Origin of the sequence: Akkermansia massiliensis (genome assembly GCF_023516715.1) — a bacterium.
GTDB lineage: Bacteria > Verrucomicrobiota > Verrucomicrobiia > Verrucomicrobiales > Akkermansiaceae > Akkermansia > Akkermansia massiliensis.
Genome location: NZ_JAMGSI010000001.1, coordinates 341,060 through 398,730, shown reverse-complemented (window position 1 = coordinate 398,730; position 57,671 = coordinate 341,060). Strand labels below are relative to the sequence as shown.

At 57.8% G+C, this 57,671-nt stretch carries 40 protein-coding genes (1 of these 40 cut by a window edge); 16 read left to right on the top strand and 24 right to left on the bottom strand.

Going from position 1 to position 57,671, the window contains the following annotated elements; translation table 11 throughout:
- Positions 1–108 precede the first annotated feature (108 nt).
- The 4 genes from ykgO to M8N44_RS01715 all read left to right on the top strand — a co-directional run bounded on the left by ykgO (position 109) and on the right by M8N44_RS01715 (position 2,706).
- Positions 109–273 (top strand): type B 50S ribosomal protein L36, encoded by a 165-nt coding sequence (gene ykgO, locus M8N44_RS01730; protein ID WP_065529996.1) that lies wholly within the window; start codon positions 109–111, stop codon positions 271–273.
- A gap of 86 nt (positions 274–359) precedes the next feature.
- Complete coding sequence (locus tag M8N44_RS01725; protein ID WP_102729200.1) at positions 360–1,523, top strand: homoserine O-acetyltransferase family protein; 1,164 nt, start codon at positions 360–362, stop codon at positions 1,521–1,523.
- Positions 1,524–1,802: 279 nt separating this feature from the next.
- Positions 1,803–2,114 (top strand): DUF1330 domain-containing protein, encoded by a 312-nt coding sequence (locus M8N44_RS01720; protein WP_102722751.1) that lies wholly within the window; start codon positions 1,803–1,805, stop codon positions 2,112–2,114.
- A gap of 181 nt (positions 2,115–2,295) precedes the next feature.
- The gene (locus M8N44_RS01715; RefSeq protein WP_022397240.1) at positions 2,296–2,706 is read left to right on the top strand and encodes an OsmC family protein; all 411 of its coding nucleotides are present in this window, start codon (positions 2,296–2,298) and stop codon (positions 2,704–2,706) included.
- A gap of 124 nt (positions 2,707–2,830) precedes the next feature.
- On the opposite strand, the gene M8N44_RS01710 is transcribed toward M8N44_RS01715, so the two are convergent.
- The gene (locus M8N44_RS01710; protein ID WP_146021220.1) at positions 2,831–12,280 is read right to left on the bottom strand and encodes an autotransporter outer membrane beta-barrel domain-containing protein; all 9,450 of its coding nucleotides are present in this window, start codon (positions 12,278–12,280) and stop codon (positions 2,831–2,833) included.
- 1,051 nt (positions 12,281–13,331) lie between these two features.
- Here M8N44_RS01710 and M8N44_RS01705 point away from each other — a divergent pair.
- The gene (locus M8N44_RS01705; protein ID WP_102749512.1) at positions 13,332–16,586 is read left to right on the top strand and encodes an autotransporter outer membrane beta-barrel domain-containing protein; all 3,255 of its coding nucleotides are present in this window, start codon (positions 13,332–13,334) and stop codon (positions 16,584–16,586) included.
- Between the two features lie 125 nt (positions 16,587–16,711).
- Here the strand turns inward: M8N44_RS01705 and trpA are convergent, their stop codons facing one another.
- From trpA to M8N44_RS01645, 12 genes are all read right to left on the bottom strand, one after another.
- Positions 16,712–17,491, bottom strand: coding sequence for a tryptophan synthase subunit alpha (trpA, locus tag M8N44_RS01700; protein WP_180975239.1), 780 nt, complete (start codon positions 17,489–17,491; stop codon positions 16,712–16,714).
- Positions 17,492–17,513: 22 nt separating this feature from the next.
- Positions 17,514–18,686, bottom strand: a complete 1,173-nt coding sequence (trpB, locus tag M8N44_RS01695; RefSeq protein WP_102728851.1) for a tryptophan synthase subunit beta — start codon at positions 18,684–18,686, stop codon at positions 17,514–17,516.
- Positions 18,683–19,330 carry a phosphoribosylanthranilate isomerase gene (locus M8N44_RS01690; RefSeq protein WP_102728852.1) on the bottom strand — a complete coding sequence of 216 codons (648 nt, stop codon included), beginning with the start codon at positions 19,328–19,330 and terminating at the stop codon, positions 18,683–18,685. The genes trpB and M8N44_RS01690 overlap by 4 nt, the downstream gene beginning before the upstream one ends.
- Positions 19,327–20,112, bottom strand: coding sequence for an indole-3-glycerol phosphate synthase TrpC (locus M8N44_RS01685; RefSeq protein WP_102728853.1), 786 nt, complete (start codon positions 20,110–20,112; stop codon positions 19,327–19,329). The genes M8N44_RS01690 and M8N44_RS01685 overlap by 4 nt, the downstream gene beginning before the upstream one ends.
- Positions 20,102–21,694: an anthranilate phosphoribosyltransferase gene (trpD, locus tag M8N44_RS01680; protein ID WP_102726867.1), complete on the bottom strand. Its 1,593-nt coding sequence runs from the start codon at positions 21,692–21,694 to the stop codon at positions 20,102–20,104. The genes M8N44_RS01685 and trpD overlap by 11 nt, the downstream gene beginning before the upstream one ends.
- Positions 21,678–23,084: an anthranilate synthase component I family protein gene (locus M8N44_RS01675; protein ID WP_180975240.1), complete on the bottom strand. Its 1,407-nt coding sequence runs from the start codon at positions 23,082–23,084 to the stop codon at positions 21,678–21,680. The genes trpD and M8N44_RS01675 overlap by 17 nt, the downstream gene beginning before the upstream one ends.
- Before the next feature lie 351 nt (positions 23,085–23,435).
- Entirely contained in the window at positions 23,436–25,664 is a 2,229-nt protein-coding gene (locus M8N44_RS01670) for a sodium-translocating pyrophosphatase (protein WP_022397250.1), read from the bottom strand.
- A gap of 397 nt (positions 25,665–26,061) precedes the next feature.
- Positions 26,062–27,051 (bottom strand): aldo/keto reductase, encoded by a 990-nt coding sequence (locus M8N44_RS01665; RefSeq protein WP_102722737.1) that lies wholly within the window; start codon positions 27,049–27,051, stop codon positions 26,062–26,064.
- Between the two features lie 21 nt (positions 27,052–27,072).
- Positions 27,073–27,813: a lipoyl protein ligase domain-containing protein gene (locus tag M8N44_RS01660; RefSeq protein ID WP_022397252.1), complete on the bottom strand. Its 741-nt coding sequence runs from the start codon at positions 27,811–27,813 to the stop codon at positions 27,073–27,075.
- Between the two features lie 90 nt (positions 27,814–27,903).
- The gene (locus tag M8N44_RS01655) at positions 27,904–28,974 is read right to left on the bottom strand and encodes a PulJ/GspJ family protein (RefSeq protein WP_022397253.1); all 1,071 of its coding nucleotides are present in this window, start codon (positions 28,972–28,974) and stop codon (positions 27,904–27,906) included.
- A gap of 30 nt (positions 28,975–29,004) precedes the next feature.
- Positions 29,005–29,790, bottom strand: coding sequence for a type IV pilus modification PilV family protein (locus M8N44_RS01650; protein WP_102722735.1), 786 nt, complete (start codon positions 29,788–29,790; stop codon positions 29,005–29,007).
- Positions 29,791–29,832: 42 nt separating this feature from the next.
- The gene (locus tag M8N44_RS01645; protein WP_180970953.1) at positions 29,833–30,540 is read right to left on the bottom strand and encodes a prepilin-type N-terminal cleavage/methylation domain-containing protein; all 708 of its coding nucleotides are present in this window, start codon (positions 30,538–30,540) and stop codon (positions 29,833–29,835) included.
- A gap of 564 nt (positions 30,541–31,104) precedes the next feature.
- On the opposite strand from M8N44_RS01645, the gene M8N44_RS13870 reads away from it, so the two are divergent.
- Together M8N44_RS13870 and M8N44_RS01635 are read left to right on the top strand one after the other, a co-directional pair.
- The gene (locus tag M8N44_RS13870; RefSeq protein WP_215451253.1) at positions 31,105–32,151 is read left to right on the top strand and encodes a tyrosine-type recombinase/integrase; all 1,047 of its coding nucleotides are present in this window, start codon (positions 31,105–31,107) and stop codon (positions 32,149–32,151) included.
- A gap of 37 nt (positions 32,152–32,188) precedes the next feature.
- A complete protein-coding gene (locus M8N44_RS01635; RefSeq protein WP_102728857.1) occupies positions 32,189–33,460 on the top strand; it encodes a PLP-dependent aminotransferase family protein in 1,272 nt (423 codons plus the stop codon).
- Here the strand turns inward: M8N44_RS01635 and M8N44_RS01630 are convergent.
- Together M8N44_RS01630 and M8N44_RS01625 are read right to left on the bottom strand one after the other, a co-directional pair.
- A complete protein-coding gene (locus M8N44_RS01630) occupies positions 33,446–35,923 on the bottom strand; it encodes an AAA family ATPase (protein ID WP_102728858.1) in 2,478 nt (825 codons plus the stop codon). The two genes, M8N44_RS01635 and M8N44_RS01630, sit on opposite strands and share 15 nt — an antisense overlap.
- A gap of 128 nt (positions 35,924–36,051) precedes the next feature.
- Positions 36,052–37,065 (bottom strand): endonuclease/exonuclease/phosphatase family protein, encoded by a 1,014-nt coding sequence (locus M8N44_RS01625; protein ID WP_102728859.1) that lies wholly within the window; start codon positions 37,063–37,065, stop codon positions 36,052–36,054.
- A 123-nt stretch (positions 37,066–37,188) separates the two neighbouring features.
- Here M8N44_RS01625 and M8N44_RS01620 point away from each other — a divergent pair, with 123 nt between their 5' ends.
- Complete coding sequence (locus M8N44_RS01620) at positions 37,189–37,875, top strand: RNA polymerase sigma factor (protein ID WP_022397257.1); 687 nt, start codon at positions 37,189–37,191, stop codon at positions 37,873–37,875.
- A 129-nt stretch (positions 37,876–38,004) separates the two neighbouring features.
- Complete coding sequence (locus tag M8N44_RS01615; protein WP_022397258.1) at positions 38,005–39,642, top strand: SpoIIE family protein phosphatase; 1,638 nt, start codon at positions 38,005–38,007, stop codon at positions 39,640–39,642.
- Between the two features lie 438 nt (positions 39,643–40,080).
- Here the strand turns inward: M8N44_RS01615 and M8N44_RS01610 are convergent, their stop codons facing one another.
- The 5 genes from M8N44_RS01610 to M8N44_RS01590 form a co-directional block, all read right to left on the bottom strand.
- Positions 40,081–41,331 carry an MFS transporter gene (locus tag M8N44_RS01610; RefSeq protein ID WP_180973118.1) on the bottom strand — a complete coding sequence of 417 codons (1,251 nt, stop codon included), beginning with the start codon at positions 41,329–41,331 and terminating at the stop codon, positions 40,081–40,083.
- Between the two features lie 83 nt (positions 41,332–41,414).
- Positions 41,415–43,361 (bottom strand): M60 family metallopeptidase, encoded by a 1,947-nt coding sequence (locus M8N44_RS01605; protein ID WP_102728861.1) that lies wholly within the window; start codon positions 43,359–43,361, stop codon positions 41,415–41,417.
- A 142-nt stretch (positions 43,362–43,503) separates the two neighbouring features.
- Positions 43,504–44,241: an HAD family hydrolase gene (locus M8N44_RS01600; RefSeq protein ID WP_180975242.1), complete on the bottom strand. Its 738-nt coding sequence runs from the start codon at positions 44,239–44,241 to the stop codon at positions 43,504–43,506.
- 139 nt (positions 44,242–44,380) lie between these two features.
- Positions 44,381–45,799, bottom strand: coding sequence for an OmpA family protein (locus tag M8N44_RS14025; protein ID WP_180970955.1), 1,419 nt, complete (start codon positions 45,797–45,799; stop codon positions 44,381–44,383).
- A gap of 29 nt (positions 45,800–45,828) precedes the next feature.
- A complete protein-coding gene (locus M8N44_RS01590; RefSeq protein ID WP_022397263.1) occupies positions 45,829–46,941 on the bottom strand; it encodes an alpha/beta hydrolase family protein in 1,113 nt (370 codons plus the stop codon).
- A gap of 258 nt (positions 46,942–47,199) precedes the next feature.
- Between M8N44_RS01590 and M8N44_RS01585 the strand changes: the two genes are divergently transcribed.
- From M8N44_RS01585 to M8N44_RS01570, 4 genes are all read left to right on the top strand, one after another.
- Positions 47,200–48,594 (top strand): LptF/LptG family permease, encoded by a 1,395-nt coding sequence (locus M8N44_RS01585; protein ID WP_102722721.1) that lies wholly within the window; start codon positions 47,200–47,202, stop codon positions 48,592–48,594.
- Positions 48,581–49,276: an HAD family hydrolase gene (locus tag M8N44_RS01580; RefSeq protein WP_102728863.1), complete on the top strand. Its 696-nt coding sequence runs from the start codon at positions 48,581–48,583 to the stop codon at positions 49,274–49,276. The genes M8N44_RS01585 and M8N44_RS01580 overlap by 14 nt, the downstream gene beginning before the upstream one ends.
- Positions 49,277–49,352: 76 nt before the next feature.
- Positions 49,353–49,784 carry a GYF domain-containing protein gene (locus M8N44_RS01575; RefSeq protein ID WP_102726859.1) on the top strand — a complete coding sequence of 144 codons (432 nt, stop codon included), beginning with the start codon at positions 49,353–49,355 and terminating at the stop codon, positions 49,782–49,784.
- A gap of 46 nt (positions 49,785–49,830) precedes the next feature.
- The gene (locus M8N44_RS01570) at positions 49,831–50,256 is read left to right on the top strand and encodes a DUF4339 domain-containing protein (RefSeq protein ID WP_022397267.1); all 426 of its coding nucleotides are present in this window, start codon (positions 49,831–49,833) and stop codon (positions 50,254–50,256) included.
- A gap of 127 nt (positions 50,257–50,383) precedes the next feature.
- On the opposite strand, the gene fabD is transcribed toward M8N44_RS01570, so the two are convergent.
- From fabD to M8N44_RS01555, 3 genes are all read right to left on the bottom strand, one after another.
- Positions 50,384–51,310: an ACP S-malonyltransferase gene (gene fabD / locus M8N44_RS01565; protein WP_102722719.1), complete on the bottom strand. Its 927-nt coding sequence runs from the start codon at positions 51,308–51,310 to the stop codon at positions 50,384–50,386.
- Positions 51,311–51,473: 163 nt separating this feature from the next.
- Entirely contained in the window at positions 51,474–51,884 is a 411-nt protein-coding gene (rplQ, locus tag M8N44_RS01560) for a 50S ribosomal protein L17 (RefSeq protein ID WP_102726858.1), read from the bottom strand.
- A 36-nt stretch (positions 51,885–51,920) separates the two neighbouring features.
- Complete coding sequence (locus tag M8N44_RS01555; protein WP_022397270.1) at positions 51,921–53,045, bottom strand: DNA-directed RNA polymerase subunit alpha; 1,125 nt, start codon at positions 53,043–53,045, stop codon at positions 51,921–51,923.
- Positions 53,046–53,253: 208 nt separating this feature from the next.
- Here M8N44_RS01555 and M8N44_RS01550 point away from each other — a divergent pair, with 208 nt between their 5' ends.
- The 3 genes from M8N44_RS01550 to M8N44_RS01540 all read left to right on the top strand — a co-directional run bounded on the left by M8N44_RS01550 (position 53,254) and on the right by M8N44_RS01540 (position 56,930).
- The gene (locus M8N44_RS01550) at positions 53,254–54,378 is read left to right on the top strand and encodes an LOG family protein (RefSeq protein ID WP_022397271.1); all 1,125 of its coding nucleotides are present in this window, start codon (positions 53,254–53,256) and stop codon (positions 54,376–54,378) included.
- A complete protein-coding gene (locus M8N44_RS01545) occupies positions 54,371–55,486 on the top strand; it encodes a prepilin peptidase (protein ID WP_102726857.1) in 1,116 nt (371 codons plus the stop codon). The genes M8N44_RS01550 and M8N44_RS01545 overlap by 8 nt, the downstream gene beginning before the upstream one ends.
- Positions 55,487–55,769: 283 nt before the next feature.
- The gene (locus M8N44_RS01540) at positions 55,770–56,930 is read left to right on the top strand and encodes an EF-hand domain-containing protein (protein WP_102728864.1); all 1,161 of its coding nucleotides are present in this window, start codon (positions 55,770–55,772) and stop codon (positions 56,928–56,930) included.
- A 296-nt stretch (positions 56,931–57,226) separates the two neighbouring features.
- Here M8N44_RS01540 and secD read toward each other — a convergent pair whose 3' ends face one another.
- Positions 57,227–57,671, bottom strand: the 3' end of a protein-coding gene (secD, locus tag M8N44_RS01535) for a protein translocase subunit SecD (RefSeq protein ID WP_102722551.1). The gene runs 1,988 nt beyond the window's last position; 445 of the gene's 2,433 nt are visible here — the last part of the coding sequence; its start codon lies beyond the right edge, outside the window; its stop codon occupies positions 57,227–57,229.

Below are 57,671 nucleotides of genomic sequence, written 5' to 3'. Positions count from 1 at the left end.
TTCGTCCGGAACTGCAATTTTACTTTTGGTAAAGAAATGACTTTACAATTCTTAACCAAACGGTATATTCCGTCTCCCGAACCGAACACCAAACCGGAGTTACACACCATGAAAGTTCTTTCTTCCTTAGCCTCTATGAAGCGCCGCCACGCAGACTGCCAAATCGTGAAGCGCAAGGGCACGCTGTATGTGATTTGCAAGAGCAATCCCAAGTTTAAAGCCCGCCAGGGCGCCACGGCAGGTACGCGTCTTTCCAAGAAGGGCGTCAAGTAAACCCTGGCCCAACACAGATTTCAAGAAGACCGCCGCCCGCCGGGTGCCGGTCTTTTTTTGCTGACAAAGCCCCTTCCCGCACATCCATGCAGCTTCCCACCGTCCAAACCAGATTTCTGGACCTGCCCGGCTCCTTTTCCCTGCGGAACGGCGCCGTGCTGGACAAGGTGCGCGTGGCCTACGAGCAGTACGGCGCCCTGACGCCGGAGAAGGACAACGTAATCCTGCTGTTCCACGCTCTTTCCGGCAGCCAGCACGCCTACGGTTACAATCCGGAAGTTCCGGGCACCGGGTCCCTCTGGAAGCCGGAAAACCACGAGGGCTGGTGGAACAGCATCATCGGCCCCGGCAAGCCGCTGGATACGGACCGCTTCTGCATCATCTGCGCCAATTACCTGGGGGGCTGCTACGGCACCACCGGACCGGCCAGCCCATCCCCTACGGACGGCCTGCCCTACGGCTCCCGTTTCCCGCATGTGGAGGCGGCGGACCAGGCGCGCCTCCAGGCTCTTCTGCTGGACAGCCTGGGAATAGAACGCATCCATCTGGCAGGACCGTCCGTAGGCGGCCTGATCGCCCTCAGCTTCGCGTGCCAGTTCCCGGAACGGGTCCGGAGCTTCATTTCCATCGGCTCCGGCTACCGGGCTTCCATTGAACACCGTTTGTCCCTGTTTGAACAAATCCTGGCCATCGAGCTTGATCCGGATTTCCGCGGGGGCGACTATTACCAGGGACCGGCCCCCAAAAAGGGGCTGGCGTTCGCGCGCATCATCGGCCACAAGTCGTTCGTATACCAGGAAGGCCTGGAACAGCGCGCCAGAAAGGAAGTGGGGGGCAAGTCCGGACTGCTCACATGGATGACGCCCACCCGCAGCACACAGAGCTACATGCTGCACCAGGGGACCAAGTTTGCGGAACGCTTTGACGCGAACGCCTACATCCGCATTGCGGACATGTGGGCGGAGTTCGACATCCGCGACCACGCTCCGGACGGAACGTTTAAAACCGCTCTGGAAGGCTTCCGCCGCGCAGGAATTCCCTCGCTCGTCTTTTCCATTGATACGGATTGCTGCTTCCGCCCGGCGGAACAGCAGGATTTTGTGGCGCAGCTGGAATCCGCGCGCATTCCCGTGGAGTTCCATACCATCGTTTCCACAAAAGGGCACGATTCCTTCCTGCTGGAGCCGGAGCTTTACGCGGAACCCATCCGGCGCATTCTGGCGGAAGGGCACCCGGAACACACTCCGTAAGCTTTTCCGTTCAAGCCGGGGAAACCTCCCTCCCCATCCGTTCTCCTGATAACCGCATCCCCGGAAACAAGGGCCCCTGCCCTTGTAAAGCGATTCCCACAAACAAGGAGGCGCCACGGGTCCGGGCAAGCCCGGAAGACGGATTGACAGCAAAGCCCTCCGGCTTTAGTCTCCCTGTCAAGGCACCGGACGCTTCCGGCGAATCATGAAAACTGCGAATTCCCCACGGAGCATTTCATGGCAGCCGCACAGGGGCCGGCCACCAGGGAAAGGAAGGATATGAGCTATTATTTTATCGTAACGGTTTCTTTAAGCTCCGATGCAGACACTCCATACGATTCCTACATCCGGGAAGTGAAGCCCATTGTTGAAAAACACGGCGGCGAATACCTGGTCAGGACCAATGAGGTCATTCCGCTGAGCTCCGGGTGGAAGCCGGACCGCGTGATCGTCATCCGTTTTCCCTCCAGGGAAAGCCTGGAACGCTGCTTTTCTTCGGAAGAATACCGGCAGATCAAGTCACTGCGTGAAGATTCCGTTGACAGCCACGCCATCATCGTGAAAGGAACGGATGGTGATGAAGCTCGGTGAAGGGCTGCATCAGATCAGGATTGATTTCCTGGCAAGCACAGGAGAACGGGGATAAGGGGGGGCTTTGCCGCGCATGCCGGAATGGACCGGCACCCCTGCAAATCGGATTTCCGCGACGGCCCAACTAAAAAAATAACCAAATTCAGGTGAACTCGATCCAGGGTTCCGCTGTCACACTCCTATGACTGATACTCATTACACCTCCGAGACGGAGAACGTCGGGCAATTCCGCTGTGAAACCACCTACATTCCCTCCAACATCACTTTTGCCACGGACCTGCCCGCCTCTTTTGAAGGCCGCGCGGAGTTTCCCTCCCCCGGCGTGATGCTCGGTTCCACGCTCGCCTCCTGCATGATGAGCCTGGTTTCCGTGGTCGCGGCCAGAAAGGGCGTGGACCTGAAAGGCATGCGCGTTCTGGCGCGCGCGGTGGAATCCTCCAAGGGGATTGAAAAGATTGAGCTGAAGGCCGTAATGCCCCTGGAAAGCAGCCATCCCCTCCGTTCCATGCTGGAAAAAACGGCCATGAGCTGCCCGGTCCGCCAGGCGCTGAGGCCGGACATGGAAACGCCCGTTGAATGGGAATGGAAGTAAGCCGCCCATGAGAGGGCGGAAATCACTCTTCACGTTATCCTATAAAGAAATCCCGCCCATTCACGAAGAAGGCCGCTGCGGATTATTCCGCAGCGGCCTTCTGATTAACTGACGTTTTCTTCCTTTAGAAGTTGTAGCGGTAGCCGATGCTTCCGTTGATGGAGCTGGAACCGCTGCGGATGTCCGCATTGCCGTCCACGAAGATGACGCCCTGGGTGCCTACGGGGACGCTCAACCCCACACCGGCCTGGAAGGCCGTGCTTCCCACCTTGGCGCCGTACACCGGACGCGTGTAGGAGGGGTCCGCCAGGAAGCCCACATTGGCCTGCCCGCGGCGGTCGCCCATGTCCTGGGAGACGTTCACCCGGATTTCACCCAGCGCTTCACGCCCGAAGACGTTGGAGCCCATGAGGCCGGAGAGTCTGGCGCCCACGGCGACTGCGGCCGTGGTCAGTTCCTGGTCCTCCACCCTCAGCCCGGCATTTCCGGCGGAGCCGCTTTCACTGTAGCCGTCCATGCGCGTCGTCACGATGGAGGCGTTGAACAGGGGCTGGAGAATCACGCTCTTGTCTTCATTGAGGGCGATGTCGTACGCCAGCTCGTACATGGCGCCGAAGCCGGACCCGGTGGTACTGCCGTGGGCCTGGTAGGAGCCCGAGCCGTAATCCACCGTGCGCGTGAGTTTGGCATCATTCCAGCCGCCCGTCAGGATAAGCAGGTGGGACCATTTACGGGACTGGTACCGGGCGAACAGGTTGACGTAGTAGCTGTCCAGGTCACCGTCCGCGGTATCCGCCGCATTCGCCGTGAGGCTTCCGTAGTTGGCCGTGAAGGCCGCGCCAGCGGTGAAGTTGTCGTTGATGTCCACGTCCATGCCTACCGTTCCGCCCCAGGTGGTGAGCTCATAGCCGCTTTCATCCCCCTTGGTGTCCAGCTTGGCATAAGACCCGGTGCCCTGCATCCACATGTGGAAGTACGGCATGTCCTCATGGACGTACGCGGGGTTCACGCCCATCTGCGCCACGCGGTTGCGGATCCAGCCCATCTGGTCGCGCAGGGAGTCACGCTGGGCGATGCCCAGGCTGGTGACCGTGCTGCCCGCGGCGGCGGCCAGCTTGCGGGCCGCGCCGGAGTAGTCGCCCGCGTTCTGGGAGAGCAGAACGGAGGTGTAGAAGTCGCGCAGGGTGGTGCCTTCCTCCATATGGTAGCGGGAGTTCCACAGCAGGTCCGCCCCGGTGGCCGCGTTCCGCGTCAGGGAGGAGTCACGGAAGATGTTTTCCGTGCGCGCCGTGCCGGTGAGGATGATGGCCGTCATGCTGTCATTCGTGGTCAGAGACAGGTTTTCATACAGGGAGCTGAGGATCATGTCCTGGAGGGTGACGTTGTCGCCCAGGGATACCAGCGCGCCGTCCGTCGTCTTGAACAGTTCCATGTTCAGCGTTTCCGTGCTCCCCGTCACCAGGGTGTCCAGGTTGGTCATGACCAGCGTCACTTCTCCCGTTCCGTCGCCCAGCGTAATGTTTCCGCTGGAGGTGACGAAGGGGTTCCCCAGGCCATCCACCGTGGTGGAGGACGTGGTGATGGTAACCGTGCTGTTCCCCGTCACGCTCAAGCCGTCCGTGCCAAGAGTCAACTGGGTCTTGGGAGCGTCCGCACTGCCGATGTTGAGCGTGCCTCCGTTCACTGTAATGCCCTTGTAGGCAGCCTGGGCGGGATTACCGCCTTCCGCAGCCGCGCCGGCCAGGGTCAGCGCGCCGCCGTCGCTCACGTTCAGGTTGTAGCCGGCATTGCCCGCACCCTTGATGGTCTGCACGCTGCCGTTGCCGGATTTGACGTTGAGCGTTCCGGATGCGCCGTCCAGCGTACCGGTGAAGGTATGGGAGGCGGAGGAGTCCACCGTCATTTCCGCGCCGCTCAGCTTCAGGGCGCCCCCGCCCGTCAGGCCGGAGACCGTATTCACGGAGCCGGCCGCGGTGGAAAGCGCGGAACCTTCCCGGATGTCCAGCAGAACGCCGTCCAGGGAGGAGCCGTTGCCCAGCGTCAGGGAGGAGTCCGTTCCCATTCCTCCGAGGGTCAGCGTGCCGTCACCGGAGATGGTCACATCAGTCACATGGCTGCCGGCCTGCTGGCCGGTGAGGACCAGCTGGGCGCCGCGGCCCAGGTCCAGGGTTCCTCCACCCGTGCCGGAGGCCAGGTTTTCCACCGTCGTCACGCGGGAGGCGCCGTCATTCCTGCCGCCCAGCGTGATGTCTCCCCCGGCGAGCTCCAGCGTAGTGAGGCTGTTGCCCGTACCGTTCAGGACAATGTTCCCTTCCGTGGAGCTCAGCATGGAGTCATTTCCGGTGAAGCTGCCTTCCACGGTGAGGGTTTCCGCTCCTTTCTTGATAAAGTCCACATGGTCCCCGCTGATGGTGCCGCCGTAGCTGTTGCCTCCGGCGTCCACGTTCTGGATCAGGTCCACCACGGCATGGTTGGCGGCAGCGTCCGCCGCCGTATTCGTCACCACCAGAGCGCCATTGCTGCCGATCAGGTTGCTGACTTTCAGGCCGTCTCCGTTCCGGGAGGCTTCAGGAGCACCGTTCAGGCTTACATTGAGCGTGGTTCCGTTGATGCCCACGGCCTTGTAGGGATCCAGGGCGGCGTAGTCGCTGATGTTGGGGTTGTCCGAGTTGGGCGTGGTGTCCACGAGGTAGACGAGGTCCGTATTGCCGCTGACCATCAGCGTTCCGTCCGCGCCCAGGACTTCCGTCACGGCATAACCGAGGGAGGCCAGAAGCGGGGAGAAGGCTATCTGCTTGTAGTTGTCCACGGTCAGCGTTCCCGTCGTCAGCACCAGCCCTACGCCGTCGGCGGAATCCCGGTTGGCGGAGAGCAGGTCCAGGACGCCCTGGTTGCTGAGGTTGATGGTCGTGTTGGCGGCGGAGAGCGTCAGGCTGTCCGCATCAATGACGCCCTGCCCGGTTGTTCCGCCCGCGGTAAGGCTGCCGGAATCCAGTTTCAGCGTCACCGTCTTTCCCGTCATGTCCAGGCCGCCGGAGATGCCGGTGAGCCGGGAGTAGTCTTCCATGACGATGGAGCCGACCATGGAGCCGGACAGACCGCCCAGATTGATGGTGTTCAGGGCGCCCTGCGTTCCGGCGGAAGCGGCCACTTCCACGTTTCCGGTGGTTTTAGCTCCCGCGTTTGCCAGGCTTCCCTTCGTGATCAGGATGGCGTTGGCCGCATTCTGGGAGGCCAGGTCAAGAATCCCGTTGTTGACGGTGACCCGCCCGGACCCCAGGGAGTCGGCCCCCGCGAGGGTGACGGTGCCCGTTCCGGAGAGCGTAGTGGAACCGGTGAACCCGGTGTTGCCGGCCGCCAGCGTTATATTCCCCGTGGTGTCGACGACCAGGGAACCGGCTCCGGAGAGGGCCCCGGCCCAGGCGCTCCCGTCACCCAGCCGCGCCGTAGCGCCGCCCGCAATGGAGAGGGTGCCCAGGAAGGTGTTCGCTCCGGTGAGCTCCAGCGTTCCGGCGTTTACGGATACCGTGCTGCCGGCCGTGCCGCTGATGACGCCGCCGTAGGAGAAGTCGCGGGCAAAGGCCAGCGTGGAGTTGTTCTGGATGTCAATGCTGTCCCCCAGCTTGGTCACATTGGCGGAGTTCACCGTAACTGTGCCGCGGTGCACCTTGAGCTGTCCGTCCAGATTGACGCCGCCCGTGAGGGTGATGTTGCCCCCGCCCTGGGTGGAGAACGCCGTTCCGCTCAGATCGCCGCTGAGGGTGAAGTCCTTGGTGGCGAATATCTGGTTGCCCGTAAAGATGATGTCATTGGCAAAGGCGCCCCCGGCCGTGCCGTTCCATTCCGCACGGACATTGGAGTCCGCCAGGTTCACGGTGCCGTCTGCTCCCATGGTCACGTTGTTCAATTGGAAGTAACCGGATGTCACGGACAGGGTTCCCTGGAATGCCGTGCTCATGTTCAGGACATTGGCTCCGTAGCTGGTTCCCAGGCCCACGGAAATGGTGCCGGTGCCGGAGGCATCCAGGTTCAGCGCCGTGTTGTCATTGGCGCCGCTGACCGTCAGCATGGAGCCGGCGGCCAGTTCCACGGTTTTTCCGTTGGCCAGGGCCTTGGCGGCGGTAGCCGTCACATTTTCACCCAGGATCAGGGAGCCGTCCGTCCACGTCATGTTGTCTGCGGTGAACGCCGTGGCAAAGGCGCCGGACGCCAGATTGAGGCTCCCGCCCTGAAGGTTGATCATGCCCATGCCCGGCTGGACGTCAGCCGTAGCCAGCGTGAGCGTGCCACCCGTAATGGTGACAGCCCCGGAACCGAGGGAGTTGGCCACCTGGGCCACCAGCTCGCCCTGCTGGAGGGAGATGGCTCCCGCCCAGCCCGTATTGTCCAGGTTCAGGGTAAGCTTGCCTTCGCCGCGCTTGGTCAGCGTGCCCTGCGCAATTTTTCCGGTGCCGTCTGAGGCGAATACATAGTCGCTGCCCGCGGCGTTGTTCACCGTGATGGAGGCCGGATTCACCGCGCCGGACAGGGTGACGGTTCCCGCTCCGGAGCTGTTGAAGACCAGGTTCTGGCCGGCGGCCGTATCCGCAGAGCCGTCAATGCCCCACTGGGCTCCCGTGTTCGTGTCGCTCCAGGTCATGCCTTCCGTTCCCTGCCAGATCCAAACGTCCCCGGCGGAAGTCACCACCAACTTGAGGGTGGCGCCCGTCTGTTCGAGCGTGTAAATCAGCGTTTCGTCTCCGGTATAGCCGGCCCAGTTGAAGATGGCGCTGGCGGCATCAAGTCCGCTGGCAGCAGAAATCAGGGTGTATTCCCCGGCTTCCGTAATGCCTTCAAGGCCATTCAGGGTGAGGTTGAACGTACCGGCCCCGAAGGCCCCACCCACGCCGATGGAAGAGCTTATATCCAGGGTCAGCGTGGAACTGGCCGCCAGATTCAGGGCCCCGGCGGTCGTCATCCGCGTATTGGCCGCCATGGTGATGTTCCCCAGGGACGTGGCCCCTGCGGCAGTAAGGGCAACGGTTCCACCCTGGATGTTCGTCAGCCCCGTGTAGCTGACCGTTCCGCCCAGCGTCAGGGTTTCATCGCTGACCTTGGTCAGGGAGAGGACTCCGGTGGTGTCATAGGAGATGGTGGTGGCTCCGTAGGCGATGGCAACGCCGTGGTCCGTGATGGTGCCGTTATACGTGCCGGAACCCACCGTCAGCGTACGCGCTCCCCCCACGGCGCCCACCTGGGAGTTGGCCGTGCCGTCCAGGGAGGCGATTTCAATATCCCCCAGCACGCGCATGAAGGCGAATCCCGTGGTATCCGTGCCGGACGTGAGGGTGACCCCGCCCTGCGCCATGGAGGTGCGCATGTCAAGCCCCGTGCTGTACCCGTTGGCGGCGTTCATGGTGATCATGCCGGTAAATCCGGAGGCGTCACCGCCGATGATGAGCTTGCCGTTGGAGTTGTACCTGCCATCGCCCCCTCCGCGGCTGTAGGTCAGGGAGCCTGCGCCTGTAAGCGTTCCGGTGAAGCCCATTTCCTTGGCCCAGTTGTCCCGGCCCACCAGGGTGGCCGCCCCGTTGACGGTAACGGTTCCCGTAAAGTTATGCTGGTAATTGGTGGCGTTTGCCTGGGAGGCGTCCACCCATTTCAGGGAGACCGCGTCAGATGCGGCCGTGCCCAGAATCAGATCGGAACCGATGGTGTGGTGGGCGCTGTTGCCCGCAATGATCAGGGACGTGCCGTTCTGCAGGGTGACGGAGGAACCGGCGCTGCCCCAATTGATGGCAGTGGAGCCGCCCCCTATCTGGACGTTGCCTTCCTGCACGATCAGGTGGCCGGAGTTGGCCCCCGTCAATTTCAGCAGCCCCGTACCGGTTTTCCGGACGGAGCCGGCTCCCGTGATGTTATTGCCGAAGGTAAGGTCTGAAGGCGTTACCAGATTAATGAATGAGTTGGTATCCGCGGCAAGGGAGAACGCCGGGTTGGTCACGGTTCCCAAATTCACCGTGACCGTCGCGCCGTTGGCCGCTCCCAGGGAGGAACCCGCGCCCCAGGTGATGCCCGTGGCCGGCAGGTCCGTATCATACCCGAACGCCAGAACGCCCTGGTTCACGGCTACGGTGGTTCCCGTACCGAGGATGGAAGCGGAGCCCAGCACCAGGGTTCCCGTGCCTTCCTTGGTAACGGCGGTATTGGCAATTACTCCGGTTCCCGCCAGCTCATAGCGGGTGGTGGTGTTGCGGACCAGCATGGAGCCGGGGGAAACCTCGGAATCAAGCTGCACCGCGGAGGTGGCGACTCCGGCCTGGTCTGCAAAGGAAACCGCCAGGCCGTCCGCATACGTGGCGGGCGTGCCGCCGTCCGTCCAGATGTTTTCCGCGCTCCAGACCCCGTTTTCACCGCCCGCCCACAGCAGGAGGGTTTCCGCCGTGTAAACCAGGTCCCTGCCATTGTTGGAAAGGGTGATGGTTCCCGCCACGCCGTCCGCAAAGACGGCCTTGATGGAAGAGATGTTGGTCAGTCCGGTGGTGGAGAGCACGGACATGCCGTCCGTCAAGGCGCCAAACCCGGTAAGGTCCAGATTCAATTCCCCTTCCGCGGAAAGGGCGAACGTGCCATTCACGTTGATTCCCGTTCCGGCGTCTCCCGCCAGGGCCAGCGTGCTGGAGCCGTCCACCTTCAGGTTCCCCGTAAAGAAGGAGTTCTGGAACATGGTCACAATGTCGAAGCCGGTAATGACCGTATTGGAGAAGGAGATGGCCTGGTCCGCCGTATTGCCGTAACCGCCCAGAAGCAGGGAGGAGGTGCCCCCTACCGTGCCTTCCGACACATTCAGCGTGCTGCCCGCTCGGAACACGGCTTTTTTAACGGTGAGGGTGGCGTTCCCGTTCACGGCGGACCTTGCTCCGCCGCCGCCCGCATAAAGGGCTCCCGTATAGGCGCCGCCATCCAGCGTCAGGTTGGAATTGCCTCTGACCGTGGAAGTTCCGGCAGTGCCGTAGCCGCCGCCGTAAATGGCCCCGGTAAAGACGGCGTCACTGGCGGCAGTGATGCTGACGTTGGAGTCCCCGTTGATCGTATATGTTCCGGAGCTGCCCGAGTAGGAACCGCCCACGATGCTCTTGACGAAGGTGCCGGAGGCAGTCCCCAGGTCAATCGTCACATTGGTGCTTCCGGTGATGGCGGCGCTGGAAGTGGAGTTGGCTTCATAGGCGCTGCCGCCGATGATGAAGCCCCTGGCTACGGAATTGAGCGAGACGGTTTCATCCGTCACGCTCTGCATGCTGCGCACCACGACAAAGGTGCTGCCGTCAATGTTGTTGGTGGAGTTGTGGGCCGCGGTGCCACCGCCTATCACGCTCCCCTTGACCACGGCATTTCCGTCCACGGACACGTAAACGTTCCCCGTAATGCCGGCAGCTTGGCCGTCCTTGTAGTTGCCGCCCACCACCCAGTTGACGGAGGTATCCCCCTGAATCTGGGTATGGACGTCACCCGTGATGTTCCACTTGCCGGTGCCGCTCCAGTTGTTGGCATAACTGCCGCCGATGATCAGGCCGTAATTGCCCCCCAGCACATCCGTCCAGATGCCGGTAGTGATCTCCGTGGCCGTTGCATTGGTTGCAGTGTTGTAATAGCCGCCTGCCAGGGTCACTCCCGTCAGGTCACCCGTTCCGGTCACGACGTTCACGGAGCCGAAGCCCTCCTGCATGGACGCGGCGCGAATGTTGTACAGGGCCAGCGTCTGCTGGTCCGCCAGTGTTCCGGCGCCGGAGGTGGGGGCGTTTTCCAGCCCCCAGGCGGAATCCCATGCGGTATCATACGCGCCGGATCCCGTGAAGGTAATAACCGTTTTCCCGTCAACGGTGGTGATGGTGTACAGGGACTCGTCAATATCCGCCAGCGTGAACCCCGTCCCCAGGTCAACGCCCAGGTTGTAGGAGGTATTCACCAGGGCTTCGGAACCGAACAGGTCCTGGAATTCCTGGAAACCGGAAAAATCAATCAGGCCAGAAGTCAGCGTCACGTTCTGAAGCACGCTGCCCACATTGTCCATGGAGGTGTAGTACAGGCGTCCGCCGTCCACCGTTACATTGCCCGTAATGGTTCCGGAACCGTTGGCGAGGATGCCCATCGTTTCCCCCACTGTGAAGGCGTCCTGGAAATTCATGGTGCCCGCGGAGGCGGAGATGGTTCCATTCCCCGTCAGTCCCGTCACATTCATGGTTCCATTGCCTGCATCCAGCCTGCCTCCCGCAAGCGCGGCGCTGATGGAGCCCGCCTTGGAGAGTACGGCGCCGGAATTGACGGTGTAGGTGCCTGTAAGCGCTACGTTCTCGGACAGATGCACCCAGCCTGACTGGGCTACAAAGTTGCCTGCCCCGGTGATGGAGTTGTCAATGACGTCCGCCGCTTCTCCCGCCGTACCGTAATAAGTGAGGTACTGGCTGCCGGAGGAAGTAGTTACGGCGGCGGTGCCGAGGGAACCGGAAGCGTTGATGCCCAGGGAAGTGGAGTTGCGGGTGATGGCGATGGTCCCGCCGATCTGGTTTTCCGTGCCGGTCAGGGTGTAATAAGTGTACTCGCTATCGGTCCCGCTGATGGAAAAGCCGGAGGCGGCCGTAAGCACGCCCGTGAATTTGATGTTCTTGCCGTACTGGGTAGTGAGGTTCACTCCGGTGCCGAACGTGGCTGCCCCGGAGAAGGTAAAGCCGTCCCCATTGATGGAAGTGGCGTCATAGTTATAATATCCGGAAACGGCGGGGCCGTCCTGCACGGTGAGCGTTGTGCCGTCCCCCATGACCAGCTTCTGGGACCAGTTGACATTGCCGGAAAACAGGGAAAGCGTTCCGCTGCTGATTTTAAGAGTGGCATCCGCGGAGGCGGCGGGGGTCAGCGCCGCGCTCTTGTCGGAATTGCCCAGGGTGAACGTGCCGCCCCCCGTGTAATCAACTGTCACGGTGCCGCCGAAGCTGCCGCCGTAGGAAGAAGAGTCCCCCGTGATGGTCAGTGTGGTTCCCTCCCCGGTAATCAGGGCCGCGGTGTTGTTGTGCACCAGTTTGCTGATGGAGGTATTCACGCCCGCTTTCAGGACGGAGGCCCCGGTCGCATAACCATAGCCGCCCAGCTTGATGGTGGCGTTCTGGGCCGCCAGCGCGTGATTGAGGTTCAGGATGTTGTTCTGCGTTCCCCCTGTCGTGTTGGAATAGAGGGAAATAATGCCGTTGAAGGTGCCCGCCCCGTTCAGGGTGAGGGTGGAGAGGGCCGTTCCTCCGTTGGCGACGCGATTCACTGTCAGCACGGCTTCCGGGGCGTCTCCGTTCAGGTTCGTGATCGTAGCGTTGCCCGCCCCGGCAAAATTCAAGGTGGTGGAAGCCGTAACGGTGCCCACGTCATAAGTGGAGCTGCCTCCCGCCGCTACGTTAACCTGTGTCCCGTTAAAAGCGACATCCGCAGCATAAGCCTGTGATACTGTTATTAAAAGACCAGAAACTCCTGCAAAGGTGGCAGTTCCAAGCGTTACCCCGGAGAAGGAGGTTATCAGGGCGGCCAGCAGATTCAAGGGAAGGTGCAATTTCATGTAACGTTTGACAATTAATGGGTTATTCAATCATAAAAGAACCTTTCCCACAACACGGCAAGGGAAATATGATTGTGAATATAAATAAGGAATTCGCAATCCGCTGTCAAAGGAAAAGAATCACCTGCAACGGTTTTCTAACAGAAAGGAATTATCCCCGTTAAACAGATTTTCCCGGTTTTCTATGAAGGGATTATCTTTGAAACAGATAATCCCTTGATTGTTAAATATTATTCAATGATGAAATTTTGAATGATATGTAAATAAAGAGACGGCGGATTGCGAATTCGCATTTGCTCTTTTCATGACAGGACAAAATAAAAATATGCCTCACAACAAGTTATGAAAATCGCACTTTGGAGATTGAGGAAGAATGACTAAATATGCCTCTGGTCCATTTTCCCAAAATTTTCCACTCCCGCAGCATGGTGAAGCGTTTGCACAGGACTCCGGGGCACGTCTCCGCATGGTCGGGCAATGGAACCGGCATCCGTTTGAAACACATGAAGAGTGAACGGATCCGGAAGAGAAACGGACTTCCAAGGCCGGGACCCCTTGTTCCCGGGAAAACGGCCATCAGATAGCTTGGAGGACTCCATGGCTTGAACGCGTTTTCCCGCCTTTTATCAATCAATCTCCTCCAAGCACAACAGAGGAATTCCAGCTGTTTATTCCTTCCGGGGTCCTATGATTATTTTCTCCTTTTCCGGCATGTGACGGATTTCTAATCCGATGTCAATCCTACTACAATGATAGGGAATTATTTTAAGACAAATTCCTCTTCTGAAATAAAGCGCTGAGCGAAACCCCTTCATCTTTCAGAACCCCATGCTTCATTCTTTTCTTTTTTGCCGCGGTAAATTTCTTAATGCCCCAAAATACTTAATCACATAGAAATACATAGTTTTCCAACAATCAATCCTGTTACCCGATATTTCTCAAATGGTACCTGCTTGAGTTTCTTCCTGCGGCTGAAGAAAAATACGGATTAGAAATCCGCTATTTAGTTCTGCTCTTTGCCATAAGGCTATATTTATTCTTATTATTGATCATGAAACCCATCCTTCCTTTGTTGCTGCGCCGCAGCCTCCTGGCCTCTCTGCTGGTTCCCATTATTTCCCTGTCCTTCTCCGCCTCCGCGGCGGACTTCATGGTAGACGCATCTCAATATTCCGATCCAGACAATAACATATACTCCACCCTGGAGGAACTGGTCTCCTCCGTCGCCCTAGTTGCCGGGGATACGGTGATTCTGAACAACGATGACGCCTCCCTGACTACCGGTCTAACCGTTCCTGTCAACTTCCGCTCCGCTGATCCGGCTGCACTCTGTGCCGTAGACTTATCCGGCCTGGGTAAGAATCCCTTGTACGACCTGGGAGCGGGAGAGTACACGCTGGAGATGGACTCCGTCATCTGGAGCAATGGCACCGCAGGAGTGATACGCACAGCAGATGATAACGTATCTCTGGAAATCACCGGAAAGGTTCAATTTCTCAATAACCATGTTGATAATTCAAACAATAGTGCTTACGGAGGAGCTATTGATATGGAGGGAGGCCATGCAACGCTGACCTTGGGGAACAACGCTACCTTCTCCAGGAATTATGCTTTCTCCTCCTCCAACTACTCCTCTTCCTCCTCCTCTGGCGGAGCGATTGCTATGAGTGGAGATGATACAACGGTGACTCTGGAGGACAACGCTACCTTCTCCGGGAATTATACTTTCTCCGACTCCACCTCCCACTTATCCAACTACCCCTCCACCTCCTTTGGCGGAGCAATTTACATGGAGGGAGACCATGCAACGCTGACCCTGGGGAGCAACGCTACCTTCTCCGGGAATTATACTTTCTCCAAGTCCGGCACCTACTCCATCGCCTCCACCTCCACCTCCTCTGGCGGAGCGATTTATATGCGTGGAGACCATGCAATGCTGACGCTGGAGGACAACGCTACCTTCTCCGGGAATTATGCTTACTCAGACTCCTCCTCCAACTACTCCTCCAACTCCTCCAACTCCTCTGGCGGAGCGATTCATATGGAGGGAGACCATGCAACGCTGACTCTGGGAAACAATGTTACCTTCTCCGGGAATTATGCTTACTCAGACTCCTCCTCCAACTACTCCTCCAACTACTCCAACTCCTCTGGCGGAGCGATTCATATGGAGGGAGACCATGCAACGCTGACTCTGGGAAACAATGTTACCTTCTCCGGGAATTATGCTTCCTCAGACTCCTACTCCATCTCCACCTCCTCTGGCGGAGCGATTTATATGCAGGGAGTTAACTCTTTCCTCACGATCCGTAACGGCGCCATCTTCACCAATAACTATTCCTCTACCTACGGTGGAGCCATTTACCTGCAAGGGATCACTACCGACAATTCCAGCCGCTTTCTGGCATTCACGCATGACGTGCTCTTCAGCGGCAACATGACCGGGGGGACGTTCACTCAACACAATGACGGCTCCTTCTCCGTGGTAAACGGCGTTGCCAACGCCATTCATGTAGACGGAACCAACCATCTCCAGCTGGCCGCCGCCCAAGAAAAGGAGGTTCGCTTTAATGATCCGATCACCAGTGCGGCTTATTTTAGTTCTACGGAAAACGTCACCCTCTCTCTCAACCAGTACACGGATGACGACGGCATCTCCCACGCTACGGATGGCACTGTCATCTTCAGCGGGGAACTCTACCAGGGGGACAACGCCCACCTCGTGGCCAGCCGCTACAGCGATTTCAAGGGACAAACCACCCTCTACGGCGGCTCCCTCATCCTGGAACACAATGTCGTCTTCGGCAATGCCGGCCTGCGGGACGATACCTCCATGACTCTGGAACACGGCACTCTGGAAATCACCGGGGGCAGCGTCATCAATGCCGCCTCCTTCTCCATCACGAATGGGGACGCCGTCCTGCGCCCCGGAACCACCGCCTTCATCAATGCCAAAAACGTGGATCTTTCCCGCGGCTTCGTCTTTGACATGCAAAAGCAGGCTCAGGAAACCGCCACGCAGGCAAACACCACCGGCCTCTCCATCTCCGCCTCTGATTCCTTCACCCTGGGCGGCTCTATAGGGATTATGGACACGGGGATATCCGCCGATTATTTCTATGCGGACAATTCCTGGAAGCAGCAGCGTACCTTCATCGTCCTGACGGACTCCAACCAGACCCACACGGATGACTTCTCCGGCGCCCATTCTCTGGCTGCCGGGTCCGACCGGGTGGACAGCCCCTATGCCTACATGGGCTCCTGGAGCCACCAGTGGGTAGATGCGGATGGTGACGGCTTCCCGGAACAACTCCAACTGGTCTGGACTCCCGCCGAGGACTCCGCCATCCGGGACATCCTTCCGGAACTGGCAGGTACCCTGGCTATGAACTCCATGTGGTCCAGCGCCGCCAACGCGCTTGGGATGTCCCGGGCCGCCCTGGGCAACCTGGATGCCCAGCGCTTCATCACCGGGCCGGAAAACAACTACTGGGTCAAGGGCATGGGGGATTTCCTCAACCACGCCTCCGAGGGAGTACGGGACGGATTTGACTACCACGGCGGCGGCTATTCCGTGGGAGCGGACAGGAGAATCACTTCCCACGCTATCCTGGGCCTGGGCTTCGGAGACCTGTACGGCAAGATGCGCGGGCGCAGCTTTGCGGGAGATATTGACCAGCAGACGCGCATCGGCATGCTCTACGGCGGCTGGCACAAGGTTCTCAACAGGAAGAATACGTTGCTGGTGACGGGAACGGCAGGCTATGGCTGGACGGACAACAAGATGAATTCCTTCCACACGGGCGGCCGGTCCCACGGCAAGTGGACCAATGAAACCCTGTTTGGAACATTCACCGGGAAGTGGAGCCGCCGGGTAAACGAGACCGTTGCAATGGAGGTCATGCTGGGGCTGGAGTATACGGACGTGACGCAGGAGGCGTTTACGGAAACGGGCTGGGACGCGAGGCGCTTTGAAAAGGGGCGCCTGAAGAACCTGAGCGTACCGGTGGGAGTGGGCTTGACGCACCGCAGTGAGCTGAAAGACCGGGAATGGATCAACAGCGCGATGGTGAGCTACGTGCCGGACGTGTACCGCAGGAACCCAAGTGCGCAGGCGGAGCGGCTGCTCAACGGGTACCGCTGGGAAGCGGAAGGAACGTCTCCTGACCGGAACGGGGTGAGAGTGAACGTGAACAGCGCCCTGCAGTTGAACGCGCGCTGGAGGATGTATGCAGGGTACGAGTTTGAGGGAAGGAGCAAGGCCACGGCGCACCGGTTTAACGCCGGCGTCAGTTATGCCTATTGACAGAGCCTGATTGCAGGCGCCGGAAAACCGTCAAAATTACTTTATCTTTGACGGGCGGCCAGCAGCAAAGAGGCTGTGCAGAACAACTGCACAGCCTCTTTTTAACGTTAACGGGGAATGTTATTTTACTTTCCGGTCCATTTGCCCAGGAATTCCGCCGCATCCTTCCCTTCCGCAATGTGCCTGAGCAGGGCGCTGCCGAGAACGGCGGCGTCCGGACGGGCGTCTTCCGGCAGGGCATCCAGCTGGTCCGGCGTCTGGAGTCCGAAGCCCAGCGCCAGCGGCACGTCAAATACGGCCCGGGCGCGGCGCATGGTTTCCGTGACGCTCTGCGTCAGGTCCACCTTTCCTCCCGTGGTCCCCAGCACGGAAACCACGTAAACGAAGCCGGAGGTATGGGGCTTGTATTCCCGCATTCGTTCCACGGAGGTGTTGGGAGCCACCAGCGTGACGAGCGTCAGTCCGTGGGGGTCAAAGGCATCCCTGAAGATGCCGGATTCTTCCAGCGGCATGTCCGGAACGATGAAGCCGCTGACTCCGGCTTCCGCCGCATCCAGGGCAAGCCGTTCCAGCCCGTACTGGTAAAAGGGGTTCACATACCCCATCAGCGCCAGTTTGGCGAAAAAGCGGCCCTTGCGGGCTTTCAGACCGTCTAGAATCCATTTCAGGCTTACGCCGCGGGCCAGCGCGTCCCGTGAGGCCTGTTCAATGAGAGGACCGTCCGCAACGGGGTCCGAGAAGGGAACGCCTATTTCAATGATGTCCGCCCCTGCTCCGTCAATCCGCTCCAGATGGGTCCAGAAGGATTCCTTGTCAGGAAATCCGGCGGTGATGAAGGGGATGACGGCGCGCCTGCCGAGGGCATGGGCGCGCTCCACGGCTTCCTGCAACGGTGATTTCTGCATGTTGTTCATGGAAAGATGCGGCTTAAAGGTTCAGATATTTTTTAACGATTCCCAGGTCCTTGTCTCCGCGGCCGGAGAGGTTCACCAGCACGTCACCCCCCGCGGGCAGCTCGTCCGCATGGTCCAGCACCCACGCGACGGCATGGGAGGATTCCAGAGCGGGGATAATGCCTTCCTCCTGCGTCAGGGTCTGGAAGGCGTTCAGCGCGGAGGCGTCACAGATGACGCCGTAATGCACCCGGCCGATTTCCGCCAGGTGGGAGTGCTCTGGCCCCACGCCGGGGTAGTCCAGCCCGGCGGAGATGGAGTGGGACGGCTGTATCTGCCCGTCTTGATCCTGTAAAAGCATGGTCACGTGGCCGTGCAGCACGCCGGGGCTGCCCAGGTTGATGGGTGCGGAGTTGTAGCATCCGGGCTCCCCGGTGCCTCCGGCCTCCACGCCCACCAGGCGAACGCCTTCATCTTCCACAAAGGGGTGGAGCATGCCGATGGCGTTGGAACCGCCGCCCACGCACGCCACTACCACGTCCGGAAGCCTTCCGGCGCGTTCCAGCATCTGGGCCCGGGCCTCCGTGCCGATGACGGACTGGAGCTGCCTGACCAGCGTGGGGAACGGGTGGGGCCCCGCCGCCGTGCCGAAGCAGTACAGGGTGTCCTCCTGATGGGAAATCCAGTAGCGCAGGGCCTCGTTAATGGCGTCCTTCAGGGTGCGGGAACCGTTTTCAATCGGAAACACGCGGGCGCCCAGCAGCTTCATGCGCATCACGTTCATGGACTGGCGCTCCACGTCCTCCGCCCCCATGAAGATGGTGCAGTCCATCTTGAGCCGGGCCGCCGCCGTGGCCGTAGCCACGCCGTGCTGCCCCGCCCCGGTTTCCGCAATGAGGTGCGTTTTCCCCATCATCTTGGCAAGAAGGGCCTGCCCGAGGGCGTTGTTGATCTTGTGGGCTCCGGTGTGCAGCAGGTCCTCCCGCTTCAGCCACAGGCGGAAGCCCAGCTTTTCCGAGAGATGGGGGCAGAACGTGAGGGGCGTTTCACGACCCGCGTAGTTGACCAGCAGGTCCTGGAGCGCGTCCCGGTACTCGCGGGACGGCATGATGGTGGCCATGGCTTCCTCCAGCTCCATGAGCGGGGGGCGCAGCGCTTCCGGTACGAAGCGGCCGCCGAAGTTGCCGAAATATCCTTCTTTGTTCATGCGATATGGTAAGGGGTGTAGGAGATGAGTGATTTAAGGGCCGCCAGCAGCTTTTGCGGGCTTTTCTGGCCGGGGATGGCTTCCACGCCGGAGTTCAGGTCAATGCCGTTCGGGGTGCACTGTTCCAGCGCCTTATTCAGGGAAGCGGAGGAAAGGCCGCCCGCCAGGAACCAGGGCCGGGGGGATTTCAGGGAAGCCAGGGCGTTCCAGTCCAGGGAGACGCCGTGGCCGCCGCTCTGGCTGCCCGCATCCAGCAGGAACCAGGCGCAGCTGTCCGCCCAGAGTTCCATTTCCTTCTGAAGGGCGTCCAGGGATTCATAACGGTCCGGCCACAGTACGCGGATCACCTTTTCCGGACCGATGCGGCGCGCGCAGTCCAGGGATTGTGCGCCGTGAAGCTGGGCGAATTCCAGCCGGGCCGTTTTCATGATGTCCATGATTTCCTCCGCGTTCTGGTTCACGAAGACTCCCACGCGGCGGATCAGCGCGGAGTCCAGGGCCGCGGCGCGTGACGGAGCAATATAACGCGGGCTTTTGGGATGAAAGATGAATCCGCAGAAATGGGCTCCCATCCCCATGGCGGTTGACAAATCGCTCTGGCGGGTAATCCCGCACACCTTGATTGCGAATGAATGCTTCTTCATGTTGTTTCTTCTAAAATTGCAGCCAGTTTTTCACCCGGCTTTCCGCCGTCCATCAGGGCAGTCCCCATCAGTACGGCCTGGAAGCCCGCTTCCGCGGCTTCCCTGAGATGAGCCCCGGCGCTCATGGCGCTGGCGGCGATCCACACCTCCCCCTCACGGCGGAGTTTCCCCATGTCCAGGCAGGCAGCCCTGTCCGTTTCAAGCGTATCCAGGTCACGGGCATTCACCTGGATGATGCGAGCGCCGGATTCCCGGGCAATTGCCAGGTCCGACTCGTCAAAAACCTCCACCACGGCGTGCATGCCGTAGGCTTCCGCCTGTTCCCTCAGGATGCGGAGCGTCCGCGCGTCCGGCGTCAGGCGCACGATGAGCAGCAGGGCGGAGGCCGGCGTGGACGCCGTCTCCATCACCTGGAGCTGGTGGAAAATGAAATCCTTGCGCAGCAGCGGAAGCCCGGCGCGGCTCATGCGCTCCAGATACCCGATGCGGCCGCCGAAATACCGCTCCTCCGTCAGCACGGAGATGCAGGAAGCGCCCGCCGCGGCATACTGTTCCGCCACTTCCTCCGGTTTCAGCCCGGTGGCGATGACGCCGCGCGACGGGGAGGACTGCTTGAACTCCGCAATCACGGCCACGGGCTGCCCGGCGGGCGGCTCCGCAATGGCTTTCAGGAAGTCCGGCCTGCGCCCCTTCCAGGGACGGGGCAGCTCCCGGCGGGAGGCCATGTCCGTGAGCAGGGCTATTTCCTCCGCCTTGGCTTCCCTGAACCGGTCAAGCAGCATGGAGCGTTCTCCTTCCTACCCCGGCGCAGACGGCCTCGCGGGCCTTCGCCATGCAGACGGCCAGGTCCATGTGGTCCTCCAGCAGGAACATGGCCACCCCCACATTGAGAATCACCATGTCCATCATGGCGCGCGGGCCTTTCCCCGCCAGAATGTCCTTCAGCACAGCCACGGCTTCCGATTTGGACCGAACGGCCAGGTCCTCCGGTTCGCAGGGCTGGATGCCGTAGTCCGCGGGGTCCAGGGTCATGGGCGTCAGCCTGCCGTTATGGACGATCATCATCTTGGTGGGTCCCAGCGGCGTCACCTCGTCATACCCTCCTGCGCCGTACACCACGGCGGCCCTGCGGATATGGGACTGGCTGAGCGTCTCCGCCAGCAGTTCCACCAGCTCCGGACGGGCCACGCCCAGCAGGATGTGCGTGGGACGCGCCGGATTAATGAGGGGCCCCAGCAGGTTGAACAGGGTACGTATGCCCAGCTCCCTGCGGATGGGGCCCACATTGCGGAAGGCGGGATGGAAATTGGGCGCGAACAGGAAGGCGAAGTTCCGCTCGTCCAGCAGGCGCTGCACGTCCTCCGGAGCCACGTCCAGCGGGAAGCCCAGGCCTTCCAGGGCGTCCGCGGAGCCGCAGGAGGAAGACACGGCGCGGTTGCCGTGCTTCACTACCTTGTACCCCATTCCGGCCAGCGTCAGGGACGTGGCGGTGGAGCAGTTGAAAGAACTGCGGCCGTCGCCACCCGTGCCAACCACGTCTATGCAGTCCCCTTCCAGCCCTTCCACACGGTTGGCGCGCCCCAGGGCGATGCCGACGGCATGGGCCATCTCCAGCGGGGTCTCTCCCTTCATGCGCAGGCCCATCAGGAAGCAGCCCGCCTGGGCCGGGGTCATGCGGCCGTCCATGATGTCCGCAAAGCCCGCGGCGGCCATGTCCGCCGTCAGGTCCTGCCCGGCGGCCAGCGTGTCCAGAATGCGGTTGATGCGCTTTTCCTTCTGCCCTGCCGGAACGATGTTGTCCGGGAAGTTGCCCAGGAGCTGGAGGCCGTCCGGCGTCAGGATGGATTCCGGATGGAACTGGATGCCCACCCAGGGGCGGTCATTATAGCGCAGGGCCATGACTTCCCCTTCCGGCCCGCGGGAGGTGACGGTAAAACGGGAGTTCGGCTCGTCCTCCTTGGACTGGACCACCAGGGAATGGTAGCGGCCCACGGTCATGGGATTGGGAAGGCCGGTGAACAGCCCCGAACCGTCATGGATGATGTCCGAGCTCTTCCCGTGCATCACGTACGGAGCGCGGGAAACCTCCGCTCCGGCGAAGTAGCCCAGGAGCTGGTGCCCCAGGCATACGCCCAGCACGGGAACGGCGGCGGGGAGGCGTTTCAGGAACTCCAGGCACAGCCCGGCGTTGCGCGGATGGCTGGGGCCGGGGGAAATGCACACGGCCTCCAGCTCCGGGCTGGCCGCCAGGTCCAGAATGCGCGGATCGTCATTCGCGTACACCACGGGCTTGCGGCCCAGGGCGTAAAACGCCTGCACCAGATTCCACGAGAAGGAATCGTAATTATCAATGAACAGAAACATGGTCTTCTCCTTTCAAAATAACGTCAATAATCTTGCCTTTGTTCATGCACTCCTGCCATTCGGCGGCCGGATCTGAATCGTACACGATGCCGGCGCCCGCCTGCCAGTGGATGCGGCCGTCCTTCACCCACATGCTGCGGATGGTAATGCCGGAATCCATGTGGACGCCGTTCCTGTCCAGCCCCAGCCAGCCGATGCAGCCGGCGTACGGCCCGCGCGGCAGGGGTTCCTCCTCCGCCAGGATTTCCATGGCCCGCACCTTGGGAGCGCCGCTGACCGTTCCGGCGGGGAAGGCCGCGCCGAGGATGTCCAGGGCGTCCAATCCGTCGTTCACCTGGGCGGTCACGCGGGAAGTCATGTGCATCACATGGGAAAAACGTTCAATCTCCATCAGGCGTTCCAGCTTCACGGAGCCGGGCTTGGCGACGCGGCCCAGGTCGTTGCGGCCCAGGTCCACCAGCATCACGTGTTCAGAGCACTCCTTCGGGTCCTTCAGCAGGTCGGCGGCCAGTGCGGAGTCTTCCTCATCGTCCCTGCCGCGCTTGCGCGTCCCGGCAATGGGGGAGAGCTGGAGCTTGCCGTCCGTGCACCGCACCATCAGTTCCGGGGAGGAGCCGAACAGCGTCACTTCCGGCAGCCGCATGAAGAACATGTACGGGGAGGGATTGATGCTGCGCATGCGGCGGTACAGCGTGAAGGCGTCACCGTGGAACTCCGCGGAGGCCTGGGAGGAAAGCACCACCTGGATGGCTTCTCCGTCATGGAGCAGTTCCTTGATATGCTCCACGCCCTTCATGTAGCCCGCCTGGTCCGGCGTGCGGGAAACCTCCCCGACGGAAGGTTCTTCCGTCTCCTGAAGGGGCGCGTGGGACAGGTCCCGGTGTTCGCCCAGGCTGATCTGGGTGAGGCGGTTGTACAAATGGTCAAACACGATCACTGTGCCCGCCAATACCAGGCAGGATTCCGCGGAAGAGGGACTGATGGTCTGCGCCAGCTTGGGCTGGAACAGGGCGGCGGTTTCATACCCGAAGTAGCCGTACAGAGCCCGCGTGATGGGAGCCTGCCTCATGTCGTCCCCCACCAGTTCCAGACGCTGCATCAGGGAGCGCAGGCCGTCCAGGTAAAGCATGCCTTCCAGCTCCTTCAGGGAAGCCAGGCGGTCGTCGCTGATGGAAAGGGAAAGCCTGGCGTCCACGCAGGAAACGGTCATCAGGTAATCGCAGGCGATGACGCTGTAGCGGCCCCATCTACCATCCACCTCCGCGCTCTCCAGCAGAAGGCCGGGAGTTTGGTTCTGGGTCAGGCTCAGGAACAGGCTGATGGGCGTCTCCAAATCGGCGCTCAGCCGCCGGCTGCGCTGTTGGAGGGTGATGATGGATGGTGGTTGCATGGATGGATGATGGTGTAAGTTGAAAATAAAAAAACTGCTTTGACTCTCGGAGGAATCAAAGCAGTTCTTGAAAAACGGTCATAGCTGGATGCTACTACTGCACATCGGGATTCCCCCGTCCGGACATGGGTATACGCCACCAATAGCCGTTGCCATAATAACGGGTCGTGCTAAAAAAGGGCTGTCCAGTGCTGAATTGCATCTGCGCGTTTATTACTCCTCCCGCCCGGCGTTGTCAAAAAAACTTTCCGTCAATGGCGAAAAAAATCCACGGCGTCCTTCCTGCCGCCGGAAAAAAAGCCCGTGGATTCCACTGAATCCACGGGCCTTGAATATAATGACTGTCAACCTTTAGAACAGCGTCACGGCGATGTTGACGCCGGCGGTGACGATGGCCACCATGCTCATGAGCTTGATCAGGATGTTCAGGGAGGGGCCGGACGTATCCTTGAAGGGGTCGCCCACGGTGTCGCCGATGACGGCGGCCTTATGGCTTTCCGATCCCTTGCCGCCCACGTGGCCCTGCTCAATGTACTTCTTGGCATTGTCCCATGCGCCGCCGGAGTTCGCCATGAACACGGCCAGTACGAAGCCGGAGGCCAGGCCGCCGGCCAGCAGCCCGAACACGCCGGGAACGCCGAACACGAGGCCCATGCAGATGGGGGTGATGACCGCCAGCACGGACGGCCAGATCATTTCATGCTGCGCGCCCGCCGTGGAGATTTCCACACAGCGCACGTAATCCGGTTCCGCTTCCCCGGTCAGGATGCCCTTGATTTCCTTGAACTGGCGGCGCACTTCCTTCACCATCTTCTCCGCGGCGCGGCCCACGGCGTTCATGGTCAGGCCGCAGAACAGGAAGGACATCATGGCGCCCACGAAGAGGCCCATGAGCACTTTCGGGTTCATCAGGGTCACCTGGAAGTAATTCATGAATTCAGGCAACGTGCAAGAAGCTATCTTGGACACTTCCACGCTCACCGCGTCATTGATCTTGTACATGGTGTTTCCGGTGGCGTCCCCCCAATGCTGGATGGAAATCTTCAGCTCTTCAATGTAGGAGGCCAGCAGGGCCAGCGCGGTCAGCGCGGCGGAACCGATGGCGAAGCCCTTGCCCGTGGCGGCGGTCGTGTTGCCCAGGGCGTCCAGGGCGTCCGTGCGGCGGCGCACTTCCGGGTCCAGCTTGCTCATCTCCGCATTGCCCCCGGCGTTGTCGGAAATGGGGCCGTAGGCGTCCGTCGCCAGGGTCAGGCCCAGGGTGGAAAGCATGCCGACGGCGGCAATGCCGATGCCGTACAGGCCCTTGCTCATTTCAGCGCCGGTGAAATGCCAGTCCCCGGAGGCCATGCCGTAGGCCAGCACGGTGCCCACGACGATGGTGATCACGGGAATGCAGGTGGAAATCATGCCGATGCCGATGCCGGAGATGATGACGGTGGCGGGCCCCGTCTTCGCGCTGTGGGCGATCTTGCGGCAGGGATAGGAGTCATGGGAGGTGTAATGCTCCGTGCTCTTCCCGATGATGATGCCCACCGCCAGGCCGGTGACGATGGCGCCCCAGATGCCCGCCCAGTTGTCCAGGCCGATGAGCTGGAGCAGGAAGGCGGAGGCGATGGCGATCAGGAAGGAGCTCAGGTTGATGCCGCGGTTCAGGGCGGCCATCAGCTCCGTCTGGGAAGCGCCGCGCTTTACGCGCACCGCATACACGCCCAGCAGGGAGAGAATGGTGCCGAGGGCGGCGATCAGCATGGGTGTGAGAACGGCCTTGATCGCCATTTCCGGCACGGCCATGTAAGCCGCGGCGCCAAGAGCCGCGGATGCCAGAATGGAACCGCAGTAGGACTCGTAAAGGTCCGCGCCCATGCCGGCCACGTCCCCCACGTTGTCGCCCACGTTATCCGCGATGGTGGCGGGATTGCGGGGGTCGTCCTCCGGAATGCCGGCTTCCACCTTCCCCACCAGGTCGGCCCCTACGTCCGCGGCCTTCGTGAAAATGCCGCCGCCCACGCGGGCGAACAGGGCCTGGAGGGAGGCCCCCATGCCGAAGGTCAGCATGGTGGTGGTGATGACGACCAGGCGCATGGAAAGCTCCATGTCTTCATAAAACCAGTCCAGCACCCAGTACCAGACGCCAATGTCAAGCATGGCAAGGCCCACGACGGTCAGGCCGAGCACGGCGCCCGAACGGAAGGCGATCTGCAGGCCGGCGTCCAGGGAGTGGCGGCAGGCGTTCGCCACGCGGCCGGAAGCGTATGTGGCCGTCTTCATGCCGATGTAGCCGGCCAGGCCGGAGAAAAAGCCGCCGGAAATGAACGCGAACGGCACCCAGGGATTCTGGATATGGAGGCAGTACGCCAGAAAAGCGAATACGACGGTAATCAGCACAAAGAAGATCGTGACGATCTTGTATTGCTGCCGCAGATAGGCCATGGCGCCGCTGCGAACGTGCTTGGCGATCATTTTCATGACCTCGTTCCCCTCATCCTGGGCTTTCATGCGGTAAAAAAAGACGGCCGCAAAAATGAGGGCCAGCACGGAAGCCGATGGGATGAGCCAAAATAAATCCTGGATGGTTATCATTGTCAGTACACTTTAAATTAAAGTGGTAGGAACATAACACCTGGTCCACTTTACTCCAAGAAAAAACCTCCGTTCGGAACGGAAAATTCACCTTCCTGCGGAAAGACCAGCACCGCAGGAAAATCCGGCGGATTCACGGAAGAAGCAAGTACCGCACCGATTAATCCAAATTGACTCCGGAGGTTCCGGAAGCGGCTGGGCCGCACCTCTTTCCCCCTGCCTACTTCTTGTTACGGTTTTCTGCTGCCGGAAACCCTGGAAAACGGCAAAAAACCGTGGTATTCCGCGCAATGTGCTCTCCTTGGCCAGCTATCTCCGGCAATTCTTGAAGCTGCCCTGATTCCGGGAAAACTGGATAAAAAGAAAAAGCAAACGCTCCCATTGGAAAAAACAGCGCCTACCTGTCCGCCATTCCGTCAATGATGGAAAGCTCCTCCGCGGTGAACCGCGTATTTTCCAGGGCTTTCAGGCAATCCATGACTTGCTGGGGGCGGCTGGCGCCTATCAGGGCCGTGGTCACCACGGGGTCTCTCAACACCCAGGCCAGCGCCATCTGGGCGAGGCTCTGGCCGCGGCTCCGGGCCAGGGCAGCCAGGCTGCGAATTTTCTCCCCATGCTCCCGGACCCGTTCTTCCGTTAAAAAGACGGAGGAACCTGCCGCACGGGAATCCGCGGGAATTCCCTCCAGATAACGGTCCGTCAGCATCCCCTGGGCCAGGGGGGAAAAGGCGACGCACCCGGTGCCCGTTTCACGGATGGCCTGAAAAACGGACTCTTCCGGCTCCCGGTTGAACATGTTGTAACGGAGCTGGTGGACCAGGCACGGCACGCCGGCCTCCCTGAGCATGGCGCATATCTGCCTGGTTTGCTCTGCCGGGAATTTGGAAATACCGGCATACAAGGCCTTTCCGGACCGGACCGCCGTGACGAGGGCCCCCGCCGTCTCTTCCAGCGGAGTCTCCGGGTCATGCCGGTGCGCATAAAAAATATCCACGTAATCCAGCTTCATGCGGGAAAGGGACTGGTCCAGGCTGGAAAGCATATGCTTGCGGGAACCCCAGTCCCCGTACGGTCCGGCCCACATCAGGTGCCCTGCCTTGGTAGCGATGACAAGCTCGTCACGGAAACGGGACAAATCCTGCATGAAAATGCGGCCAAAGCATTCTTCCGCCGCGCCGGGAGGCGGCCCGTAATTGTTCGCCAGGTCAAAATACGTGATGCCGGCGTCAAACGCGCCATGGATAAGCTGCCGCGCATTCTCGAAATCGTCGGCAGCGCCGAAATTGTGCCAAAGCCCCAGGGAAACGGGAGGAAGCAGCAGCCCGCTGCGCCCGCAACGGCGATAGTCCAGATGACTGTAACGGCCGGGATCGGGGAGGTAACTCATCGGAAGGAAAAACGGGAAGGTTCACCGGGCATGGGAAGTACGCTCATGCCGCACGCCGGAGCGCCATGCCTCCGTGCGGTATTTGGATGCCAGCAGCTCCGCCACCCTAGCGTTCATGCCGGGAAACAGCTCCGCTTCCACGCACAGGGAATGTCCGTCCGCCAGACGGGCGGCCAGCATTTCATCCCATCCGGCGGGAAGAAGGCAATTCTGGATGCTCCCCTGATGGAGAACGCCGCCGCGGACTCTTCTCTGGCCGCCACCGGCCAGCTTTTCCCCGCCGGGAAGTACTAAATCACTCGTCACGGGGCTGGCAAAACAGGCGCGGCCACCGTCCGGGGCGTCTCCGTCCAGCATCACGCACTCCACGCCGCAATCTCTCAAAACACGGGCCAAAGCCCCGTGAATCCATCGGTACAGGGTGGCGCTGGAAGGCCGTTCCTTCTCTCCCCGGCGGTGCATGGCCAGGGTAAAGGGAATGTCCTGCCGGTGGTCCACAATTCCCCCGCCCGTCCAGCGGCGGACAAAATGGAGTTCCTCTCCCGGAAAAATGGCGCGTGCCGTGGCTTCCTCGTCAAAATAACCGTAGGTCACGGTCGGCTCCGCCCAGCGGTATGCACGCAGCACGGGCTTCTCTCCCCATTCCAGCAGGGCTTCATCCACGGCCATGGCTTCCTCCCCGCTTCTAGCGACCGGGTCGCGCCACAGCACCAGCTCCGGCAGAGGGGACAAATTGCCGACGACATTTGCGAAACCAGACATTTTGCAACTACAGTGTAAATAACGGCAGGACGCTCCGGGCGGGAAACGGCAGCGGAAAAACCCGCTTCCATCAGCCCCCATACTACAGGCCTAACGGTTCATGGGCAATGCTACGCGCTGGGTGAAGGACCGGGTATAGCGCTCAAAGAATTCCTCCGGAGAGGGGGCGGGACGCTTCTTCTGCCGGATCTGGTCCACCAGGGCCATGCCTTCATCCGTCACCACCGTCATGGAAATCGTCACGGCAGTGACGCGTCCGGACTTCAAATCGTCAATATTCACGCTGCTGCCGATGATGTCCAGACGGTTGCCGTACACATCCATCTGGGTGCAGGAACCGAGCCGGTTGGCCCCCGTCGTCATGACGGGCACCAGCACGGACGCCCGCTGCGTGGCATCCTTGTCCGACTTGTTGCTGCCGGAATTGCCGATCTTCTTCTGGTAGTCCACTTCAAAAATCAGCGTCATTTCCACCACGTTTTCCACCAGGAAATTGGCGGGAATGGTCTCATCCTGCTGGTAGCGGGTATAAGCGGACCAAAGGTCCTGCTGGCCCAGGAGATTCTGCACGGTATCCTCCGCGCTGATCAAATTGCGGTACAGGGAATAAACCGGAAAGCCGTCAGACTCCGCCGTAGCGTCCTGGTCCAGAATCTGGTCACGGTAAAGCAGCTTGTACCCCACGCAATTCACGTCACCGATGATGCGGTCGTTCCGCATGTCCATGCTGGACTTGGCAGGATTGCGGTCCGTAGCCGTGGTAAAGAAAATCAACTGGGAGGCATTCGTGATCTTGGCGCCTTCCGGCCCCATGGTCATCAGGTTCACGCGGGCTTCATTCAGAGCGGAAGAACCGCCCTTCTTCCTGGACGCCGTGGTCTTGGTCGCGCGGGAAACCAGATCGCTGTCCCGCTGCACCAGCATCCATTCAAAGGGATTACCGGCACGGAACTGCATGCTCTCAAAATCCTTGGTCATGGTATCCATGGCCGTGCGGGCAAGCGTGGTGGTCCGCACATCCTGCAGCACCCATCTCCAGATATCCACCCCGCGGGAGGTCAGGGCCACAATCACCAGCACCAGCACGGTGGTGATGGTCATGGCTGCCAGGAGCTCAATCAGGGTGAACGCGCCGGATTTGATTTTGGCAAATGTCTTCATGATTTTTCAGAGGTCTTCAGATAATGCCCGTTAGCGGCGGAAAGCGAGATTGCGCGTAAAGATGGGAGTCTTCAAATTCTCCCACGTCAGGTGCTGCAAACGTTCAGGGTCCGTATTCAACAGCTGGAAAAACTCCGCCTGGTACAGGACTTCCGCCCCCCACGGCAAATTCAGGCCGCCGCCCTTCTCCGGCGTATAAACGTACAGGGAAGGCTCCGTAATCACCTTGCCGCGGTTGTAGGGATTGTAAATCGTCCCGTACTTGGGAGCCAGCTTGTACCCGTAAGCGTTGGAATCCATGCGCTCCACCACCAGCTGGGTCATGCGCACGGCGAAGACGGGGCCGACAAGCGCCTTGAAATCATCCCAGCGGTCCTTGTTGTTCGCTAGGCAAACTCCCGTCACCACCGCCGTATTCTGCCCGGGGATGCTCCCACCTTCCTCCAGCCAGGGCTGAGGTGTGCCGTCCTTGCGGGCGCCCTTGGTCAGATCCGCCCTGTAATTGTAAACAAGAATGGTCGTAGCGGGTTTGGACGTAAACTGCATCCAGTAAAACGCCTTGTCAAAAGCGGAAATATATCTGGTGGTGGAAGACTTTCTGGCATTGGGAGCGGCACGCTCGGAATTGCGAAGCTCTCCAAGTTCCGCCGTCAGGGCGTGGACGATGCGGTCCGCTTCGCGGATGGTCAGAGCGGACTGAACCGTCCTTCTGGCTGGAATGAACATGGCCATGAACACCACGATCAGCACGGCAACCACGCCGATCGCAAGCACCACTTCCGTCAGGGTGAACCCCTTGGCACGAGACTGTTTCATACACTTGGTCAACATAAAATGGGAAATCCGGTAAAATATGAATTAGTTGGGAATCACCTGCTCCGTCGTCCTCAGCCGGCTGATATTGCCTTTGGGATAAATCACGATGCCGCCTGCCAGGCCCGGCTTGCCGTCCACCATCGGAGTCGGTTTCTCCTCCTTGCCGTTTCCGGCGGAACCGGAAACCACCACCAGGCGGGTGGGGGCGTTCGGCTGGGACATGCGGCCTTCCTCGTCAAACTCAATGAAATAAATATCCGTCATCCGGTTGCCCGGAAGATTGACGGTATCCTGCCCGTCACGGCTGGCAAAGCTACGGGCTGCGGACTTGCCCTTGGTCTTCTTGGAGCCTTCCAGCAGGGTGCTGTAGGTGGGGCTGATGTAAAACCCGGCGGGAAGAGTCTGCAAACGGTTGACCAGATGCCACTTTCCGGTGCGCGTATTTTTGGACATCACGCCCAGCGTGCGCATGTTGCGGGCTTCGTCCTCAGGAGTGCTCACGATAATCAGGCGGCTCCACGTTCCCTTGCCCATGGCGTCCAGGCGGGCTTCCTGCACCATGCCGTCCACCATCTCCACGGCGGACTGGAGGCCCTGCCCCCTGCCCCCGCCTCTTAACATGCTGGCGGCCAAGGCCATCATGGCAACCATAATGGTGATGACGACAATCAGTTCCACCAGGGTAAACCCCTTGCTCCCTGACGAGGAACAGTGCGAAGCCGTTCCGGAATGCTTGGAAAAATATCTCATACAGATGATGCAGGATTGAACAACGATTTTTGGCATGCTACCCGTTTCACACGGGCACGGCAATCATTTTTTGAGAAACGGGAATGCCTGATATGTTCCGGTCCGAATAAAAATCCGGCGGGGTTTCACCCCCGGATCATCCCCGGCGCCATGAACCATCCGGAAGAACGGAACTTCCGACTGATTCAATCCACACATTTCAAGAAGCATAGGGAGGAAAAAGCTCTTGAAACGCCTCTGGAATGCCACTTTTCCAGAGTTCCCGACCACTCCTCCTGCATCCGAGGGCATGCAATGCCCCATAATGATCCAAGCAGTTTAAACGGTTCATCCTTTCTCCGGGCCTGAAAGCCTATCGACCCCTTTACTCGTTGGAGAACGAAATTTCCGGTTAATGTACAAAGGAACAATTCCGAAAGCGCATGGAATGGAACTAGCATTCCATCATTCTCCGGAAAAGGAACTTCATTCTTATAATAAGAATAGAGGACCGTCACTCTTCCCCTTCATCCCGGGCCCCGTTCCCTCCATGCCGGACGATACTCCTGCACCACAGAAGATTCCATGCTCCCGGCATTCCTAGTGACAGAGGCACAAAAAGGACCTTGCACCCATGGGACACTCTTATTATTCCGTTCCGCCATGCCAAATACATCAACATTACACTCATCCCTATTGGAAAAAACCATCGAACGATTCCTGTTTCATTCCCAATATGAAAAAAACCTTAGTGAAAAGACCTTGAAAGCCTATGCAACCGACTTGGGGCAATTTGCCGACTTCATGATAAATCAAAGGAGCATCTGCCATTTGCCCGCTATTTCCGCAGAAGATTTGAAGCAATACGTTAAATCATTGTCGGGATTTCAGCCCAGAACCATGAAAAGAAAAATGGCTACGCTCAAAGCCATGCTGAACTTCATTGAAATGGAAGACGATGACTTCATCAACCCCATGCGGAAGCTTAAAATCAACATCAAGGTTCCCTTCCTGCTCCCTCCCGTCATGGACTCCATGGAAGTGGCCTCCATCCTAACCACCCTGTACCGGGAGAAAAACGCCTGTTCAAGCAAAACAGGGTATCGTTATCAGGAAATCGTCCGCAACATTGCCGTGGTGGAACTCCTGTTCGGCACGGGCATCAGGGTATCCGAACTATGCGCTCTGCGCCTTGCGTCCGTAAACCTCCATAACGGCTTCATCAAAGTCTATGGCAAAGGGAGAAAGGAACGCGTCATCCAAATATGCCAGGACGCCATTCTGGAAGCCCTGCACGAATACCAGCGCTTCTGTCTGCCTTCTTCCCGTCAGAACACGTTCTTCTTCATCAACCACCTAGGTCGCAACCTCTCTTCCCAGTCAGTAAGAATCATGATCAAAAAACTGGCCCTGAGATCCGGCATCCACAAACCCGTCACCCCTCACACATTCCGCCACACCTTCGCCACCCTCCTTCTGGAAGAAGGCGTAGACATAAAATACATCCAAACCATCCTCGGCCACAGCTCCCTCGCCACTACTCAGATATACACCCACGTCAGCACCACCAAACAAAGAGTCATCCTTCAGAATTTTCACCCAAGAAAAAATGTGCAGATAATTCTACAATAAAGAGTGATAACTATTTATTATCGAAAGAACATAACAAATGAATGGTCACTTAGAAGAGTTTCAGGAAATTTGTCAGGAACTACAGTATGAAGAAAAGCGCCTTCTACCTTTGTGTGCAGCGGAAAACGCCATATCGCCGTTCGGAAAAATTCCGTTAGATTCCTTTATTCAGGAGAAATACATTATGGGAGGAATTATCAGTCTGGAGACCAAACATAATTTCATGGAAGCGGAACATTTATTTAAGTTCTACAGTCTCCTCAATCGACAATGTTTTGAATTATTCCAAAGTAATTATTCAGATGCAAGGACATTATCAGGTGTCAATGCCGTTATGATCCTCCTGATGAGTCTCTTTCAACCGGGTAGCACTTTGCTTATATCATCGGAAGATAGTGGAGGTCATGGTTCCATGCCTCTTATATGCCACCGGCTCGGTATAAAATTTATATATGCGCCGTTTGATTATGAGATAATGGACTTTGACTATGAAAAAATTAAAGCATTACGTCAAAAGGTAAAAATTGACGGTATGCTTATATGTCCATCTGACATCTTGTTTCAACCATCTTTGCAAAATCTGGAAGTATCAGAAGATTTTATAATTATTTACGATGCAACTCAAACTTTAGGTTTAATAGCTAGCAAATCCAATTCCAATCCTTTCCATTTTTTCAGCAATGAAGTTCCATTTGTTTTAATGGGCGCAACTCACAAAACGCTTCCCGGGCCGACTAGCGGATTAATCATGACGAATAATCAGAAACTGATGAATCTCATTGATACAAAGATTAATCCTGATTATCTACGAAATGTGCAATTTCATCAAATTCTTAGTCTCATTCTTGTTCTTATCGAGATGGAAATGTTTGGTGAACAATATAGTAAGCAAATTATAGACAATGCCAACAAACTAGGGCGTTATCTTGAGAAACGGGGAGTGCAAGTAATTCGAGCTCGCAATGATTTGTATACAGACACTCATCAAATATTTATATCCATGAAAGAAAATGAGATAATGAGATTTCTTCACAGAAGCCAATCACATGGGATAAGTTTAAACGGAAGGTATAAAAAGCTCTATCGCGATTCAGGAATACGAATAGGAGTTCAGCAAATTACACGTCATGGTTGGGAGGAAAATGAATTTGAGCAACTTGCTGATGTTTTTTATCAGCTCACGCAGGATACATACAACTATGACGAAGTAGAGAAAAAACTTAATATCTTGCGTTCAAAGAAAGATGTCCATTATACTTTTTCAGAGCAAACGTATCATGATGTTTTCAACTGCTTACATGACGGTTAATTTAACTGGTCCGCCATGTTGAGCGGCGTGCGCCAAGTCGGCATATTGCATTTTTTCCCAATATCTAGTTTGATTTTGATCAATTTCCCCGCCTCGAAGCAGATTCTCGACATAACATGCACAAGCATAGTTTATTGATAGTACGTGGTTGTGAGCTTCATCGGATAAATCAGTCATTATTTTTTGTACTTCATTTAATTGTTCACTCTGGATGATGTCATGGAACTGGTGTAATGTTAAAATTTTACCTAGCTGGGACATTGTTCGCAGGTTGAGATCACCGTTTTCATCAGCAAATGCAATAGCCTGATTATAAAGGGAAAGAATTTCATTTTTTACTTTTCGATTCTGGTTTTCTGCGGCATAAGTTTTTATTCGTAAAAGTTCAGCTTTTTCAAAGTAGAAATCATAAATAATTCTGTACTGAGTTTTTTCCAGACTGCGCAAAGCATTATCTACAATAGTAAGAGCAGATTCTATGTCTTGAAGTTTCTTCAGTGTGTAAATTGCCCGATGCCGTTGCGCATGCATTATGACGGGAGATTCTCCAATCTCTTTGGCAAGCGTGTCTATCCTGTTAAATGATGCCTCGTAATCGAATGACGTATCCCAGAATAGATAGATAGCGATACGCGAGTAGAGAATTTTCATTTGCAACTCAAGGTTTTGTATATTAGTGTTCTTATCCAAGCCTCTAAGAATATTATCAGCCAAAAGCAAGTCGCTTCCCTGATGCTTTAATATGTGAGCCTTTAAATATAAAAGCTTGGCCTCTTGTATTTGGTTCTTGAAAACCTTGGGGAGATGTTGCAGAAAAGCGTCGATTTCGCTTATGGCAAAAGAAAACCGATTGCTTAGATGATGCAAATCGATAATGAGAAATAGCATATCAAAATCTTCTGCATTCATATTTTCTGTGGGTCTCAAAGTTGGCAGAGCAGAATCTATTTCCTCCAAACGAGCTAATTCCGAGTATGCCCTTCGGTATTGTCCCAGTTGCAACAAGGAGTTTAAATAACAGTAATTAAAATATTGATTATTCGAATGGCTTTCTTTAAGTGACGAATTGAGATAACCGATTTGCTCATATTGCCACAGACGTTCGAGAAATAAATACTGTTTGCCGTCCAAAAGATTTTTTAGAATTTCGCGACCAGTTTCTTCTGAAAAATGAGTGTCGCTTAACATCAATAAAGAAACATTCAATGTGCCATCAAAAATATTTTCCAGATGTTCATGCGAATTTTTAATCATTTCCACAGCTTGATTTTTGTTGCAGCATTTACGACAGGATTCTGCTACCAAATCATTCATCCGTATATTTCCATCTCTTGTATCATTTTCTCGATATATCAATGAAGAATCGAGGACTGCACATACATGGTGAGGTGTGCTATCAGGGATTATATCGTATATTTTCCGTTCAGGAAGCGAGTCAACTCCCATAAGCTTTAAGTAAGCCATTAACATCACGATCTTTTTTGACTCATTACTGAAAAAAGAGTATTGCTGCCATATTATTTCATCAATAGTTTCAATATTAGAAAGATTTAGAGCCCTATTTTGATGTTCCAAATCTATTAATATGCGTACATAGGTTGGAATGCCGCTTGACAAACGAAGAATCTTTTCAGGATCAGTTATTGAAATGTTGTAAACTTTTTCCAACTCATGCAAATGGAGGCACCCAAATATATCTGGTTTCAAATTTCCATATAACGTGATAGTTTGGCTGTATACTAGTGATTCTATTGTAATTCCAATAATGATAGAGATGTTTTTGGATGAATTTGTCAGTATTTCAGCAAACTTGTCAGCATCTCTTTTCCTGTTTCTATCAATACCATCTAGGATAAATACGATTTTGGGGTAACGAGATGCTTGATCAAGAAATGCAGCCAGGGATTCTGCTGTTCCTATTTTTTCGTCGGATGGAATCCCTATCATTTCAAGACACTTATGTAATATAGAAGAATCTTTGCCTTCTATTTCCACGTAGTACACTGTTGTGCATATTTTTTTCTCTGCCAAGTCATTGACAAGGCGAAGAAGTAATAGTGTTTTTCCTATTCCTTTCCTGCCGGTAACATAAAAAATTCTGCGTCGTTCGCTGCTATCGTTGATGAATTGCATAAGCGTACAGCGTTCATCTTCACGGTCGACAAAAAAATTATCACAGTAACATTTTGTTGAAGACAAAACAACGGGATATTTAATTATTTTCAGAATCAAACCCGATATGGCCAGCCCCGCGACGAATAGTCTCCAAAAATCGAATTTTATAGTTTCTAATATTAAGAGTATGATACCGGTGGGAATCACGCCGCATATGTAAAACCAGGCCAATCTGTGCAGCCAGAGGGCGAGAGTCTTTTTTGTTTGGTTACGCATATCTATAATCGATAATAAATAGTTATCAGTTATTAGAGTTGCAATGCTAAGAATCAGCACTACAAATTTCATCCTTATTAGGATATTATTTTTTTAGATTTTTGCAAAGATATTTTCATATTGCAAAAATATCCATTTCATAAAATGAAAAAACTAACAAATATTTATTGCATATCTTTTTTATAATAAATCATTTTTACCTACCTCAATTCCACCCAAATGCCACGATGGTCGCTGGCCTGGCGGGAGAGGGGAGAGTCAAGGATTCCCATGGGAGGCTTGCGGCCGAGGCGCTTTTTCAGAGTATTGTTCAGGAAAAGATGGTCAAAGGAGTGGTAGGTGTCTCCGTCTTCGTAGTAGATGGTCCAGGTTTCCCCGCGGGAATCCCTGGGTTTCAGGCGGTTCAGGCGGTATTCCGTTTTAGCCGGCCCCTGGATGACCTGCAAGGCGCTGTCCGCCGGACCGTCATTGAAGTCTCCGTACAAAAGCAACGGCATGCCGTCCTGGGAGGCGATGGCTTCATTCAGGTAGTCCCGCAGGGCATACGCTTCCCTTCGCCGCGTGTCTTCCGCGGAGCCGTCACGGCTGAGGCGGGACTTCAAATGAATGCCCATCAGGCGGAAGAGGCGGCCATCCGGCGTTTTCACCGTGGCGTCCAGAATGCCCCGCAGCATCATTTTTTTCCTCTTCGTTTCTCCGGATACAGGCATGTCCGTCACGGAACGGTTGTCCACAATGGGATATTTGGAGAGAAGGGCCAATCCCCGGTCTTCTCCGTTCCGCATGACCAGGACCTTATGCGGTAACTGAACTCCTTTTCTTTTCAACCGCATTTGCAGGTCGCGCACGGCGGCTTCCCCACCCATTTCTGACAATCCTACTATTTCTGCACCGGATTGACGGATGAGTTCGGCCACGGCCTCCCGTGCTTCGACGGGCTTGTATTTTACCTGGAAGTTGCTCCTGCGCGGATCTTCCGGTACAAAGTAGTTGCCAGCATTTATTGTGAATAACCTGACAGGTTCTCCCTTTTCCGGTATAGAGATTTTCTCCGGAACCCTTCCCTTCCCGGGCGCCTCCCGGGAGGCAGGCACCGCCTGCGGCGTATCCGTCAGCGGCTTCCATTCCATCAAGCCGTACCCCAGCACCGCGCACAGCACAACCAGGGCCGCGATGACGGAGGTTCCCCTGCGTTTTGACGTTTTCCTGATCATGTCCGTTCCCTTGAAAGATTTTCTCCATGAAGGACGTAGTGAATGAACAGGCCGAGCCGCACAAAATTTTCCGGCTTATTACTCGGCTTTCACTTCACTTTCATCCGTAATTCATGATAAACCATGAATGTGCCTTCATTGCAACCCCAGAACGAGTCCCAGCCTGACGAGCAGACACTTTCCCAATATGCCGAACATACCAGGAAAAGCCTGATTGCGCGCCTGGAGAATTGGGAGGACCAGCGCACGTGGGATGAGTTTTACCGGACGTACTGGCGTCTTATTTATTCCGTCGCCCTCAAGGCCGGATTGAGGGAGGACGAAGCCTGGGACGTGGTGCAGGAGACCATTCTTTCCATCGCCAAGCAGAGCAAGAAGAATATTTACAAGCCGGAACAGGGTTCCTTCAAGCTCTGGCTCTGGAATATGACCCGCTGGCGCATCAACGACCAGTTCCGCAAGCGGAAGAAGGATACGGCCATGCTGATGAGCCCGGACGCCACGGAGAGCCAGGAACATCCCATCGACAAGATTCCGGACGAAGGGAAGAATAATTTTGACCAGGTGTGGGAGAGGGAGTGGCAGAATAACCTGCTCCAGGCGGCCCTGGAACGCGTCAAAGCGAAGGTGTCTCCCAAGCAGTTTCAAATTTTTGATTATTACGTGCTACGGGAGTGGGATGCGGCGAAGGTCCGCAGACAGCTCGGCGTCACGATTGCCCAGGTTTATCTGGCGAAGCACCGCGTAGGAAGCGCCTTGAAGAAAGAGCTGCAATTCCTTCATTCCCAGGAAGAGGAGAAGGAGAGATAGGCGGATGCCGCCCCGGTGCAACCGGGCCCGTTTCCCGCTTTTCTCCTGCCGTTCCGCTTTTCAGGAATGATTCCTTTATTTTGCCTCTTGCCAAGGCAGATGTTTTGTCGTTAGATAACGGCAACTGCAATGCCGCCCTCACGCAACAGACATTCCGCCCAGAGAGTTTTTACCTGGGACAAGATCAAGATGGCCCTGGCGGCGGCGGAAGAAGGGTTTTATATCTGGAATATCAAAACGGGCGTCATCCATTACACGGACCGCTGCCTGACCATGATGGGGGCCAGCCGCAAGGAGAAGGCCCCCAATATTTTCACCCAGCCGGAGCTTACCATCCACGAGGAGGACCAGGCCTTTTTTTCCCAGGAGGTGCGCCGTTACCTGGACGGCCATTCCCACATGCCCATGCGCATTGAAATACGCATGAAGAAGCTGAATTCCAAGAGCTGGAGCTGGGTCCGCATCAACGGTCTCGCTCGCAGGGACAAGCAGCGCCGCCCCGTCATGCTGGTAGGGGTATGGGTCAACATCACCCGGCGGAAGACGGCGGAACTGCGCGCCGCGGAAGACAGGGACCTGTTCCACACCCTGATTGAGCACATTCCGGACAGCATTTATTTCAAGAACCGGGAATCGCGCTTCGTCCTGGCGAATACCGCCACGGCCAATAAGCTGGGCGTGCCCACGCCGGCTGACCTGACTGGACGGACGGACGATTACTTTTTCGATCAAACGATGTCCGATGTTTCCCGCAAGGAGGAGCTGGACATCATGGCTACCGGACGCCCCATCCGCGCCCGCCTCCATCATGAGACATGGCTTCACAAGGATGATTCCTGGAGCCAGATCAGCAAGTTTCCTTGGTATGGCCGCAACGGGGACCTGAAGGGCATCGTGGGCATTTCCAGCGACGTCACCAAGCTGGTGAAGACGGAGATCAAGGCCACGGAAACAGCCCGTATTCTGGAAGAGCGCAACAAGTCCCTGGAGAAGGAGATAGATTTGGCCCGGGAAATCCAGTTCGCCCTGCTTCCCTATGAGATTCCCTCCCGCTCCCATACGGAACACGGCCTGACGCGCCATGTGGATTTCCACCACATTTTCACTCCTTCAGAGGGGGTGGCGGGCGATTGGTTCGATGCCTTTCCCGTGGGCAATTCCGGCGTAGGCGCCATCGTCTGCGACGTGATGGGCCACGGCATCCGCGCCGCCCTGATCGCTTCCATGCTCCGCGGCCTGATGGAGCAGTTGTCCCATCTGGCGGACAATCCGGCGGCCTTTTTGTCTTCCCTCAACCACCAGCTTGCCAAAATTCTGCAACGGGCGAATACCACGATGTTCGCCTCCGCCGTTTATATTTACCTGGATTTGGAAACCGGCGTCATGACCGCCTCCACGGCCGGGCACCCGCATCCCATTATCCTGGGGCCGGACGGAGTTGCCCGCAAGATGCCGCTGCCCAGGGGCATTGCCCTGGGGCTGCTGGATGACGCCACGTACCAGAACGCCCAGTTCCCCCTCCTGGCAGGTTCCCGCGTCCTGATGTATACGGACGGACTGACGGAAGCCGCCAATTCGGAAGGGGAAGAGCTGGGCGTGGAGAGGCTGATCGATTATTTCAATAATTCATCCCCCAAGAGCACCAAGGATTTTGTCCATCAGGCCCTTACCTGCGTAGCAAAATTCACCGGCTGCACCAACCAGGCCGACGATATCTGCATGCTGGGCATCAGCTATTCCGAACACGAGGCAAAGCCGGGGCATTAACAAACCCGGTTCTTCCCTTTTCCGGATATTTACCTCCTTCCTCCTTTTTTGCTGGGGAAAAATCCACATTCCGTCCGCCTGAAAAACAGGAATCATTCAAGCAGGAAGGCTATTTCCCGGAAGGACGGTCTGCCAAGTTTTCCTTTTTCCCTGAAGAGTCCTGCCGGCAGGGAGGCACATTCTCCCTGCAAGGCCGCAGATGATTCCCGCCAGGAGAAAAACGGCAGAAGCGGCTTTCAATTTTCCCGCAGGACCGGAATACGCCTGCTCTCTTTTCAGTAAAACAGGTTCAAGAACTGCCTTTCCAGCCTCTTCCAAGCCGCATTCCGGAATTCCCGCCGCCAGGAACTTCCCGAATCGCATCTTCCTGACCAATTCTTAAAAGCCAGCGGAATACGGGACGGCAATTTTCCCATGCCGCCAAATGACAAGGATCCGTCAGGTTGCCTCAGGACAATCATCCGGAGAGAATTTGAAGTTGCGCCAGAACGGAACGCTTAGCATCCAGATGGAGAACAAGGCTTCCAGCCCTCCCGCCATGATGATCGTCGCCTGGACTCCCCAAACATCCACCACGGCTCCCCAGCCCATGGCCGCCAAAGGCTGCACTCCAATCGTAACGATGCTGAACAGCCCCAGAATGGCAGATTTGCGTTCCGGCGGCGCCAGAAGCTGCACGGCGGATGAAGAGGTGACAAAGAGGGAAGAAGTAGCCAGACCGGCAAAGAAGAAGCAGAGGGCCTGTATTTCCACCACGGGAATGATGCCGGCCACGCATAATGCGCTCCCCATCCACAGCGTGCCCGAGGAGAGCTTGGCCCCCACCCTGTCGCTTTTGCGCGCAAACGGCAGGACAAAGAGGATGCTCACCATGGCACCGGCTCCGACCGCTCCCAGAATGAGGCCGGTATTCCTTGGGTTCCCGTGCATCAATGCCGGAACAATCTGGTAAAGGGATTGCCCGCAGATGTTCTGAATGAGCGCGCTGATCATGATGAAGAGCAGGCTGCGCGTAGAAAGCACCGCCTTGAGCCCGGAGGCCTTTCTTCCGGCCCCGCGCTGCTTTTTAGGGGCGGAGGTATCCGCAACGCGTCCTTTCAGAGCTACCAGGCAGCCTACCAACGGCAGGCTTGCCACGACATTGCCGCCAAAGGCGGTTCCGGCCCCCCATTCCGCAATGATGTAGCCGGCCAGCGCCGGACCTACGGCGCGGCACGTGTTGAATACCAGGGAGTACATGCCCACGGCCTCCTGCAACTGCCTGCGCGGGATCAGATCGCCCACAAAAGCCTGCTGCGTGGGAAAGCCCACCGTCTGGTTGACGCCCATGACCAGCCCGGCGGCATACAAGTGCCATAGCTGGAGCATGTCCAGCATCGTCAGCAGAAACAGGGCTACGGCCACCAGCCATTGGACGCATTGCACGGCTATGAGCAGTTTTCTCCTGTCAAAACGGTCTCCCAGCCCGGCCAGCAGCATGCCGCCCAGAAAGAAAGGGAGCGCGTTCAGGGCGGCCAGGAAGCCCACCGCCGTGGCGGAGCCGCCGGAAATGTCGTACACAAGAATGCCCATGGCCGTCACCTGCAGCCACATCCCGATCAGGGCGGCGGCCTGCCCGGACCAGAAGATTTGCAGGTTCCTCACCTGAAGGGGCTTGAAAAAGCCCAGCCAGTCATTCAGCCATTTCATCAGCTCCGCCATCCTAGCCCCCGCCGCCGGAACCGTCCAGACGCGAGTGCGGCAACGGAAGCCCTCATAATCCCGGAACCTTTTTATTCCTCCGCGGTATAGCAGGCCGGGTAGTCCTTGGAAGGCAGCCAGACGGGAAGGTCTTTCATCCTGTCCGCGGCGCGTTCGGAAACCGGCATGCGCCAGATTTTAAAGAAAGGCCCCATGTTTTTTCCCGTGACCTTGGAGAAGGCGTTCATGACCCATTCCCATTTCTTTTCATCACTCAGCTTGCCGTTGTCGTACGGCTTGTCATGGAATTGAAGGGCCACCTGCCGGAAAGCGTCAAATCCCAGATAGTACATCAGCTCCACCCAGAAGAAGAGCTGCACCTTGTTGGGCGCTTCATTGTAGGTCTGGTCGCCGGAGAAGTACTTTTTCATCTCAGCGCTCATGCCGTACGGCCCCATGCCGCCGCCCCAGCAGGATTCAAAGTTTTTCCCGGTGCCCATTACCTCGCAGACCATGGAGAAGATGTTGACGGATACTTCCGTCTGGCCCTCCATCGTAAACGGAGGCGACTGGTGGTTATGCCCCAGTTCATGCCACAGCCCCCAGCTTCCGGAATGGATGATGGAGCCGCTGGCAATGGAGTCCGTCCAGTCCTTCGTAGCCATGGCGGGATAACCGGAATGCCCGGCCCCGGCGGAAATCTGCCTGTCCACGACAAAACGCATCGGGTGATGCAGGCGGTCCGGCTTGGTGTCCCATCCCATGATCCAGTCCTGGAGGGCCATGTTTTTTTGCAGGAATTCAGCCGTTTTCTGAACATCCGGACACCGCTTCAACTGCTCCACGGGCATCGTGACAATGAGGCGGGGCATACAGATTTCCCCCCACGGCGCCTTGGTATTTTCCAGTTGTTCGGCCCATTGTTCCGGAGTGGTCTTCCCCATGACGAACAGAGGGGCCGGCACGGCTCCGGAAATCTGAACCTTGAATACTTTTCCCCGTTTGGAACGCTGGCCCACATTCACGTAAACCAGGCCGCCCATCGGGTTCACCATTTTCACGCGGCCCCGGTCCGCCGGAACCTGCATGGTTATTTCCGGAACCCTTTTCCATTCATCCAGCTTGTGCAGGCTGTCCGTATGGCACCCTATGCGCACGCTGACCGTGCTGTCCTTGGGCGCGCCGGACAGGGAAAAGGAGATTTCCCCTCCGGGGGGAGCATACAGTCCCGTACTGTGCCAGCCGCCGATGTTGGAATCTATTTCCACCGTCCTTCTTACCGTCTGGGCCCCGTCCTCCGGAACGCCGGGAAAATCCTTCGCCGCCGGGCACGCCTTCAGGGTGGAAAGCTTGGCGTCCTTCCATTCCCGGCATTTTTCCAGAAGCTCCTGCATGCGGCGGGTATCATCACCTCTTTTCCACGGGGCGGCTCCCGCAGGGAATTCCTCTATTCCCGCCATTTTTTCCGCCTTGCCCCAGGACCATGTTTCCAGCGGCTTGTCCTTATCCGTTTGAATTTCATCCCTGGAGGGGATTGAGTAGACGGAAAGCTCCGGCATCCGGTTCTTCACAGGCAGGGGAAAACGCCCTTCCGGTTCAGGCTCATCTTCTTCCACAGGGATGTTTTCCTCCTGCCTGCGGGCCTGTTCCTCACGTTCGCGCCGTTCCAGCTCCTCCCTCCTCTTCTTTTCCTTCTCTTCGCGTTGAGCCTGCTCCCGGAGCTTTTGAGCCGCTTCCGCAGCCTGCCGTTCCTTCTTTTCCCTGGCTTCCTCACGCGCCTTCTGCTCTGCCTGCCTCTCCTTTTCCTTCTTCTCCCTGATTTCCCGCTCACGCTGCATTCTCTGTTTTTCAGCGGCTTCCCTGGCCTTCTTTTCCTTCATTTTACGCTCGGTAGTCAATTCCTGGGCAGCTTTCCTTTTTGCCAGGTTATCCTGGTACAGATAATATCCGGCTCCCGCTCCGCAAACCAGCAGAAGCACTAAAAACCAGCCTACGGCGGAACCTCTGGAGACGCTTCGGGTAAAAGAAGGAATATTCATGTGATCGGAATTCGGAATAAATCGTCATTATTTCTGCATCGCAGACATTTCTTGTCAATACGATTCTTCCTTTTCCGCGGGAGCTTTCATGGAAAGAACATTCCGGAAACCGATTTTCCCCGCATCCGGCGTCCCCCGTTTTTCAAGCGTCCGCTTCCGGAACCTCCGCCTTCATCCCGAAATGGGGGAACGCGCCATGCATCAGGCCGTCCAGCACGCCGCGGGTGCGCGGTTCCGGGCTGATGTATCCATGGCCGCAGGCTACCATGGCTTTCACTTCCTCCGCCGCATTGGAGGGACAGCACCGGAACGCTTCCGGCAAATGGCGCATGGCGTCCAGGTCGTTGTGCCCGTCTCCGAAGATGGCCGCATGGACGGGAAGCACACCGAACCGTGAGGCTACAAAAGCCAGGGAAGTCCCCTTGTTGTAGTCGCGGTGGCTGAAACGCAGGTAAGGCCCCGCCCTCTGCGTGACGATTTCATCATACGGTCCAACCGTGTCCTGAATGACGCAGGAGACGTCATCCAGCCCGCAGGCATCGTTCACCACCAGGGAAAAAGCGTCATTGGCCTGCCTGCGGAGTTCCAGCCCGGAGAACCGGTGTTCCAGATGGTCCATCAATGATTCCAGCATTCCGCCGTGACGGGTGAACAGGTCGTCATGGGCCACGGAGCAGGCATCGTTCCACGGAACGCCGGGCATCAGACGCCCTTCCGCATCCGCCAGATGAACGTTCCGTTCCATCGTGACCGTAAAATCCGGGGCAAACGCTTCCGGATTACCCTGGAACATGTCCATCAACCCTTCCCGCAGGTAAACGGGGTCCCTCCCCGTATTGATGCCCCAGAGCACGCCGTACCGCGCCCGGAGTCCACGCATGGTTCTGAAAAAAACGCGTCTTTCCTCCGCAGGGCCCCCCAACGTGAACAGGGTATCGTCAAAGTCAAAGGAGAAGAGATACCGGGGCAGTCCGGGCCTGGGCAAGGCACGGACCGGCAGAAAACGCATCAGTTCCATTTCAGGCCAGTCCTCCCTTCACCGCGGCGCGCCTCTCCGCATGCACGACGGGTTCCGCCAGCGGAATATCCTCCTCCACCGGCTCCGCCGAGGGAATGTGTTCTTCCACGGGTTCGGCGGAAGGAATGGTTTCCGGAACGGGTTCCGCCTCAGGGATGACTTCCTGCCGCGGCGCAGGCTTCTCCCGGCGTCCCGGCGCAGCGGGAGCGGGACGGGCTGCCGGGACGGCAGACGGCGGACGCGCCGCAGGGGCCGTTTTCCTTTCTCCTGCGGAAGCGGGGATTCTGGCCTCGGCGCCCACGCCGGCCCGCACCTGGCGGGCAATGGGGGTATTCATATCCACCGCATACGTGACGGGCAGGCTTCCGGCGGGAATTTCCTCTCCCGGCTTGCGCATGTGGATTTCCACCCTGCGGTTGGCAGCCTGGGCATTCCGGTCCCCCTTCGTGGAGACTACCGGGCGGGAGGCCCCGCAGGCGCGTATGTAGAGCCTGCATTCCCCGTTCGGGCGCGTCAGGGCAATGCCGTTGTCCTTCAGCCACTGGCGCACGGCATTGGCCCGCATCAGGGAGAGCACGGCATTATATTCTCCGGAACCGAAGCTGTCCGTATGCCCCTCTACAATGAAAATCGTGTCCGGGTTTTTCATCATCAGCCCGGCGAGCTGAAGCATGCTGAGGCGCGCGGAATTTTTCATCACCGCCTTGTTGTATTCAAACAGAAGGTCCGCGCCCAGCCTGCTGTAACCGCTGTCCTTGCCCAGGGAGGACTGGGCCATCAACTGGGAAAGTGATTTACTGCCGTCCGGCAGATGGGAATCATCCTGGCCGCCAGCCCCCTTGAGCTTGTTGTTGTACCATTCGTCCGGGTTGACCATGTCCGGCTCCGCCGTCTTGATAGTCGCCGGGCTGGCGGAAGTTTTCAGCATCTCGGGCGGAGAAGGTTCAGGCAGTCCCTTCGCGACGGCATTCATGTCCACCTGCGGCATTCTGGGGGCGAGGGATTCCGGCGGGGACGGAGTAACCGGATCGGCGGAAAAGCTGGTTTCCCCCGGAGCGATCACCACCTGTTCCGGCAGCATGTCCTCCAGGTCCGGCAATTCCGGCGGCACTTCCTCAAGCTGCTCGATATCCGGTTTTTCAACCACTTCCGCCACATCCGGTGCGGGACGGTCGTCCGCTTTCAGCACGATTTTCTCAGGCAGCGGCTTCCGGTCCTCCTGAACCGCGGGTGCCTTGTGCACATGAATGCCCAGGTCAAACCAGCTCAGAACGATGAAGCCCAGGTAGTGCACCAGCACGGCGGCAAGAAGGGCCCCCACCGCCACGGCGGCAAGATGGCGCGGCGCAGGCAGGATGAAACGGCTGCGCCTGCGGCGGTTCTCGCGGAGTTCACGGGTGTTTTCCTGATTGGCACTCACGGGATCATCAGCAAAAGGAGAGGCACGGTTCATGAACCGGAAGGAGCGGTGCCCGTAGCAGGTGCACTGTAGGTTTCATGGGACAACACCCTGGGCATGGGCATGCGCGTATTCTCATGAATCCATTCCGCAATGCCAGCCTGCAACTCGTCATCCCCGGCATAGACGTTGACCTTGTAGGTTTTCTCAAATTTCTCCCCCTTTTTTCCTTCAATGGAATGGAGGAAGGTCCGCTCCCGGGTGCCGTAGGGCTCGCCTTCCCGGATGGATTCATAAAGTTGTTTTTTCTCGTTTCTCAGGGAGTCGTAAATGCTCAGGCAATCCTCCAGGGTGGAGAAGAAGTACTGGTTCGTGCAGACCACCATGACGGGATAATCCAGTTTCAGGGCATCGTCTACGGGAGCCACGTCAAACGTACTGAAATCCGCACGCCAGTCAACGCCGGCATCCAGCAGCCAGTACGCGGCATAACACAGGGGCTTGCCCCAGTCCTGCTCCATTTCCCGGACGGCCACGGTTTTCAGGGAAGGAAAGCAGTCCATGCTGACCATGCAGCGGATGCGGGGATCTTCAGACGCGGCTTTCAGCAGCACCGCTGCCCCAAACCCCTGCCCTACGGCGGCCACGGGCGGCAATCCCCCCTGTTTCCGGGATACGGCGTCCAGCAGAGCCGTTACGTCCGCATATTCCTTCAATCCGTACGTGCAGAATTTCCGGGCGTCGTTTTTCCCGCGCGGATTCCATACCAGGCACGTGTAACCGGCTCCGGTCAGTCCTTCCGCCAGCGGCAGGGAGCCTTTCACCCCCTGGTCCCAGGAGGTGGCTATCACCACCAGCTCCGGCTTCGCCTCCAGATGCGGCATTCTTCCGCGCAGTTTCAAGGTATCCCGCACGCGGCTCTGGCGCGGGGACAAGGCCTCCGGACGCCCCGGACGCACCAGATAGCCTTCAATGGCGGTACCGTCGGCGGAGACGGCTTCCACCGGCTCCATCACCAGGGAATCCGCAACGGGAGAAGCGGAGGGTTCATCCCCCCCCACGGGAACGAGCAACGGAGTGGACACATACCACGCAAACCACACCAGGACGCCCACTGCTGCCAGAAGGAGCAGAAGAAACAGTTGAACAAGACGTTTGAACATGGAAAAGCTGTACCCGGAAAGCGGTTGTCAGGAAGATTTTATCCCATCCTGTCTACGTTGACAACACTCAACTTCTATCAGGAGAATATCTTCCGCACGCCATTCCGGCCCGCATGGAGCCGTGCCGCACCGCCCTCCGCTGGACAGGCGCGGGCGCACGGACATGCGGTTCCGGCAAGCCTCCGTCCCTGCCCGGCGGCCAAATAACGCTTTATTTCCCGCCCCCGATCTGGCATCCTTGTCCCACCTTACTTTTTCATGGCAATCCAGGCCCGACATTTCCGCCAATGGTTCGCATTCCTCCTCCTGCTTGCGCTGGGAGGAACGGCGGCCTGGTTCCTGATGCCCCGGGAATGGTCCCAGATGCAATGGGAAATTCCCGGCACGCCGTCCGAATATCCCCTTGCCCAGCTTCTGCGGCCCTGGCTCATTCTCCTGGGCTGTTTCCTTCCGGCGCTGGGGATGCTGCTGTACAACCGCTCGGGCATCCTGGACAGGTATGTGGCGCGTACCTGGTTCACGGCTTTCATCATGTGCACGGCCATCCTCACGCTGATTTACATCATCGGCGACTTTGCGGACAATGTGGGGGACCTGATGAACCTGGATTCCCCCCTGGCGGGCACCTTCCGCTTCTACCTGAGCCAGCTGCCCATGATTCTGAACCTGATCCTTCCCTACACCCTTCTGCTGGGAACGCTCTGGGCGCTTACCAAGCTTTCCTCATCCTCGGAAATCACCGGCATGCTGCAATCCGGGAGATCCCTGCTCCGGATCAACGCCCCGGTCATCATCGGTGCCGTCTTTGCGGCCATCTACTTCGGCATCTTCGGGTTTCACTGGGCTCCCAATTCCACTCTGTACAGGAAATTGATGTTTTCCTCCCTGAGCCAGAATAAAAATGACGACGCCTCCCGGAGCACCATCTACAAGAACGACGCGGAATCCCGCATCTGGTACCTCGGCGACCCTCCCGGAATAGACTCCCCCGGCGAGCCGTTCAGGCAGGTGCGCGTGGAACAGTTCAGCGCGCCCGGAAAGATGGAGTACGAGCTGTTTGCGGATGAAGCCATGTGGGACCCGGCTTCCAGAACATGGACATTCCGGCAAGCCATCAAAAGGAATTATTCCCAGGAGGAACCCCGCCAGCTGAACGACGTGCCCGTGTTCGCCGGGCAGGAATACCAAACGTTGAAAGAGCATTATCCAGAGACTCCCTGGCAGTTGATTTCCCCCAACGTCCGCGTGGATACCCAGGGCACTCCGGCCCTCCAGGAAATCATCAGGTCCGGCACGACAAACGCCAAGTACCTCAGAAGCCTGCAAACGGAATGGCACGTCAGGATAGCCCGCATGTTTTCCTGCATTATCCTGACATTCATCGCCATTCCTTCCGCCATCACGTTCCAGCGGCGCTCCGCCATGTCCGGCATCGGCATTGCGCTGTTCCTGGCGGCGGCCATGCTGTTCCTGTATGAGTTTTTCCCCACGCTGGCCTCCGCAGGCTACCTCCCCACCTGGCTGGGGGCGTGGATGCCCAACATCATTTACACCATCATCGCCATCCGCCTGTTCCAGACCAAGCTGGCCCACAGAAGCTTCATGGAGATGCTGAGAGGCTTGAAAAAGACACCCGTCCATGACCAACCCTGACCACCTTGACGACTCCCTGGCAGCCGTCCGGAAAGCCCGCGAACTGCTCCACCGGGCACGCGCCGTGATTTTTGACTTTGACGGGCTGCTGGTGGATACGGAATACGCCATTTATTCTTCCTGGGAACGCGTGTTCGCATCCTGCGGCCACGCCCTCCCCCTGGATTTGTTCAACCAGTGCCTGGGGAGCGGCTACACCCACTGGAACCCCGGGGAGCATCTGGAACAACTGACGGGCCGCACCTTCGACTGGGAAGCCGTCAACGGCCGCCGCCAGGAGGAAATCGTCCGCGACCTGGAGCACGCCGGCCTTCTGCCAGGAGCCTGCGAACTCATCCGGAGCCTGGCGGAAGCCGGAACGCCCATGGGCGTGGCCTCCAGCTCTTCCCACCGCTGGGTGGACGGCTGGCTGAACAGGCTGGACATCATGCCCTATTTCCAGACCGTCATCTGCCGTGACGACGGCCTTCCCGTCAAACCGGACCCGGCCCTGTTCCTGAAGGCTGCGGAAAACCTGGGCATGCAGCCGGCTGAATGCCTGGTGCTGGAAGATTCCCAGAACGGCACCACCGCCGCACACCGCGCAGGAATGCCCGTCATCTCCATCCCGAACCGGGTGACGGAGCAGGCGGATTTTTCCCTGGCAACCAGTAAAATCCGTTCCCTGGCGGAACTTCTTTAGGAATTCGGGAATTCCGCCTTCCATTCCGTTACGCTTGTTTCTTGACGGAATTCCTTTCATGCCTTATGTAAGGAGAATGGCTTCCCAACGTACCCCATTATATCACTACCGCGTCAAAGACAAGATTGTGGGCCCTATCTGCCTGACAGACCTCCACGCCCTGCTTGTCTCCAAGAAAATTCTTCCGGACACCATGATCCGGGAGGAACATTCCCAGTGCTGGATGCCGCTCGCAACGGAGCTGCGCCGCCAGGAGCGCCTGGCGCGCCTCAGGGCATCCGCCTTCATGCTTTCCTGCCGCCCTCCTAAAAGCTGCCTCCTGTTTTACATCATTGCCCTTCTCCTTCTGGCCTGCGGCGTGGCGCATTCCATCATGCTCCACACCATTCTTTACATGGAAGTGCTGTTCGTGCCTGCCATAGCGTTTTTCATGGGAAAGATGCTGATGTACATGCACCTTCTTACCGGAGGCATGAGGAAAATGCCCGCCCAGGAACCGGAACGCTGACCAGACGCAAACATTTTCCTCCTCTCCGCTCTCTCCCCTGCAGCCTATGAGCCCGATACCCGCCAGAGCAACGCTCTACCATTACCGCACCGATGAGAAAACCGCCGGTCCCGTCAGCAAGGAAGTGATCGACACGCTGGCGGCAGCCGGCAAGCTTCCGTTTTCCACCACCATGGTCAGGAAAGAAGATTCCCGGAACTGGGTCCCCCTTTCCGCCATTCTGCAGAGGCGGATTAAATTCAAGGCGCTCCAGCCTTCAAAGAAGGAGCAGCCTTCCATCCGCATCCTGTTTTACGCAGCGGCAACCCTCTTTTTCTGCTTTGGCATCGTGATATTTTTCCTGACGAACCATGCCGAACTGGAAGTAATCATCCTGATTCCCTGCATCCTCGTTTTCATGGGCAAGCTTTTATGCTACGTCCACACGCTTGTGGAAAAGTGCGGCATTACCGCTGCTCCCGGCAGGGAATAAGAGCGCGGCGGAATGTCCGCCACCGTGTTGCACCCGGGCCGGGACGCCGTGCCGTCGGATAACTTGAAATAAAGAACCGCCGGGACCGTTGAAGATCCGGCGGTTTGAAAATTACTGTTACGGAGAATTATTTATTTAATTCCGCAACGGCGGCTTCCAGGCTGGGCACGTCTTCGATGGAGATGACGGTGGCATCCTTGCAGATGCGGCCCATCATGCCGGCCAGCGTCTTGCCCGGTCCCAGTTCAATGAAAAGGCGGTGGCCCTGGTCCACCAGCTTCTGCATGGAGGCCGTCCAGCGCACGGAGCCGCACACCTGGTGCTCCAGCACATTGCGGATGTCGTCCGGCCCTTCCACCACGCGGGCTTCATAGTTGCAGTAGACGGGCATGGAAGGCGTGCCGAAGGAGACATTCTTGAGTTCCTCCGCCAGCTTCACCATGGCGCTGTGCATCAGGCGGGAATGGTAGGCTCCCGCCACATTGAGCTTCTTGGCGATCTTGCAGCCGGCAGCCTTGGCTCCGGCAATGGCCTTGTCCACGCCTTCTTCCGTGCCGGAAACGACCGTCTGGCCGGGGCAGTTGAAGTTGGCAACGTCCACGTCGCATTCCTGCGCCAGCTTGATGACGTTTTCATCCGTCCCGCCGATCATCGCCGCCATGGTGCCCTTCGTGGCGTTGCAGGCTTCCTCCATGAACGCGCCGCGCTTCTGGACCAGGCGAAGGCCTTCTTCAAAGGTATAGGTTCCGGCAGCCGCATGAGCCGTGAATTCACCCAGGGAAAGGCCGGCGGCAGCCACGGGATTCAGGGAAGGCGCCAGCTCCTTCAAGACGGCCAGGCAGGCCAGGCCATGCACGTAGAGAGCAGGCTGGCAGTTGCAGGTGCGGGTCAGTTCTTCGCCGGGGCCTTCAAACATGATGGAGGAGAGGGATTCCCCAAGCGCCTTGTCCGCCTGCTCAATCAGGGCCCTGGCTGCGGGATACTGGTCATACAAATCTTTGCCCATGCCTACTTTTTGGGCACCTTGTCCGGAAAACAATAATACTGCGTCCATAGTTGAGGCTGAATTATACCGTTCCGGCAGGAAAGAAGCAAGAGCGATCTTGCCACCGCACTTCCTCCGTAATCTCTTTACCGCCAATATGAATAGAAAATCCGCCCCGGTCTCTGCGAGAGGCCGGGGCGGATGGTTAAACCTGATGTGTCAGGGAACGGCCTTAGGCGGTTGCTTCCGTGGTTGCGGGAGCTTCTTCCTTTTCAGCCGTTTCGCGGGGCAGATCGATGATTTCGATCATGGCCACGAGGGCGGAGTCCGTCAGACGCTGGCCCAGCTTGACGATGCGGGTATAGCCGCCCTTGCGTTCCGCGCAGAGGGGAGCGATTTCATCAAACAGGCGCTTGACGGCGGCCGTGTTGTGAATGGTGGCGGTAGCCAGGCGGCGGGAATGCACGTCGCCGCGCTTGGCGAGCGTGATCAGCTTTTCCACATAGGGACGGAGAGCCTTGGCCTTGGCCAGGGTGGTGGTGATGCGTCCGTTGAGGATGAGGCTGCATGCCTGGTTGGCGAGCAAAGCCCTGCGGTGAGAAGCGTTGCGCTGAAGCTTGGAGGTTTTTACACCGTGTCTCATGATGATATTTTTCTATGTGTGTTGGTTTTGTGAGATTTAGTCGTCGTCGTCTTCGATGTTGGCGGCAATCAGGTCTGCCAGGCCCACGGGGCTTTCCTCTTCCAGACCCAGGCGCGGCTTGGCCTGCGGCACGGGACCGGTAAGCAGGGAGGGATCCACCTGAACACCCAGGGAAAGGCCCAGTTCCAGCAGCTTGTCTTTGATTTCGTTGAGGGACTTCTTGCCGAAGTTGCGGTACTTGAGCATTTCGCTTTCGCTCTTCATGGCGAGCTGGCCAACGGTGGTGATGTTGGCGTTGTTGAGGCAGTTGGCGGCGCGCACGGAAAGCTCGATTTCGTTGACGCTCATGTTGAGCAGCTTGCGCAGGCGGGCCGTTTCCTCGTCCTGGACGGCGGAAGGAGCTTCTTCAAAGTTGACCTGCTTGTCGTCATAGTTGACGAAGACGTCCAGGTGGTGGCGCAGAATGGCGGAGGCCTGGAGCATGGCGTCTGCGGGGGAGATGCGCCCGTCCGTCCATACTTCAAGGATCAGCTTGTCGTAGTCGGTCATCTGGCCCACACGGGTATTCTGCACGGAGTACTTCACGCGGGTGACCGGGGAGAAAATGGAGTCGATCGGGATCACGCCAATGGGCATGTCCGGCACCTTGTTTTCGTCGCCGGTGGCAAAGCCGCGGCCCACGCGCACCTGGAATTCGCATTCGAACATGGTGTCCTGGTCCAGGGTGCAGATGATTTGATCGGGATTGACCACCTGGTAGGTGGTGTCGTCAGTGATGTCGGCGGCGGTCACGACGCCCTGCTTGTGCACGCGCAGGGAGAGCAGGCGCGGTTCCTTGCCGTTGTGCTTGAACTTGACCTTTTTCAGGTTCAGCACGATTTCCGTCACGTCTTCCACCACGCCGGGCAGGGAGGAGAATTCATGCTGTGCGCCGGCGATGCGGACGGAGGTGATGGCGGCGCCTTCAAGTGAACCCAGAAGAACGCGGCGCAGGGAGTTGCCAAGCGTATGGCCGTAACCGTTTTCAAACGGTTCCGCCACGAAGGTCAGATGATTCGCATCATTCGGGTCTTCAATTTTTTCCAGACGGCTGGGAACTTCAAAGCGGGCCAGCGTGGTAACGGCGGTTTCTTCTGCAGTAGTGGTTTCGTTTTCCGACATAATCGTATGTAATGTACCGGGTTTCCCCTCAGCACGGGCATGGCGGGCAATCCGCCTGAAGGACCTACGGCATGTTTTGGAAACGCCCGTGCGGGGAGCAATTTAACGATCTGTTTTCAACAATCAACTCTTTTCATGTCCGCCGGCAAATTTTCTGTGACTTAACGTGCGTCATCTGGCATAGTGGGGCAAACCTATATACCAACTCATGAAGCATCCTGATTTTTTGGACAACAGGGATTTTACGGGGGAAGACAAGAAGCGCCCCTCCACCATGTCCATGGACACCAGCTACCAGGCTCTGGAAGGAGTCGTCAAAAAACTTTCCGAAATAGCCTCCACCAGGCACGATCCCCGTTACCTCCAGGAGTATATCAAGACGGGCATCAACATGGCGCAGTCCGAAGCCTCCGACCACGATTTTACCGTCCTGATCCGTTCCGGGCGGGAGATGTACCGGGCCAACTGCGTTTTCGCCCCGTACCGCCACATCCGCAAGATTTCCGTGTTCGGCTCCGCGCGCATCAGGAATGATGAGCCGGCGTATGAAACGGCGCGGGAGTTCGCCAGGGAAGCCAGCGAACACGGTTACATGGTCATTACGGGTGGCGGACCGGGCATCATGCAGGCGGCCAATGAAGGAGCCGGCGAGCAACGCTCCTTCGGCCTGAACATCACCCTACCGTATGAACAGACTTCCAACCACGTGGTAGCCCACAGCGACAAGCTGATCAATTTCTATTATTTCTTTGTCAGAAAGCTGAATTTCGTAGCGGAAAGCGATGCCATGGTGGCGTTCCCCGGCGGCTTCGGCACCATGGACGAGGTGTTTGAAACCCTCACCCTGATCCAGACGGGGAAGGCCACCATTTACCCGATCGTCCTTCTCGATTCCCCCGGCAAGACTTTCTGGCTGAACTGGCTGGCCTTCATCCGCGTGGAACTGGTGGATTCCGGCCTGATTTCCGCGGATGACCTGCACCTCATCCACGTCACCAAGAATCCGGCGGAGGCCATGGAGCACATCGACCGCTTCTACCGCATTTTCCACTCCTACCGTTTTGTCAGGGACGCCATCGTCATCCGCCTGAACACGCACCTGCCCGCCCAGTGGGTGGAGCACCTGGAACGGGATTTTTCAGACCTGATCCTGCCCGGGGGAAGAATGGTCCAGAGCGGACCGCTCCCGGATGAGGCGGACGAACCCCACCTGGACCGGCTGCCACGCCTCATTTTCCCCATCAAACGCGGCAATTACGGCAGGCTGAGGCTGCTGATTGACCGCATCAACCAGACGCCCAGCCGGACTTATTCCCCACCCTCCCATGTCTGACGCCCTTCCCGCGTGGCTGATTCCGCTGATTTTCGGCCTGATGGGAGCCTGCATCGGCTCCTTCCTGAACGTGGTCATTTACCGGACGCCGCTGGGCATCTCCGTCAATGATCCGGCGCGCTCCTTCTGCCCGGAATGCGAGGAACCCATTCCGTGGTACCTGAATATTCCGGTGCTAAGCTGGCTGACGCTCCGGGGAAAATCCGCCTGCTGCGGAACGCGCATCAGCTTCCGCTATTGCTTCGTGGAGCTGCTTACGGCCCTGCTTTTCGCCGCCCTGGGGTGGAAGTACGCGGACGCCTCCGCGGGAGCCGCCATACTGCTCTGCCTGTGGACTGCCATGGCCATCGTCATCATGTTCATTGACGCGGAGCATCTGATCGTATTCCGTACCCAGGCGCTCATCGGCGCCGCAGCCGGAGTGGGAGCCTGTGCCCTTTACCCGTTTCTCCTGCCGGACAATGACGTCATGACCTGGACGGACGCCTTCACGGCCTCCGTGCTGGGGGGAATCGCCGGGTATGCCGCCATCAGGCTGGTGATTGAAATGGGCAAGCTCCTGTTCGGCACCTGGAAGCAGCACTTTGACGCTCCCGCTCCGTGGAGCCTGAAGGAGCCGGAATCCGACCGGGACGAGCTCCAGCTCATTATCAACGGACAGCCTCACGACTGGTCCATGCTTTTCCACCGGGCCACGGACAAGGCCGTCATTTCCGGGGGCTCCGTCACCATTGACGGGGAAACGCTCCCTCCCTGCTCCGTCATCCTGCGCCAGGACAGGATAGAGCTGGAGAACGGAGACGTTTTCCCGCTGGAAGACCTGGAAAGCGTGGAAGGAACCATGACGGATATTCGCGCGCAGCGGGAAGCCATGGGCTCCGGTGATGCCTGGATTCTGATGATGGCCGGATGCGTGGGCGGATGGCAGGGCGCGGTGTTCTGCCTTTTCCTCGGCTCCCTGCTGGGGATTGTGCAGGCAGTCGTTTCACGCATGGGGTTCGGCAGGAATCTTCCCTTCGGCCCCGCTCTGCTCAGCGCTGCTCTGATCTGGCTGCTGGGTGGCGACCAGTGGTGGCTGGCCTATCTCCGCTTCATTTCCGGAGAATAATTTTTCCCTCCATGACACGGCTGGACCGCAACCCTTCCGGGCTGCGGTCTTTTTTTACAGATTTATTTCATATTCAACAGCTTTACCATTCTGCACCCCGGCAGAAAAAAGGGAAGCCCCGCAAAGGCTCCGGCCGCCCCTTTCCGGAGCACGCACGTTTTTATTTTGCAACCAGGACGAATTCCGGGGGTTCATCCTAGCAAAGGGAGGCGTTTCCACCTGTTTGAGATATCACAGCGCGACGCCCCTTTCCGAAACGCATCAAACCTCACCACTCAAAGTTATGACCAAGCAAATGATTATCGCCGCGGCCTTTGCCGCATGCTCCGCGTTCGCTCAGGACGCGCCGCCGCCCCCCGCCCCGGACGCACCTTCCGACGCTCCGGAAATGCAGCCCCCTCCTGAAAGAAGGGAAGGCCCCCGCCACCGCGCCGGAGGCAGGGACCGCCAGGGCCCAGGTCCGGAACGGGCCAATCTCCAAATGAGGAGAATTGATCCCGGCATCATGATCATCGGGGAAGAACTGGTCATGGCCAAGTATGACACCGACAAGGACGGCAAGCTTTCCGACGAGGAAATAGCCGTTCTCCAGGCGGACGTCAAGAAAGCCCAGGAAGCCAGGAAGGCAGCCATCCTGAAGAAGTTCGACAAGGACGGCGACGGCAAGCTTTCCAAGGAGGAAAGAAAGGCCATGCAGGAAGAATGGCTCAAGGACCATCCGGAAGCCGCCAAGCGCATGGAAGAAATGAAGGCCCGCCAGGAAGCCCGCAAGGCCGAAATGCTTAAGAAGTATGACAAGGACGGCGACGGCAAGCTTTCCGACGAGGAAAAGAAAGCCATGCGGGAGGACTGGGCCAAGGACCATCCGGAAGCCGCCAAGCGCATGGAGGAAATGAAAGCCCGCCAGGAAGCCCACGCTGCCAACATGATCAAGAAGTTTGACAAGGACGGCGACGGCAAGCTTTCCCCGGAAGAATTGCAGGCTATCCCTCCCCATCACGGCCAGCCCGGCCCGCATCATGCCGCGCCCGGCGGTCCCAAGGGACCGGGTGCGCCCAAGATGGATGGCCCGCGCCGTCCCGGAGGCCCCAGGGCTGAAGGACCCCGCGCGCCCAGGGGACCGGAAGGTCGCAGAGGCAGTGAAGGACGCCGCGGAGACGGTGACCGCGGTCCCCGCGGCAACCGCCCGGACGGCCCCCGCCCCCAGCTTGATCCCAACCGCGCCCCCATCATGGCGGCCGGCTGGATCCTGATTGAGGAAAAGTATGACGCCGACAAGGACGGCAAGCTGAATGAAGCTGAAATGGCACAGCTCAACGCTGACGCCTCCAAGGCTCTGGAAGCGCGCCGTTCCGCACGCAGGGAAGCCAGGAAGGCAGCCCGCGGCAATAACGACATGCCCCTCCCCCCCGCTCCGGTCCAGGAAGAAGGGGATGATGAATAAGTTCACCCGCAGAAACGCATAGCAGAAACAGAGAGACGGCCCCGTCTGCCTTACGGCAGGCGGGGTTTTTCTTATCAGGGAAAAGGGAAAAGGAATTAGGGGTTATAGGAATCATAGGGAACTTTAGGGATTATAGGGAATTCCCATCATTACCCCTCTTACCCCTCTTACCCCTCTTACCTAGCAAACTCTCTCGGACTTACTTAACCCTTCCCCTTCCTTCCACCAAGAAACAGACCGGGGGAGGCATGCGGCCTCCCCCGGTCAGAGTTAACGAATCAATTTCCTGCCGCGCCTCAGGCTCCGGCCTTCATGGCCTGCTTGACTTCCTCATGCAGACCGTGCTTCCGGGAGAAGAGGAGGGCCGCCGGAGAGGCGATGAAAATGGAGGAGTACGTGCCGATCAGAATACCTGCGGAAATCGTCCAGGCGAAGTCCTCCATGGAAGGGCCGCCGAAGAAGTACAGGCACACCAGCACGGCCAGTGTGGAAAGGGAGGTCAGAATGGTGCGGGAAAGCGTCTGGTTGATGGCTTCATTCATGATTTGGGACGCGCTTTCATTCGGGTCCGAGAAGCGGAGGAATTCGCGAATGCGGTCAAACACGATGATTTTGTCATTGATGGAATAGCCGGCCACCGTCAGCAGCGCGCCGATGTGGATGACGTTCAGCTCAGTGCCGCTGATGATCACCAGCCCCAGCACCAGCAGGACGTCATGCGTCAGGGCGATGACCGCGCCG

Coding starts and splice junctions, on each gene's coding strand:
- ykgO (WP_065529996.1), top strand. CDS start 109: ATGAAAGTTCTTTCTTCCTTAGCCTCTATGAAGCGCCGCCACGCAGAC.
- M8N44_RS01725 (WP_102729200.1), top strand. CDS start 360: ATGCAGCTTCCCACCGTCCAAACCAGATTTCTGGACCTGCCCGGCTCC.
- M8N44_RS01720 (WP_102722751.1), top strand. CDS start 1,803: ATGAGCTATTATTTTATCGTAACGGTTTCTTTAAGCTCCGATGCAGAC.
- M8N44_RS01715 (WP_022397240.1), top strand. CDS start 2,296: ATGACTGATACTCATTACACCTCCGAGACGGAGAACGTCGGGCAATTC.
- M8N44_RS01710 (WP_146021220.1), bottom strand. CDS start 12,280: ATGAAATTGCACCTTCCCTTGAATCTGCTGGCCGCCCTGATAACCTCC.
- M8N44_RS01705 (WP_102749512.1), top strand. CDS start 13,332: ATGAAACCCATCCTTCCTTTGTTGCTGCGCCGCAGCCTCCTGGCCTCT.
- trpA (WP_180975239.1), bottom strand. CDS start 17,491: ATGCAGAAATCACCGTTGCAGGAAGCCGTGGAGCGCGCCCATGCCCTC.
- trpB (WP_102728851.1), bottom strand. CDS start 18,686: ATGAACAAAGAAGGATATTTCGGCAACTTCGGCGGCCGCTTCGTACCG.
- M8N44_RS01690 (WP_102728852.1), bottom strand. CDS start 19,330: ATGAAGAAGCATTCATTCGCAATCAAGGTGTGCGGGATTACCCGCCAG.
- M8N44_RS01685 (WP_102728853.1), bottom strand. CDS start 20,112: ATGCTGCTTGACCGGTTCAGGGAAGCCAAGGCGGAGGAAATAGCCCTG.
- trpD (WP_102726867.1), bottom strand. CDS start 21,694: ATGTTTCTGTTCATTGATAATTACGATTCCTTCTCGTGGAATCTGGTG.
- M8N44_RS01675 (WP_180975240.1), bottom strand. CDS start 23,084: ATGCAACCACCATCCATCATCACCCTCCAACAGCGCAGCCGGCGGCTG.
- M8N44_RS01670 (WP_022397250.1), bottom strand. CDS start 25,664: ATGATAACCATCCAGGATTTATTTTGGCTCATCCCATCGGCTTCCGTG.
- M8N44_RS01665 (WP_102722737.1), bottom strand. CDS start 27,051: ATGAGTTACCTCCCCGATCCCGGCCGTTACAGTCATCTGGACTATCGC.
- M8N44_RS01660 (WP_022397252.1), bottom strand. CDS start 27,813: ATGTCTGGTTTCGCAAATGTCGTCGGCAATTTGTCCCCTCTGCCGGAG.
- M8N44_RS01655 (WP_022397253.1), bottom strand. CDS start 28,974: ATGAAGACATTTGCCAAAATCAAATCCGGCGCGTTCACCCTGATTGAG.
- M8N44_RS01650 (WP_102722735.1), bottom strand. CDS start 29,790: ATGAAACAGTCTCGTGCCAAGGGGTTCACCCTGACGGAAGTGGTGCTT.
- M8N44_RS01645 (WP_180970953.1), bottom strand. CDS start 30,540: ATGAGATATTTTTCCAAGCATTCCGGAACGGCTTCGCACTGTTCCTCG.
- M8N44_RS13870 (WP_215451253.1), top strand. CDS start 31,105: ATGCTCCCGGCATTCCTAGTGACAGAGGCACAAAAAGGACCTTGCACC.
- M8N44_RS01635 (WP_102728857.1), top strand. CDS start 32,189: ATGAATGGTCACTTAGAAGAGTTTCAGGAAATTTGTCAGGAACTACAG.
- M8N44_RS01630 (WP_102728858.1), bottom strand. CDS start 35,923: ATGAAATTTGTAGTGCTGATTCTTAGCATTGCAACTCTAATAACTGAT.
- M8N44_RS01625 (WP_102728859.1), bottom strand. CDS start 37,065: ATGATCAGGAAAACGTCAAAACGCAGGGGAACCTCCGTCATCGCGGCC.
- M8N44_RS01620 (WP_022397257.1), top strand. CDS start 37,189: ATGAATGTGCCTTCATTGCAACCCCAGAACGAGTCCCAGCCTGACGAG.
- M8N44_RS01615 (WP_022397258.1), top strand. CDS start 38,005: ATGCCGCCCTCACGCAACAGACATTCCGCCCAGAGAGTTTTTACCTGG.
- M8N44_RS01610 (WP_180973118.1), bottom strand. CDS start 41,331: ATGAAATGGCTGAATGACTGGCTGGGCTTTTTCAAGCCCCTTCAGGTG.
- M8N44_RS01605 (WP_102728861.1), bottom strand. CDS start 43,361: ATGAATATTCCTTCTTTTACCCGAAGCGTCTCCAGAGGTTCCGCCGTA.
- M8N44_RS01600 (WP_180975242.1), bottom strand. CDS start 44,241: ATGCGTGGACTCCGGGCGCGGTACGGCGTGCTCTGGGGCATCAATACG.
- M8N44_RS01590 (WP_022397263.1), bottom strand. CDS start 46,941: ATGTTCAAACGTCTTGTTCAACTGTTTCTTCTGCTCCTTCTGGCAGCA.
- M8N44_RS01585 (WP_102722721.1), top strand. CDS start 47,200: ATGGCAATCCAGGCCCGACATTTCCGCCAATGGTTCGCATTCCTCCTC.
- M8N44_RS01580 (WP_102728863.1), top strand. CDS start 48,581: ATGACCAACCCTGACCACCTTGACGACTCCCTGGCAGCCGTCCGGAAA.
- M8N44_RS01575 (WP_102726859.1), top strand. CDS start 49,353: ATGGCTTCCCAACGTACCCCATTATATCACTACCGCGTCAAAGACAAG.
- M8N44_RS01570 (WP_022397267.1), top strand. CDS start 49,831: ATGAGCCCGATACCCGCCAGAGCAACGCTCTACCATTACCGCACCGAT.
- fabD (WP_102722719.1), bottom strand. CDS start 51,310: ATGGACGCAGTATTATTGTTTTCCGGACAAGGTGCCCAAAAAGTAGGC.
- rplQ (WP_102726858.1), bottom strand. CDS start 51,884: ATGAGACACGGTGTAAAAACCTCCAAGCTTCAGCGCAACGCTTCTCAC.
- M8N44_RS01555 (WP_022397270.1), bottom strand. CDS start 53,045: ATGTCGGAAAACGAAACCACTACTGCAGAAGAAACCGCCGTTACCACG.
- M8N44_RS01550 (WP_022397271.1), top strand. CDS start 53,254: ATGAAGCATCCTGATTTTTTGGACAACAGGGATTTTACGGGGGAAGAC.
- M8N44_RS01545 (WP_102726857.1), top strand. CDS start 54,371: ATGTCTGACGCCCTTCCCGCGTGGCTGATTCCGCTGATTTTCGGCCTG.
- M8N44_RS01540 (WP_102728864.1), top strand. CDS start 55,770: ATGACCAAGCAAATGATTATCGCCGCGGCCTTTGCCGCATGCTCCGCG.